Annotated in this window: 38 protein-coding genes and 2 tRNA genes; 22 read left to right on the top strand and 18 right to left on the bottom strand. The window is 70.1% G+C overall.

What is annotated here, in order from left to right:
* Positions 1–162: 162 nt before the first annotated feature.
* The 5 genes from VGS97_RS27690 to VGS97_RS27670 all read left to right on the top strand — a co-directional run bounded on the left by VGS97_RS27690 (position 163) and on the right by VGS97_RS27670 (position 6,202).
* Positions 163–1,467 carry a beta-ketoacyl-ACP synthase 3 gene (locus VGS97_RS27690; RefSeq protein WP_326856615.1) on the top strand — a complete coding sequence of 435 codons (1,305 nt, stop codon included), beginning with the start codon at positions 163–165 and terminating at the stop codon, positions 1,465–1,467.
* 10 nt (positions 1,468–1,477) lie between these two features.
* Positions 1,478–1,708 carry an acyl carrier protein gene (locus tag VGS97_RS27685; protein ID WP_326856614.1) on the top strand — a complete coding sequence of 77 codons (231 nt, stop codon included), beginning with the start codon at positions 1,478–1,480 and terminating at the stop codon, positions 1,706–1,708.
* Positions 1,709–1,732: 24 nt separating this feature from the next.
* Positions 1,733–2,971, top strand: coding sequence for a beta-ketoacyl-[acyl-carrier-protein] synthase family protein (locus VGS97_RS27680; RefSeq protein WP_326856613.1), 1,239 nt, complete (start codon positions 1,733–1,735; stop codon positions 2,969–2,971).
* A 30-nt stretch (positions 2,972–3,001) separates the two neighbouring features.
* A complete protein-coding gene (locus tag VGS97_RS27675) occupies positions 3,002–4,516 on the top strand; it encodes an acyl-CoA carboxylase subunit beta (RefSeq protein WP_326856612.1) in 1,515 nt (504 codons plus the stop codon).
* Between the two features lie 222 nt (positions 4,517–4,738).
* Positions 4,739–6,202, top strand: a complete 1,464-nt coding sequence (locus VGS97_RS27670; RefSeq protein WP_326856611.1) for an APC family permease — start codon at positions 4,739–4,741, stop codon at positions 6,200–6,202.
* A gap of 118 nt (positions 6,203–6,320) precedes the next feature.
* Here the strand turns inward: VGS97_RS27670 and VGS97_RS27665 are convergent, their stop codons facing one another.
* From VGS97_RS27665 to VGS97_RS27655, 3 genes are all read right to left on the bottom strand, one after another.
* Positions 6,321–7,151 carry an AfsR/SARP family transcriptional regulator gene (locus VGS97_RS27665; protein ID WP_326856610.1) on the bottom strand — a complete coding sequence of 277 codons (831 nt, stop codon included), beginning with the start codon at positions 7,149–7,151 and terminating at the stop codon, positions 6,321–6,323.
* Between the two features lie 145 nt (positions 7,152–7,296).
* Positions 7,297–7,782 carry a hypothetical protein gene (locus VGS97_RS27660; protein ID WP_326856609.1) on the bottom strand — a complete coding sequence of 162 codons (486 nt, stop codon included), beginning with the start codon at positions 7,780–7,782 and terminating at the stop codon, positions 7,297–7,299.
* A 268-nt stretch (positions 7,783–8,050) separates the two neighbouring features.
* A complete protein-coding gene (locus VGS97_RS27655) occupies positions 8,051–8,911 on the bottom strand; it encodes an AfsR/SARP family transcriptional regulator (protein WP_326856608.1) in 861 nt (286 codons plus the stop codon).
* Between the two features lie 550 nt (positions 8,912–9,461).
* On the opposite strand from VGS97_RS27655, the gene VGS97_RS27650 reads away from it, so the two are divergent.
* The 8 genes from VGS97_RS27650 (at position 9,462) to VGS97_RS27615 (ending at position 22,127) form a co-directional block, all read left to right on the top strand.
* Positions 9,462–9,875 carry an acyl carrier protein gene (locus VGS97_RS27650; protein WP_326856607.1) on the top strand — a complete coding sequence of 138 codons (414 nt, stop codon included), beginning with the start codon at positions 9,462–9,464 and terminating at the stop codon, positions 9,873–9,875.
* A gap of 81 nt (positions 9,876–9,956) precedes the next feature.
* A complete protein-coding gene (locus VGS97_RS27645) occupies positions 9,957–16,451 on the top strand; it encodes a type I polyketide synthase (RefSeq protein ID WP_414641856.1) in 6,495 nt (2,164 codons plus the stop codon).
* A 115-nt stretch (positions 16,452–16,566) separates the two neighbouring features.
* Positions 16,567–18,147, top strand: coding sequence for a long-chain-fatty-acid--CoA ligase (locus VGS97_RS27640; protein WP_326856605.1), 1,581 nt, complete (start codon positions 16,567–16,569; stop codon positions 18,145–18,147).
* Positions 18,148–18,272: 125 nt separating this feature from the next.
* Positions 18,273–19,379, top strand: a complete 1,107-nt coding sequence (locus VGS97_RS27635) for an LLM class flavin-dependent oxidoreductase (protein ID WP_414641855.1) — start codon at positions 18,273–18,275, stop codon at positions 19,377–19,379.
* A complete protein-coding gene (locus tag VGS97_RS27630) occupies positions 19,372–20,214 on the top strand; it encodes a thioesterase II family protein (RefSeq protein WP_326856603.1) in 843 nt (280 codons plus the stop codon). The genes VGS97_RS27635 and VGS97_RS27630 overlap by 8 nt, the downstream gene beginning before the upstream one ends.
* Before the next feature lie 176 nt (positions 20,215–20,390).
* Complete coding sequence (locus VGS97_RS27625) at positions 20,391–21,290, top strand: helix-turn-helix domain-containing protein (protein ID WP_326856602.1); 900 nt, start codon at positions 20,391–20,393, stop codon at positions 21,288–21,290.
* A 119-nt stretch (positions 21,291–21,409) separates the two neighbouring features.
* On the top strand, positions 21,410–21,793 hold the full coding sequence (locus tag VGS97_RS27620; RefSeq protein WP_349262285.1) for a PaaI family thioesterase: 384 nt from the start codon (positions 21,410–21,412) through the stop codon (positions 21,791–21,793).
* Positions 21,794–22,043: 250 nt separating this feature from the next.
* Positions 22,044–22,127, top strand: a tRNA-OTHER gene (locus tag VGS97_RS27615).
* 372 nt (positions 22,128–22,499) lie between these two features.
* Here VGS97_RS27615 and VGS97_RS27610 read toward each other — a convergent pair.
* A complete protein-coding gene (locus VGS97_RS27610) occupies positions 22,500–23,219 on the bottom strand; it encodes an MBL fold metallo-hydrolase (protein WP_326856600.1) in 720 nt (239 codons plus the stop codon).
* A 122-nt stretch (positions 23,220–23,341) separates the two neighbouring features.
* On the opposite strand from VGS97_RS27610, the gene VGS97_RS27605 reads away from it, so the two are divergent.
* The gene (locus VGS97_RS27605; protein WP_326856599.1) at positions 23,342–23,896 is read left to right on the top strand and encodes a TetR/AcrR family transcriptional regulator; all 555 of its coding nucleotides are present in this window, start codon (positions 23,342–23,344) and stop codon (positions 23,894–23,896) included.
* A gap of 639 nt (positions 23,897–24,535) precedes the next feature.
* On the opposite strand, the gene VGS97_RS27600 is transcribed toward VGS97_RS27605, so the two are convergent.
* From VGS97_RS27600 to VGS97_RS27590, 3 genes are all read right to left on the bottom strand, one after another.
* Entirely contained in the window at positions 24,536–25,747 is a 1,212-nt protein-coding gene (locus tag VGS97_RS27600; RefSeq protein WP_326856598.1) for a cytochrome P450, read from the bottom strand.
* A gap of 133 nt (positions 25,748–25,880) precedes the next feature.
* Positions 25,881–26,267, bottom strand: coding sequence for a hypothetical protein (locus tag VGS97_RS27595; RefSeq protein WP_326856597.1), 387 nt, complete (start codon positions 26,265–26,267; stop codon positions 25,881–25,883).
* Positions 26,268–26,404: 137 nt separating this feature from the next.
* Positions 26,405–26,488 (bottom strand) — tRNA-OTHER (locus tag VGS97_RS27590).
* Positions 26,489–26,816: 328 nt separating this feature from the next.
* Here VGS97_RS27590 and VGS97_RS27585 point away from each other — a divergent pair.
* On the top strand, positions 26,817–27,194 hold the full coding sequence (locus tag VGS97_RS27585; RefSeq protein WP_326856596.1) for a hypothetical protein: 378 nt from the start codon (positions 26,817–26,819) through the stop codon (positions 27,192–27,194).
* A 112-nt stretch (positions 27,195–27,306) separates the two neighbouring features.
* Complete coding sequence (locus VGS97_RS27580) at positions 27,307–27,675, top strand: nuclear transport factor 2 family protein (protein ID WP_326856595.1); 369 nt, start codon at positions 27,307–27,309, stop codon at positions 27,673–27,675.
* Positions 27,676–27,950: 275 nt separating this feature from the next.
* On the opposite strand, the gene VGS97_RS27575 is transcribed toward VGS97_RS27580, so the two are convergent.
* Positions 27,951–29,192, bottom strand: coding sequence for a hypothetical protein (locus VGS97_RS27575; RefSeq protein WP_326856594.1), 1,242 nt, complete (start codon positions 29,190–29,192; stop codon positions 27,951–27,953).
* 421 nt (positions 29,193–29,613) lie between these two features.
* On the opposite strand from VGS97_RS27575, the gene VGS97_RS27570 reads away from it, so the two are divergent.
* Together VGS97_RS27570 and VGS97_RS27565 are read left to right on the top strand one after the other, a co-directional pair.
* On the top strand, positions 29,614–30,966 hold the full coding sequence (locus VGS97_RS27570; RefSeq protein WP_326856593.1) for a PHB depolymerase family esterase: 1,353 nt from the start codon (positions 29,614–29,616) through the stop codon (positions 30,964–30,966).
* A 260-nt stretch (positions 30,967–31,226) separates the two neighbouring features.
* A complete protein-coding gene (locus VGS97_RS27565; RefSeq protein ID WP_326856592.1) occupies positions 31,227–31,559 on the top strand; it encodes an Lsr2 family protein in 333 nt (110 codons plus the stop codon).
* A 101-nt stretch (positions 31,560–31,660) separates the two neighbouring features.
* On the opposite strand, the gene VGS97_RS27560 is transcribed toward VGS97_RS27565, so the two are convergent.
* Entirely contained in the window at positions 31,661–32,188 is a 528-nt protein-coding gene (locus VGS97_RS27560; RefSeq protein WP_326856591.1) for an NUDIX hydrolase family protein, read from the bottom strand.
* 221 nt (positions 32,189–32,409) lie between these two features.
* On the opposite strand from VGS97_RS27560, the gene VGS97_RS27555 reads away from it, so the two are divergent.
* On the top strand, positions 32,410–32,676 hold the full coding sequence (locus VGS97_RS27555) for a hypothetical protein (RefSeq protein WP_326856590.1): 267 nt from the start codon (positions 32,410–32,412) through the stop codon (positions 32,674–32,676).
* On the opposite strand, the gene VGS97_RS27550 is transcribed toward VGS97_RS27555, so the two are convergent.
* Positions 32,660–33,271, bottom strand: coding sequence for an NAD(P)-dependent oxidoreductase (locus VGS97_RS27550; RefSeq protein WP_326856589.1), 612 nt, complete (start codon positions 33,269–33,271; stop codon positions 32,660–32,662). The two genes, VGS97_RS27555 and VGS97_RS27550, sit on opposite strands and share 17 nt — an antisense overlap.
* A gap of 99 nt (positions 33,272–33,370) precedes the next feature.
* Here VGS97_RS27550 and VGS97_RS27545 point away from each other — a divergent pair, with 99 nt between their 5' ends.
* The gene (locus VGS97_RS27545; protein ID WP_326856588.1) at positions 33,371–33,793 is read left to right on the top strand and encodes a hypothetical protein; all 423 of its coding nucleotides are present in this window, start codon (positions 33,371–33,373) and stop codon (positions 33,791–33,793) included.
* Positions 33,794–33,814: 21 nt separating this feature from the next.
* On the opposite strand, the gene VGS97_RS27540 is transcribed toward VGS97_RS27545, so the two are convergent.
* The 6 genes from VGS97_RS27540 to VGS97_RS27515 all read right to left on the bottom strand — a co-directional run bounded on the left by VGS97_RS27540 (position 33,815) and on the right by VGS97_RS27515 (position 39,405).
* Positions 33,815–34,264 carry a hypothetical protein gene (locus tag VGS97_RS27540; protein WP_326856587.1) on the bottom strand — a complete coding sequence of 150 codons (450 nt, stop codon included), beginning with the start codon at positions 34,262–34,264 and terminating at the stop codon, positions 33,815–33,817.
* A 119-nt stretch (positions 34,265–34,383) separates the two neighbouring features.
* On the bottom strand, positions 34,384–34,929 hold the full coding sequence (locus VGS97_RS27535) for a carboxymuconolactone decarboxylase family protein (protein ID WP_326856586.1): 546 nt from the start codon (positions 34,927–34,929) through the stop codon (positions 34,384–34,386).
* Between the two features lie 130 nt (positions 34,930–35,059).
* On the bottom strand, positions 35,060–35,923 hold the full coding sequence (locus VGS97_RS27530; protein WP_326856585.1) for a geranyl diphosphate 2-C-methyltransferase: 864 nt from the start codon (positions 35,921–35,923) through the stop codon (positions 35,060–35,062).
* Positions 35,920–37,263, bottom strand: a complete 1,344-nt coding sequence (locus tag VGS97_RS27525; RefSeq protein ID WP_326856584.1) for a family 2 encapsulin nanocompartment cargo protein terpene cyclase — start codon at positions 37,261–37,263, stop codon at positions 35,920–35,922. The genes VGS97_RS27530 and VGS97_RS27525 overlap by 4 nt, the downstream gene beginning before the upstream one ends.
* A 128-nt stretch (positions 37,264–37,391) precedes the next feature.
* A complete protein-coding gene (locus tag VGS97_RS27520; RefSeq protein ID WP_326856583.1) occupies positions 37,392–38,813 on the bottom strand; it encodes a family 2B encapsulin nanocompartment shell protein in 1,422 nt (473 codons plus the stop codon).
* A 409-nt stretch (positions 38,814–39,222) separates the two neighbouring features.
* The gene (locus VGS97_RS27515; protein ID WP_326856582.1) at positions 39,223–39,405 is read right to left on the bottom strand and encodes a hypothetical protein; all 183 of its coding nucleotides are present in this window, start codon (positions 39,403–39,405) and stop codon (positions 39,223–39,225) included.
* Between the two features lie 643 nt (positions 39,406–40,048).
* Here VGS97_RS27515 and VGS97_RS27510 point away from each other — a divergent pair.
* Both VGS97_RS27510 and VGS97_RS27505 read left to right on the top strand, forming a co-directional pair.
* Complete coding sequence (locus tag VGS97_RS27510; RefSeq protein WP_326856581.1) at positions 40,049–40,177, top strand: hypothetical protein; 129 nt, start codon at positions 40,049–40,051, stop codon at positions 40,175–40,177.
* Positions 40,178–40,189: 12 nt separating this feature from the next.
* Positions 40,190–40,966: a hypothetical protein gene (locus VGS97_RS27505; RefSeq protein WP_326856580.1), complete on the top strand. Its 777-nt coding sequence runs from the start codon at positions 40,190–40,192 to the stop codon at positions 40,964–40,966.
* A gap of 1 nt (position 40,967) precedes the next feature.
* On the opposite strand, the gene VGS97_RS27500 is transcribed toward VGS97_RS27505, so the two are convergent.
* Complete coding sequence (locus tag VGS97_RS27500) at positions 40,968–41,774, bottom strand: response regulator transcription factor (protein WP_326856579.1); 807 nt, start codon at positions 41,772–41,774, stop codon at positions 40,968–40,970.
* A 113-nt stretch (positions 41,775–41,887) separates the two neighbouring features.
* Positions 41,888–43,813 (bottom strand): protein kinase domain-containing protein, encoded by a 1,926-nt coding sequence (locus VGS97_RS27495; RefSeq protein ID WP_326856578.1) that lies wholly within the window; start codon positions 43,811–43,813, stop codon positions 41,888–41,890.
* Positions 43,814–43,954 lie beyond the last annotated feature (141 nt).

Genomic DNA, 43,954 nt, shown 5'->3' with positions numbered 1-43,954 from the left:
GGCCGAGCACCGCGAACTGCTGGCCGACTACGAGGTCTGGCCCGGCCAGCCGATCCTGCAGACCACCCCGCAGCAGCGCTACGACATCGCCGAGCAGTGGACCGACGAGATGGCCGCGGTGCGCATGGCGTACATGGGCATCGAGGACGAGCTGGAGCCGAGGTGACCGGCCCGGCGACCAGTATCGCAGGGTCCAGCGATGAAGGGCTCGGCGGCATGGGGTCCGGCGGCACGCAGTTCAGCAACACAGGATTCAGCAACACGGGATTCAGCAACACGGGATTCAGCGACGCAGGCTCTGGCAGCACGGAGCTCAGCAACACGAGGTCCGGCAATGCGGGGTCCGGCAGCACAAGGTCCGATAACACAGGGTTCGATAACACAGAGCCCGGCGGCAGACGCCGCGCTGCGGTCGTCCCGGCCGCGGTGATCGCCGGACTCGGCGGCTGGCTGCCCGGCGTGGTCGTCACCAACGACCAGTTGGCCGCGCGGCTGGACACCTCGGACCAGTGGATCCGCCAGCGCACCGGGATCCGGGAGCGGCGGCACGCCGGGCCGGGCTGGTCGACCGGGATGCTCGCGGTCGAGGCGTCCCGGCTGGCGCTCAAGGCGGCCGACCGGACCGAGGTGGACGCGGTCGTGCTGGCCACCACCACCCCGGACCAACCCTGCCCGGCGACCGCGCCGTGGGTCGCCGCAGTGCTCGGGCTGTCCGGCGTCGCAGCGTTCGACATCGCGGCGGTGTGCACCGGGTTCCTCTACGGACTGGCCGCCGCCTCCGGGCTGATCGCGTCAGGGCACGCACGCAGCGTTCTGCTGATCGGCGCCGAGACGTACAGCAGCATCCTGGATCCCGGCGACCGCACCACGACCGCGATCTTCGGCGACGGAGCCGGGGCCGTGGTACTGCGTGCCGGCGACCCGGACGAGCCGGGGGCGGTGCGCCGCTGCCTGCTCGGCAGCGACGGCGAGCAAGCGCAGATGATCCAGGTTCCCGGCGGCGGCTCACGGCAGCGGCTCTCCGGCCGCGTCGCGCAGCCCGGTGACGAGTACTTCCAGATGCAGGGCCGGTACACCTACCGGCACGCGGTGGACCGGATGACCGAGAGCTCGCTGGCCGCGCTGCGGCAGGCCGGCTGGTCGATCGGGGACGTGGACCGGTTCGTCGCGCACCAGGCGAACGCCCGGATCACCGAAGCGGTCGGCGAGCGGCTCGGCCTCGCCGCCGACCGCACGCTGGCGAACATCGCGCGCGTCGGCAACACCGCCGCAGCCTCCATCCCGCTGCTGCTGGCCGAATCGGCGGCGGACGGGACGCTGCGCCCCGGGCACCGCACCCTGCTCGCCGCGTTCGGCGGCGGCCTGACCTGGGGCGCGACCACGCTCGTGTGGCCGGACGTATGCGCCTACGTCGGCACGGCCGACGCCCCCCGCGGAATCTCCCGGCCCCCGGCCGGCACTATCTAAGGACACGGATATGTACGACGAATTCAAGCAGCTGCTGGAGACCTCCTTCCGGGTCCAGCCCGGCCGGGTCAGCGCGCAGGCCACCCTCGAAGAGCTCGAACTGGACTCGCTGGACCTGGTCGAGCTGTCCCTGATGATCCAGGACCGGCTCGGCGCGCGGGTCAGCGACGACGAACTGGCGGACCTCAAGCAGGTCGGCGCGATCGTCGGGCTGATCCAGTCGCGCGCCGCCACGGTCTGACGGCCGACGGCCGACACGGCGATGATGAACCCTGCGACGGCCGGCGGCGGCAACGCGGTCGCGATCACCGGCCTCGGCCTGGTGACCCCGGCGGGCATCGGCGTCGAGCGGTCCTGGGAGCGGGTGCACGCCGGGCTCCCGGCCGCCGACACCGACCCGGTGCTCGCCGGGCACCCGGTCCGGATCTCCTGCCGGGTACCCGGTTTCGACGCCGAGGAACTGCTCGGCGGGCGCGCGGCCCGGCGGTTCGACCCCTTCGTGCAGTTCGCCGTGGTGGCGGCGCGCGAAGCGGTCGCGGACGCCGGGCTCGACCCGCTCGACTGGGACGGCGCCCGCGTCGGCGTGGTGCTGGGCTGCGCCGACGGCGGTCCGGGCACCGTCGAGACGCAGCACGACGTGCTGCGCGGCGGCGGTCCCGACCGGGTCTCCGCGCTGCTGCTGCCGATGCAGCTGCCGAACATGCTCGCCGGGCAGCTGTCCATCGAGTTCGGCGCCACCGGGCCGAGCCTGGTGGTGGCCACCGCCTGCGCCTCCGGCTCGACCGCCCTCGGCGCGGCGGCCGACCTGCTGCGGCTCGGCCGCTGCGACGTGGTGCTGACCGGCGGCAGCGAGGCGATGGTCACGCCGCTGGTGATGGCCGGCTTCGCCCGGATGGGCGCGATGTCGCGGCGCAACGACGATCCGAAGGGCGCGTCAAGGCCCTTCGACGCCGGGCGCGACGGCTTCGTCGCCGGGGAGGGCGCCGGGCTGCTGGTGCTGGAACGCGAGCGGGACGCGCGGGCGCGCGGGGCACGTATCAGGAGCCTGATCCTCGGACACGGCCAGTCCGCCGACGCGCACCACGTGACCGCGCCGGACCCGCGGGGCCGCGGCCTGGAGCAGGCGATCCGCGCCGCGCTCACGGACGCCGCGGTCGGCCCGGACGAGGTGGACCACGTCAACGCGCACGGCACCTCGACCCAGGCGAACGACCTGGTCGAAGCGCAGGTGCTGCGGCGAGTCCTCGGCCCACGGCCGGTGGTGACCTCGACCAAGGGCGTCACCGGGCACCTGTTCGGCGCGGCCGGAGCCGTCGAGGCCGTATTCACCGCGCTCACGCTCGAACAGGGGCTGATCCCGCCGACGGCCAACCTGGCCAACCCCGACCCGCGGATCGACCTGGACCTGGCGAGCGTGGCGACCCCGTCCGGGCCGAGGGTCGCGCTGAGCACCTCCGCGGGCTTCGGCGGCCAGAACGCGGCCCTGGTACTGGCAAAGGCTTGAGACATCACCGAGTTGACAAGGCAGGTGGAGATGACCGCACCGACCCTCGCCGGCACCAACGGCCACGCGCCCACAGCTCAGAGCTCGAACACCCGGGGCTCCCCGAATTCCCCGGGCTCCCGGGGCACCCGCGACGCGCGGGAGCGGATCGCAGGCCTCGTTGATCCGGGCTCCTTCGTGGAGTTCGGCAGCGAGGCCACGCACCGCGCCACCGCGTTCGGCATGGAGCGCAGGCGCCCGCCCGGCGACGCCGTCGTCACCGGCTGCGCCCGGATCGGCGAACGTCCCGTCGCGGTGTTCGCGCAGGATCCCACCAGCCTCGGCGGCTCGCTCGGCGAGACGCACGCCGCGAAGATCGAGCGGATGGCCGGCTGGGCGATCCGCGCGCGGACCCCGCTGGTGGGCCTGCTCGACTCCGGCGGCGCGCGCATCCAGGAGGGCGTGAGCGCGCTGGACGGCTACGGCCGCATCTTCCGCGCGAACGTCGCGCTCTCCGGCCGGATCCCGCAGCTGAGCGTGGTGCTCGGGGCCTGCGCCGGCGGCGCGGTGTACTCCCCCGCCCTCACCGACATCGTCATCATGGCACGGGACCGGGCCAGCATGTTCCTGACCGGGCCGAAGGTCGTCAAGGCGGTCACCCACGAGGACGTGACAGCAGACGAACTCGGCGGCGCCGATGTGCACTCCCGCCGCTCCGGTGTCGCGCACCTGGTGGCCGACGACGCGCCGCACGCGCTCGAACTGGCCCGCAGGGTCCTGAGCTACCTGCCCGGCTCGTGCTGGGAACCCGCGCCGCGGCGCGAGCCGGCCGAGCCGGGGCCGCTGCCGCGGATCCCCGAGAACCAGCGCCACGCCTACGACGTGCGCACGGTCATCAGGGGTCTGGCGGACGCCGGGGACTTCCTGGAACTGCACGAACGCTTCGCCCGCAACCTCGTCGTCGGCTTCGCGCGGATCGAGGGCGGACCGGTCGGCTTCGTGGCGAACCAGCCGCAGGCGCTGGCCGGGGTGCTCGACATCAACAGCGCGGAAAAGGGCGCCCGCTTCGTCCGGCTCTGCGACGCGTTCGGCATCCCGCTGGTCGCCCTGGTGGACACCCCCGGCTTCCTGCCGGGCACCGGGCAGGAGACCGGCGGGGTGATCCGCAAGGGCGCGAAGCTGCTCTACGCCTTCGCCGAGGCGAGCGTGCCGCGCGTCACCGTGGTGCTGCGCAAGGCCTTCGGCGGCGCGTACATCGTGATGAACTCCAAGTCGCTCGGCGCCGACGCCGTGGTCGCCTGGCCGAACTCGCAGCTGGCCGTGATGGGCGCGCAGGGCGCTGTCGACGTTATCTACCGCCGCGAGCTCGAAGCCGAACCCGGGCGCCGCGACGAACTGACCTCCCACTACGAGGCGGAGGCGATGGCCCCCGGGATCGCGGCCGCACGGCTGTCGGTCGACGAGGTCATCGAGCCCGAAGACACCCGCCGGTTCCTGGCCGAGACGCTGCGCGGCCTGGCCGGCGCCGACGTGCCGCGATTCCGGCACGACAACCTTCCGCAATGAGCGGCTCGGGACACGGGGACCGGGCTCGCGTGCCGACGGCCGTCGTCTGGCGGCGTTCGTCGGTCGCCGCAGGACCGCTGCGCCTCCCTCCTGCGCCCCGCCACGCTCGGCCCCGACCCGCGAGCCGGTCCGGCCCCCACGTCCCGAGCCGCCCAAGTCCCGAGCCACAGCCACCCGAGTCCCGGGCCTGATCCCGGGCGACGAATGAATGGAGCGCACCACATGGCGACCGCCACGCTCGACGCCCAGGACCAACGCCTGAGGCGCACACTGAGCACCCCCAAGATCGTCTTCCTGGTCATCGCCGCGGCCGCGCCACTGGCCGCGATGGTCGGCACGATCCCGCTGGCCTTCGCCATCGGCGACGGCCCCGGCGTGCCGGCGATGTTCGCCTTCGCCGGCCTCACCCTGCTGTGCTTCTCCGTCGGCTACGCCGCGATGAGCCGCCGGATCGTCAACGCAGGGGGCTTCTACTCGTACATCGGCGCCGGCCTCGGCCGGATCCCGGCGGTCGGCGGCGGCCTGGTCGCCGTGATCGCCTACAACACCGCGACGGTGGGCCTGGCCGGCGCGTTCGCGTACTTCGCCCAGCTGATCGCGGCGTCGCACGGCTGGAACATCCCGTGGGAGTGGTGGGGCGCCGGCGGCATTCTGCTGATGGCGGTCATGGGCTACCGGCAGATCGACCTGAGCGCCCGGGTGCTCTCGATCCTGATGACCGGCGAGGTGGGCATCCTCGCGGTGCTCGACGTCGCCATCCTGGCGCGCAAGCACGGCGCGACGTTCCCGGCCACCTCCTTCGCCCCGCACACCGTGTTCGCCGGCGGCATCGGCGTGTCGATGATGTTCGCGTTCATCTCGTTCATCGGCTTCGAGTCGGCGGCGCTCTACGGCGAGGAGTCGCGCGACCCGAAGCGCAGCGTGCCGCGGGCCACCTACTTCTCGGTGATCATCATCGCGGTCTTCTACGCCCTCACCAGCTGGGCCGCGGTCGGCGCGGTCGGCCCGAAGAACCTACAGAACGTGGCCAACCAGCAGCTGGGCAACCTGTTCTTCCAGCTCAGCGGCGACTACCTGAACCAGACCGCGACGACCGTCATGCAGGTCCTGCTGTGCACCAGCCTGTTCGCCGGAATGCTGGCGCTGCACAACGCCTCGAACCGGTACATGTTCGTGCTCGGACGCGACAGGGTGCTGCCCCGCTGGTTCGACGCGGTGCACGAGAAGCACGGCGCGCCGCACCGGGCCAGCCTCGTGCAGACCGGCATCACCGTGGTGCTGGTCGCCGCGTTCGCCGTGGCCGGCCTCGACCCGTACGTGAACCTGGCCACCGCCATGCTCGGCGTCGGCACCCTCGGCATCGTCGTGCTCCAGGCCTCGGCCGCGCTCTCGGTGTTCGGGTTCTACCGCCGCGACCCGCAGCGGCACTGGTGGCGCACCGGCCTGGCCCCGCTGCTGGGCGTCGCCGGGCTGATCACCTGCTCGGTGCTGCTGGTGCGCAACTTCCCGACCCTGACCGGGACCGGCAACCCGGTGGTCAACAACCTGCCGTGGCTGATCGCGGCCTGCGCCGTGGGCGGCGCGCTGTACGCCCTGTGGCTGCGGTCCGCGCGACCGGAGCGTTACGACGGTCTGGCGACCGTCGAGACCCGGTCGGCGCAGCGGGAGAAGCAGTTGGTCTCCTGACCCTGCCGCCGCCGCGCTCAACCGGATCAGGCAAACACTGAGCCGAGTCGACTTGGTCGACTCGGCTCAGTGTTGTTTCGGCGCACCGGATACCGGCGCTCTGTGTTAGCGCACTGTGTTAGCGCACTGCGATGGCGGGCCTGCGCACCGGAGCACCGGCCGCGTGACGGCGCTGGCCGCCGAGCGCCAGGACCGGGTCGTGCTCCAGGATGGCCCGCACGTACGCCTTGAGCCGTCCCGAGGGCTGCGTCTTGGTCTCCCCGGCCAGCCGGCTCCAGGTGCGGTGGTAGAGGTCCAGCGCGTCGGCCTGGCGCCCCGCGCGGTAGAGCGCGACCATCAGCTGCTCGCAGAACCGCTCCTGGAACGGCGACGGCGTGGCAACCAGGGCACTGAGTTCGGGCACGATCGCGCCGTGGTTCCCGCAGCCGAGTTCGGCCTCGAACAGCGCTTCGAGCGCCCGGTGCCGGCCCTGCTCGTAGCGCGCCGCCCCGGCCTGGCAGATGGCGCCGCCGACCACCCCGCCGAACACCGGCCCACGCCAGCGGCCCAGCACCCGCCGGGCCCGGCCGGTGACCTCGGCCGGCGGCAGCTGCGCCGCCGCGACGGGCAGCGCGGCCACCTCGGCGAGGAAGGCGCAGCCGTCCAACTCCTCGTCGCGCACCCGCAGCCGGTAGCCGGCCGGATGGGAGGTCAGCCTGCTGCCGGTGCCCTCGGGTTCCAGCTTGTCCAGCATCCGCCGCAGACGACTGATGTGCGCTTGCAGCGCGTTGGCCGGGTCGGCCGGATGCCCGCCTCCCCACAGCTCGTCGATGAGCGCTTCGGCGGGGACCTGGCGGCCCTCGCTGACCAGCAGACTGATCAGCAGCATCGCCTGCGAATGGCTGCGCACCGTGTGCGCCGCGCCTGCACTGCGCAGTTCCAGCGGTCCGAGGACGCAGAACTCGATCATCTGAACTCCTCCGTAGGTCCGTAGGTCGGCGGAAGCGTCCGTGCCGTCGTACGGCGTCGGCACGGACGGTGACAGCACGATCAATCACGGCGCGGCCGGTCAGCGGCATCGCCGCCGGGCGCCGACGGCCCTGCGGGCCGGTGGCTCAACTCCTCGGTACGCGGGCGCGCAGGTGGCGCAGTTGCGCGGTGTGCCCGGGTATCTGCTCGTGCGCGCGCAGGCCGATCAGATCCCGCCAGGCGATCCGGTCGGCGAAGACCTCGATCCCCCGCCGGTTCACCATCCGCACCGCCACCAGCCGGTCGGCGCGGCCCTCCGGGATCCGCGCCACCGCCTTCGTCAGCGCGGCGGCGTTGTGCGACACCAGCTCGACCAGCCCCGGCCAGCCGTGCAGGGAGATCACCGAGCCGAGCACGTCCGCGTTGACCGTCTTGCAGTTGTCGAACACGGCCGCTCGCCCCGCGGACATCTGCCCCGCGGTGTCGGCGAGCGCGGCGTCGGTCAGCGCGAGGTGCGCCAGGATCCAGTCCGCGACCGACAACTCCTCGCCGAAAACCGGATCCTCGCGCGGCAGTTCCCGCGCCGCGGCGATCAGAGACAGGTAGGCCCCGTGCAGCGGCGTGGTGTCCAACACCGGCTCCTCATGTGTTCGCCCCTCCGTGAGTCGCGACTTCGGCTACTGACACGGCCGGTCGCCGTGCGCCGCAGTGCGCGCACCGTTTCACCGAACACAGGAAGGCTCCCCGTCATGACCCGCGGAACAACGCCCGACGCGCCGCCGCGGACTGCGCAGTCCACGGTGCACGCCGCCCCGGCGGCTGTCCATTACCTCTCACGTAGCCGCCCGCTATGGACCATGCGTCATGGCGGTCTTTACCGGCTTTGATCAGTGATCGAAGTCAGTAATGATTCAGACGTCTGGCATACGGGGCAGGACCGCCGTCCCGCCCCGCCCCGCCGCCCGCGGGCGCCGGCTCGGCGGGCCGGGCCGATTGGCGCAGGTTCAGGCTCGGGTCGTGGTCGAGGATCGCCCGCTCGTACTGCCGCATCGTCGGCGAGGGTTCGAGACCGAGCTCCTCGGAGAGCCGGTGCCACAGCTCGCGGTAGACGCTCAGCGCGTCGGCCTGGCGGCCCGACCGGTAGAGCGCGACCATCAGCAGCTGGCGGAAGCGCTCCTGGAAGGTGTAGCGGGAGAGCAGTTCGCGCAGCTCGGGGATGACCCTGGCGTGGTTGCCGTCCCGCAGCTCCTGCTCATACAGCAGTTCGAGCGCGGCGACCCTGGACTCCTCGTAGCGGGCGGCGGCGGCCTGCCGCAGCGGGCCGCGCGGCAGGCTGCCGAAGGCCTGCCCGCGCCAGAGGCCGAGCAGGCAGCGCAGCCGGCGCACCGCGGCGGTCGCGTCGGCGTGCGCCCGGCCGCGAATGTCTTCGAGCCCTATGATGAAGCTCGCCGCGTCGAGCTCCCCGTCGCGCACCAGCAGCTGGTAGCCGGAGGCGTGGGTGACCAGCCGCGACTCGCCCGCGCCCGGCTCCAGCGCGCTCAGCCGACGTCGCAGACGGCTGATGTGCGCCTGGAGGGCGTTCTCCACCCGGCCGGGGTGGTCCTCGCCCCACAGCTCGACGATCAGCGCGTCGGTGGGCACCAGCTGTCGGGCACTGGCCAGCAGGGTGGTGAGCAGCGCGCTCTGTAGCGAGCCCTTGGGCCGCAGCACACGCGTCTCGGTGTTGATCTCCAGCGGACCGAGTATTCGGAAAGACAACACACGCACTCCATAACGTCTGGCCGGTCGGCGCCGGCGCCCCGTGCGGGAGAGCGCGGTGATCGGCGCGCCCGCCCACAGGCGCGAACTGGGCAGGTCGCCCCGTCGCGGCCGTGGTCGGCGCGCTGGTCCAGGCCGCGGCGCGGCGCAGGACCCGCGATCCCCGCTCAGTCCCATTCCCTCTTATAGAAGTGTTCTGATCTGATCTCCGGACAAGCGCGCAAAAGCACTTCGGCTTGAGGGGGCGTACGCCCCCGCGCATCTGAGATTGGGATTTCCTGGTCGGACTGTTCGGACGGTGGTGCACCCTTCGGGCATCCTAGCCAGATTCCAGCATCAGAGCGCTGACTGGTTTCTTACAGTCAGCTGACGCAATGACTTGCGATACGGGGTGCGTAGGCACACGTCACCGCACCCGGCGGGCGATCAGGCCGGTGTCAGTCCGCTATCAGCCTGGTCTGTTTGACTTCGTTTACGGGCCCTACGAAGCCTGCCGCTGCGTGTGCGCGACTTTCGCCGCGCGGCGAAATCCCGCCATTCGCCGGAGGCGAAGTTGACGACGACCGCCGTGCGCATCCTGCTCGACCTGCCGGGACCGGAGCGCCTTGAGCAGCTTGAGGCGATGGTGGCCGGCGAATTCCGCGCTGCGCTGCTGATGGAGCCCGACGAGCCGCTGGCCGTGGACGCGCCCTACTTCGAGCTCGGACTCACCTCGCTGCGCATCACCGAGGCCAAGAAGCGTCTGGAGCGGCTGCTCGGCGTCACGATCAGCTCGAACGTTCTGTTCAACCGGCCGACCGTGGCGCAGTTGACCGGCTACCTGGCGGACGAGGCGCTGCCCGAGCTGTTCGCGCGGCCGGGGGTCCCCGCCGTGCCGCAGCCCGCGGCCGGGCGGCGAGACGCGGCGGCCGAGCCGGACGAGCAGGCGCTGCTCGCCGCGCTGCTGCCGGAACTCAACCAGGCCTGAGCACCAGGAAGGAGCACCGCGATGTCGCAGGACACGGTTTCGCAGGGCGCTGTGGCGCAGAACACCGCGGCACAGGACGCCGTGACACAAGACTCTGTGACACAGAACACTGTGGCGCAGGACGGCCGGCTGCACGAGGCCGAGCAGACGGTCCGCCGACAGAACGCGACCATCAGAAGGCTGCTGCTGGAGAAGTACGAGCCGATCGCGGTGGTCGGCATCGGGCTGCGCTTCCCGGGCGGCAGCGGCGACCCGGACCAGTTCGCCGACTTCCTGCGCGAGGGCCGCTCCGGCATCCGGCCGGTGCCACAGGACCGCTGGGACGTGCCGGCCTTCACCGCCGGGCCGCACGACGAGGACGACCGCGGCAAGATCCGTACGCCGCTGGGCGGCTACCTGGACCGGGTGGACCTGTTCGACGCGCAGTTCTTCAACGTCTCGCCCAAGGAGGCGCAGTACACGGATCCGCAGCAGAGGCTGCTGCTGGAGACCTCCTGGGAGGCGTTGGAGCACGCGAACATCGACCCGACGCCGCTGCGCCGCGGCAGCGGCGGCGTGTACGTCGGCGCCAGCTCCATCGACTACGCCCTCGAACTCGACTCGCTGCCGTACCGGGAGCTCGACGGCCACCTGGCCGCCGGGATCACCTTCTTCCCGCTCTCCGGCCGTATCTCCTACTTCCTCGGCTGGCGCGGACCGTGCCTGACCGTGGACACCGCCTGCGCCTCCTCGCTGACCGCGCTGCACCAGGCGGTCACCGGGCTGCGCCGCGGCGAGTGCGACATCGCGCTGGCGGCGGGCGTGAACGCGCTGCACCATCCGCGGATCCCGGTGATCTTCTCCCAGGCGAACATGCTCGCGCCGGACGGGCAATGCAAGACCTTCGACGAATCAGCGGACGGATACGTACGCGCCGAGGGCTGCGCGGTGCTGGTGCTCAAGCGCCTCTCGGACGCGCAGCGCGACGGTGACACCGTCCACGCGGTGGTACGCGGCACCGCGGTCGGCCAGGACGGCGACAGCGCCGGGCTGACCGTGCCGAACGGCACCGCACAGACGGCCGTCATGCGCGCGGCGCTGGACGCCGCCGCCCTCAAAGCCTCGGACATCCAGTACGTCGAGGCGCACGGCACCGGCACGCCGCTGGGCGACCCGATCGAGATGGGCGCGATCAGCGACGTCTTCGAGCACTCACACACGAAGGACGCGCCGCTGGTCGTCGGCTCGGTCAAGACCAACCTCGGGCACATGGAGCCGGTCGCCGGCCTGGTCGGGATCATCAAAACCATCCTTCAGATGCGCGAGGACAGCGTCTTCCCGCACCTGAACTACACCACGCCGTCCTCGCGCATCCCATGGGACAGCTATCCGGTCGTGGTGCCCACCGGCTTGCGGCCGTGGACCGCGCCGGTGAAACGGGCACTGGTCAACAGCTTCGGCTTCGGCGGCACCATCGCCGCCGCGGTCATCGAGCAGCCGCCGAACGCCCCGGTGCCCGCCGGGCCATCCGGCGCGCGGCCGGACAATCTTCAGGCCCCTGACTCGACCTCGGTGTTCACGCTCTCCGCGAAGAACAAGCGCGCGCTGCGCGGCCAGATCGAGCGCTACCGCAACTATCTGACGCAGCGTCCGGACACACCGGTCGAGGAGCTCTGCCAGACCGCGAACACCGGCCGCGCGCACTTCAACCTGCGCGTCGCGGGTGTGGTGCGGGACCGCGAGGAACTGGCCGCGCTGCTCGACCGGCAGCTCGCAACCGTGGACGAGGTCGCCTCAGCCGAGCCGCGCAAGGTCGCGTTCCTGTTCACCGGGCAGGGATCGCAGTACCCGGGCATGGCCGCCAGCGCGTATCGCCGGTTCGCCACGGTGCGCGAGCACGTGGACGAGTGCGACCGGCTGTTCGCGCCGCTGCTCGGCCGGTCGATCGCGGGCATGCTGCTGGACGCCGGGCCGCACAGCCGGGACATCGACCAGACCAGGTTCACCCAGCCGGCGTTGTTCACCCTCGAATACGCACTCGCTCAGCTGTGGATCTCGTGGGGCGTGCGGCCCTCGGCGCTGATCGGCCACAGCATCGGCGAGGTGGTCGCCGCGACCGTGGCGGGCCTGTTCAGCCTGCCGGACGCGGTGAAGCTGGTGGCCGCGCGCGCCCGGCTGATGCAGTCGGTGTCCACGCCGGGCGGCATGGTCGCGGTCAACGCGCCGGCCGCGCAGATCAGCCCTCTGCTGGAGGGTCTGCCCACTCTCGCCATCGCCGCGATCAACTCGCCCGGCCAGTGCGTGATCTCCGGCGCGGACACCGAGCTCGCGCAGGTCCTGCCGGTGCTGGAGGAGCGGGGACTGCGCGCGAAGCGGCTGCCGGTCTCGCACGCCTTCCACTCGCCGCTGATGACAGAGGTCTTCGACGAGTTCCGCGCCGAGCTGGCCGGGATCCGCTTCGGCGAGCCGACGATCACGCTGGTCTCCAACCTCACCGGCAAGGTGGCCAGGCCCGCGCAGCTGGCGGATCCGGAGTACTGGATCCGGCACATCGGCGAGCCGGTGGACTTCGAGGCCGGAATGCGCGCGCTGGAGCGGCGCGGAAAGCACTTCTTCCTTGAAGTGGGCCCGTCCACGGCACTCAGCTCGCTGGCCAGGCAGTGCGTCAACGCCGCCGACCACCTGTGGGCGGCCAGCCTGACGCCGAAGGACCCCGAGGGAGTCACGATCCTGCGATCCCTCGCCCAGGGCTACGCCGCGGGCGTGCCGATCAACTGGTCCGGCGTACACCGCGGCCGTCCACGCGCGAAGACCGCGCTGCCGACCTACGCCTTCGACCGCAAACGCTACTGGCTGCCGCAGCCCGGCGGACGGCCCGGCGCGACGAGCGCCGCGACCGGTCCGGCCCGGCACCCGCTGCTCGGCGAGGAGATCACCGACGCGCGGCTGCGCGCCGAGGGCGGGCGCGAGTTCCGCGCCCGGATCAGCGCCGCGCAACCGGCGTACCTGACCGATCACCGCGTCAGCGGCCGACCGGTCTTCCCCGGAACCGGATACCTCGAAATCCTGCTCGCACTCCAGGACGCGCTGCACGGCCAAACCGGACACCCGATCCGCGACGTACGAATCAGGGAGGCGCTATTCCTCGGCGAGGACACGCTCACCGAGGTCTTCACGCGCACGCGCACCGAGGCGGACGGCACGACGAGCGTCGAGATCGTCAGCCGCGTCGCGGACAAGGCGGATAAGGACTCGGATAAGGCCGCCGACAACGCCGAAAGCGGAAGCCGCCTCATCGAGCGCGTACACGCGACCGCGGTCATCGACACCGCCACCACGCCGGCGGACCTGCTCACCGACGTCGGCCGCACGCTGCGGACGCTCGCCGACGAGGCGGGCGAACCGGATTCCTCGCTGAGTACCAACGAGATCTACGCCGAGTTCACCGCCGTGGGCATGGAATACGGGCCCGAATTCCAGCGGCTCGGCAGGGTGGGCCGGTACCGCGCGAACCTGGCGATCGGCGAGTTGCGCGGACTGGACACCGCGCTGGCCGAGTTCCTGCCCCCGGCGGTCGCGGACGCCGCGCTGCACCCGCTGGCGGCAGTGGTCGATGACGACGGCGACAACTACCTGCCGGTGCGTTTCGGCTGGTTCCGGCTGCACCGCAAGCCGAAGTCCGACACGCTGCGCTCGATACTACGGCTCGCCGCGCCCGACCCGCGCGACCAAGACGCCGGCGAGGTGGACCTGCGCGCCGACCTGGTGCTGCTGGACGGCGAGCGTCCGGTCTTCGAGCTGCGCGGCCTCGGCCTCAAGCGGGTCGCCGACGGCTCGCGGCGCGCCTTCTTCCACCGGCAGCGCTGGCTGAAGCGCTCGCTGCCCGCGCAGCAGGCCCGACGCGAACGGCACGTGCTGATACTCGGCCGCACCGCGGACGAACTGGCCGCGCTGGCCGCCCACGCGCCCGAGGCTCGCACCGAGCTGCTGTTCGCCGCAGACCTCGAACACGCCGGGCGGCTGCTGCGGGAGCGGCAGATCACCGACGTGGCCTGGTTCTGGCGCGGCGCCGGCGACCCGGCGGACGTGGCCGCGCTGCGCGCGGACTGCGAGACGAACTACCGCGACCTGCTGGCGACGCTGCGCGTGCTGGATGAATCAGGCTTCGGACACGACCAGCGGCTGTGGCTGCTGACCGAACGGGCCCAGTGGCTGCCCGGGGACCTGCCGGACCGCGGCGAGGACCTGGCCGCCGCGACCGTCTGGGGCTTCGGCCACGTGCTGCTCAACGAGTACCCGTCGTACCGGGCCACCATGGTGGACCTGCCCGGCGCTCTGACCGGTGAGGCCGGCGGGGACGCGATCGGGCCGCTGCTCGACGAGTGGCAGGGACGCGACTCCGCGGAGTTCCAGGTCGCCTTCCGCAAGGGTCTGCGACACGTGCGCCGACTGCTGCCCTACGACCCGGCCGCGGTCCAGCAGGACGCGAACGCGGGGCTGCGGATCCGCGAGTACGGCCAGTTCTCCGGGATCGAACTCGCCCCGGCCGAGGACCGCGCGCCCCAAGGCGATGGGCCGCAGGGGGACGAGATCCAGGTGAGGGTCGAGGCCGCCGGCCTGAACTTCAAGGACGTGCTGAACGCGCTCGGCATGATGAAGCAGGCGGCGCAGGAGGCCGGCGTGCCCTACGAGCCGCAGCCGCTCGGCTTCGAGTGCGCCGGAACCGTGATCGCGGCCGGTCCGCGGGCCGAGTTCGCGCCGGGTGACGACGTCGTCGTCAACGCGCTCGACGTGATGAAACGCCGCATCACCGTGCCCTCGGCGGCGGCCGCGCGCAAACCGGCCGGGATCGGCTTCGCCGAGGCGGCAGGGCTCGGCTCGGCCTACGTCACCGCGTACTACGCGCTGCACACCCTCGCTCGCATCCAGCCCGGCGACAGGATCCTGATCCACGCCGCGGCCGGTGGCGTGGGCCAGGCCGCGGTGCAGCTGGCGAAACTGGCCGGGGCACGGGTCTACGCCACCGCCAGCCCGCACAAGTGGCCGCTGCTGCACGCGCAGGGCGTGCGGCACGTGATGAACTCGCGCACCCTCGACTTCGCCGACCAGATCAGTGAGCTGACCGGCGGCGAGGGCGTCGACATCGTGCTCAACAGCCTGAACAAGGACTACATCGCGGCCGGCCTGCGCTGCCTGGCCCGCGGCGGCCGGTTCGTCGAGCTGGGCAAGGTCGGCGTCTGGTCACCGGAGCGGGTGCAGGCCGTGCGGCCGGACGTGGCGTACCACAACTTCGACCTCAGCGAACTGCCCGAGCAGCGGGCCGCCGCGCTGAACAAGGAGATCCTGCGCACGGTCGCGGACCGGATCGCGGCCGGCGACCTCGCGCCGCTGCCGACCACCGTGTACACCCTCGACGAGATCGAGGAGGCGTTCGGCGTGCTGAGCCGCGGTGCCAACCTCGGCAAGCTCGTGTTTGACTTCGCCGACCGCGGCGACCAGCCGCAGAGCACTGACGCGGCGCCGACGGTGCGCGCCGACCGGACGTACCTGATCACCGGCGGTCTCGGCGCCTTCGGCCTGATGACCGCGCACAAGCTGGTCGATCTCGGGGCGCGGCACCTTGTCCTGCTCAGCCGCGGCGGACAGCCTGCCGACGACGCGCGCCACCTCCACGAGCGGTTGCTGCGCCGCGCCGCGGTGACGGTGTACCGCGGCGATATCGGCGACCCTGGCGACATGGCCCGGATCGCCGAGCAACTGGCGCAGGCGCCGCATCCGGTCGGCGGCATCGTGCACGCCGCCGGGGCGCTGGCCGACGCGCCGATCTCGGCGCAGAGCTGGGAGAGCATCAATGGCCTGTTCCAGGCGAAGGTGTACGGCAGCTGGCTGCTGGACCGGATGGCCGACGGCTTCCCACAGCTCGACTTCTTCCTCGCGCACTCCTCCGCGGCGGCGGTGGTGGGCGGCGCGAGCCAGTCGAACTACGCGGCGGCCAACGCCTACCTGGACGCCGTGCTCCAGCGCCGGATCCGCCGCGGCCGGCACGCGCTGAGCTTCAACTGGGGCGCGCTCTCCCAGGCGGGCATGTCGGCGCGGCTCAGCGACCGGCACATCAAAGCCCTGGAACACGAGGGCATCCGCTACTTCTCCCCCAACCGGGCGATGCGCGCCCTGGCGCGCGCCTTCGACGGACCGCCCGCGCAGCTGGTGGCCGGCGAATGCGACTGGGACCGGTTCACCGCCGCCAAGCCGGTGGCCAACGCGCTGTACAGGGAACTGGTGCGCGGCGGCGGCGCGGGCGACGAGGGCATCGACCCGGCGCGGCTGCTTGAGCAGAGCAAGGAGGAGCGCATCGAGGCGATCGAGCGCTTCGTACGCGCCAAGGTGGCCTCGGTGCTGCATCTGGACGACATCGACGACGTCAATCCGGGCGCCGAGTTCGTGCAGCTGGGCCTGGACTCGCTGGTGGCGGTGGAGCTGAAGAACGGGCTCGAAGCCACGTTCCGCGTCCCGCTGCCCACCTCGCTCGCGTTCGACTATCCCTCGGCCCGGGTGCTCACCGCCTTCCTGGACAGCAAGCTGACCAGCGCAGCGTGAGCCGAACTCAGTGCCCTAAGACCAACCCGATGCCCTGAACGACAGCGCCCTGAACAACGCCCTGAACAACCGCCACGTCCAGAACCACAGCTACGGATTGGAACGGAGGTCCCTCGTGGACGCGTCGAAGCCCAGGACCCTGGACGCCTCCTCGCTCCGGCACGCCGCACAGCGGCCGGACAAGCCGGCGATCCTGTGCCAGGACCGGAGGATCAGTTATCTGAGCCTGCACTGGGAGAGCAACCGGGCCGCGTACGCGCTGCTGCACGGCGGCGCGCGGCCCGGCGACCGGATCGCGTACCTCGGCCGCGAATCCGAGCTCTTCTACGAGCTGGCGCTGGCCTGCGCGAAGGCGGGCACGGTGTTCGTCCCGGTCAACTGGCGGCTGACCGCCCCGGAGGTGGACCACATCCTGCGCGACTCGGGAGCGCTGGTCCTGTTCGTCGAACGCGAATACCTGGCGAAGGCCGAGGCGCTGCGCACGGACCTGCCGTCGCTGCGCACGGTGGTCGAGCTCGACGGACCGGCCGGGCACGACGAGGGCTTCCGGCGCTGGAAGGACGCCGCCGGCCCGGACGCGGCCGGCGACATGCAGCCCATCGCAGGCCCCGACGATCCCGTGCTACAGATCTACACCAGCGGCACCACCGGCTTCCCGAAGGGCGTCGTGCTGGCGCACCGCAGCTTCTACACGCTCCCGGAGGCGACCGGCGAACAGGGCGCGCAGTGGATCGACTGGCGCGAGGACGACGTGAGCATGATCTCCCTGCCCGGCTTCGGAATCGCCGGGATGGGCTGGTTCATGCACGGCTTCGCGGCCGGCGCCACCAACGTGGTCATGCGCATGTACGTACCCGAAGAAGCGGTGCGGCTGATCCGGGACGAGTCCGTCACGACCACCTTTGTGGCACCGGCGATGCTGCGGATGATGCTCGACGAGCCGGGCGTGGCGCCGCAGACCTTCAAGTCCCTGCGCAAGGTGGCGTACGGCGCCGCGCCGATCACCACCGAGCTGCTCCAGGAGTCGCTGAAGGTGTTCGGCTGCGACTTCGCGCAGATATATGCGAGCACGGAGACCGGGAGCGTCGCCGTCTGCCTCTCGCCGTCGCTGCACATCCCGGGCAGCCCGCTGCTCGCCTCGGCCGGCCGGGCCTGCCCCGGAAACGCGGTGAAAATCATCGACACGGACGGCAACACGCTGCCCCCCGGCGAGATCGGCCAGGTGTGTGTGAAGACCCCGGCGCACATGGTCGAGTACTGGAACCACCCCGAGGCGACCGCGAAGACGCTCGTCGACGGCTGGCTGCGGATGAGCGACGCCGGACATCTCGACGAGAACGGCTTCCTCTTCCTCGGCGATCGAATCAACGACACGATCATCGCCGCCGGGCAGAACATCTACCCGGCCGAGGTCGAGAAGGCGATCGGCGCGCATCCGGCCGTGGCCGACGTGGCCGTCGTCGGCGCGCCCGACGCGCTGTGGGGCGACGCAGTGCAGGCCTTCGTCGTGCTCAAGCCGGGCGGCAACGCCTCACCGCGCGAGCTCGGCCGGTTCCTGCACGACCGAATCGCCGACTACAAGGTGCCGAGCCGCTGGGAGTTCGTCGACGCCATCCCGCGCAACCCCGGCGGCAAGATCCTGCGCCGCGTGCTGCGCGAGCAGGCGAAGTCCGCAGCCGAGAGGCGCAACCCATGAACACTGAGCATCTGAACGCCGAGCCTCTGAACACTGAGCCCCCAAACAATCAGCCACTGAACGCTCAACCCATGAACACCGAGTCCCCGAACACCGTTTCGTCGCGCGCCATGCCATCGAACACCATGTCACCGAACACTGATCACACCTCGTCGAACACCCTCAAGGTCGGCATCCTGCTGCCGACCCGCGAGGCTGCCATCCGTGGCAATTTCTCCGTCGCGCCGCTGCTCGATCTGGCCCAGCGCGTGGAAGAGCTCGGATTCGACTCGCTGTGGGCCGGGGACTCACTGTTCGCCAGGCCTCGGCTCGATCCGCTGATCGTGCTGGCCGCCTGCGCCGGGGCGACCCGGCGGGTCACCCTCGGCACCGCGGCGTTGACGGCGGCACTGCGGCACCCGCTCATCGGCGTCAATATGCTGACGAGCCTGGAGCACGCCGCGCCGGGGCGGCTGCGGATCGGCGTCGGGTCGGGCTTTCCGGTTCCGGAGAGCGAGCACGAATTCGGTTCGGTCGGCATCCCGTTCGCCAGGCGCACCGCCCGGCTCGACGAGACCGTGCGGCTCTGGAAACGGGTCTGGGCCTGCGGATCGGCCACGGACCCGGCCGCCGTCCGCAACCTCGCCGATTATCAGGGCACGCTCTGGGCAGCCGACAGCCTCGACCGGCTTCCCGGCCCGGCCACTCCCGGCGGTCCCGGCGTGTGGCTCGCCGCCGGCGCAACTCCCAGGGTCCTGTCACGCGTCGCAAAGTTCTACGACGGCTGGCTGCCGTTCCTGCCGGATCCGGCCGAGTACCGCGCCGCTTGGGACCGCATTCGCGAGTTCGCTGACGAAGCCGGGCGTCCGGCCGGGGCGATCGAGCCGGGGCTGTACGCGACGGTGTACGTCGATGGTGACCGCGCACGCGCCGAGGCTCGGCTCGAAGAATACGTACAGGGCTACTACGGCCGCTCGCTCGAATTCATGTCCGCCATTCAGGCCTATGGCCACGGCTCGCCCGAGCAGTGCGCGCACTGGCTGGCCGGGTTCGTCGAGGCCGGAGCCAGGCAGCTGGTGCTGCGGATCGGCGCACTCGATCCCGTCGGCCAACTCGACCTCATCGCCCGCGAGCTGCTACCGGTCCTGCGCGAGGCGACGGCCAAAACCACGGCCGCAGCCGCGTTGCCCACGTCGTCCGCACCACCCGCATCCGCGCTCGAACCCGCACCCGCCGGGAGCATTCATGCCTGACCAGAGCTTGCTCGATCACGACGACGCCGCAACCGCCACGCCGACCGGCGCGAGCCTGTCCGCGCAGAGCGGCGTCACCGGCCGCTGGTTCCTGCCCGAGGCGGACTCGAACGCGCCGGTGCGCCTGTTCCTGTTCCCGCACGCCGGCAGCGGCGGGATGATCTACCGTCCGTGGCCGGCGCTGCTGCCGGAGGACGTGGCGCATCAGATCGTGCAGATACCCGGCCGCGAGATGCGCCGCAGCGAGCCGTCGTTCCTCCAGATCGAGCCGCTGGTCGAGGCGCTGTACGAGGCGCTGGTGGACGAGCTGGACGAGCGGCCGTTCGCCTTCTTCGGCCACTGCCTCGGTGCGCAGCTCGCGTACCGGGTCACCCTGCTGTTCGAGCAGGACGGCATGCGCGGCCCGATCCTGCTCGGGACCTCCGGCTGGACCCCGGTGGGTTTCGCGATGACCACCCTGGAACAGGCGCACATGCCCGAGCCCGAGCTGATCAGGTGGATGAAGAACCTCGGCTCCTTCCCCGAGGAGGTCTACGACGACCCGCAGATGCTCTCGATGATCATCCCGGCGCTGCGGGCCGACCTGGAGGTCAGCGCGACCTACCTGGACGACGGCGCGCCGATCCGTCCTCCGATCGTCGCCTACAGCGGCAAGTCGGACCCGCTGATGCCGCCGGAGGCGATGGACGCCTGGATCCCGCGCACCCCGGCGTTCCTCGGCAACAGCACCTTCCCCGGCGGCCACTTCTACATCGACCACGCGGAGCACCGGCTGGCCGTGATCGCCGACTACATCCGCCATCTGCGACGCGAACTGGCCAAGGCTGGCCGCTGAAAGACGACTGCTCGCAGCTTCGCCGCCGCCACGCCACACCATTACCTCAGAGGTCATTGTCGACCATCCGGTCGCCAGGTAGCGTCGAGTATCGACACAGAGATCTGCGAAAGCCGAAGGGGGAAGCGCCGCGCCATGCCCGCATCGCGGGCAGCGGTCGGCGCGGCGGGCGACCGATGACCGACATGTTGCAGTTCCAGCGGCCGATCGGCGACCAGCTTCGCCAGTGGCGCGAGCGGCGCCGGCTCAGCCAGATGGACCTGGCGTTGCAGGCCGAGGTGTCCACCCGGCATCTGAGCTTCGTGGAGACCGGCCGTTCCAAGCCGAGCCGCGAGATGATCCTGCGGCTGGCCGAGCAGCTCGACCTGCCGCTGCGTGAGCGCAACCACCTGCTCCTGGCCGGCGGATACGCCCCGATCTACGCGGAGAGCGCACTCGACTCGCCGCACATGGCCGCCGCGCGCGAGGCCGTTCGCCGGCTGCTGACCGGCCACGAGCCGTACCCCGCCGCGGTGGTGGACCGCTCCTGGAACATCGTGGACGCCAACGCAGTGCTCGGGGTCTTTACCGCGGGCAGCGCACCGTGGCTGCTGGAACCCCCGGCCAACGCGCTGCGCATCAGCCTGCACCCGGACGGCATGGCGCCGCGGACCATCAACCTCGGCGAATGGCGCGCGCACCTGCTCGGCAGGGTACGCAGACAGGTGGCGATCACCCGCGACCCCGAATTGTCCGAACTGTACGACGAACTGCTCGAATACCCCTGCCACCAGCCCGAGCCGGAAGTCGAGGTGCCGGGCCCCGGCAGCATCTTCGTGCCGCTGCGGGTCCAGTACGAGGACCGGGAGCTGGCCTTTTTCAGCACCATCGCCACCTTCGGCACCCCGCTGGACATCACCGTGGCGGAACTCGCCATCGAGTCCTTCTTCCCAGCGGACGAGGAAACGCGGCGCTTCCTGCTGCACTGGGCAGACGATCGGAAGAACAGCCCGCCGAACAACACGATGAACGGCACAGCGAGCGGCACGATGAACGGCGCGGCGAATGGCACAGCAAACGGCCGGGCCGCGGGATGAGCCCCGAGAGCGCGCCGTCGCACGACCTGCCTGACACGCCCGACCAGCCCGACCAGCCCGACCAGCCCGACCAGCCCAGTCTGCCTACCTTACCCGATCTGTCCGACCTGCTCGCCCTGATGCCGTTCGCCTCCCAACTGGGCATCGAACTGCGGAAGGCCGAGCCCGGGGAGGTTATCGGCAGCCTGGCGTATTCGCCACGGCTGTGCACCGCCGGCGGCGTGCTACACGGCGGAGCGCTGATGACGCTGGCAGACACGCTCGGCGCCGTCTGCGCCTACCTCAACCTGCCGCCGGGCGGCCGCACCGCAACCACCACCTCGGCAACGAACTTCCTGCGTCCGGTCGGCGCCGGCTCCGTGACTGGCACGGCGACTCCAGTGCACCTCGGCCGCAGCGTGATCGTCGTACGCATCGACGTGACCGACGCGCACGGCAAGCTCGCGGCGACCACGACACAGACTCAGGCCGTGCTACCCGGCCCGCAGGAACGCAGGACCTAGCGCCGAGGTTCTAGCGCATCTCGGCTCTAGCGCTGGCGGGGCCCGGAATCCCTCACCCCGGGCCCTGCTGGCGTTGTCGCCCTCTTACACTCCTGCGCATTTCTTTTCAGCACCCGCCTTCACACTCACGTCAGAGACGTGTCAGGGCCGAGTCAGACATCTGAGCCATTATGGATATCAGAAGGCAACAACCAAGCGTGATCCCGACAAGATCCCAAGCGACAATCCCAGCAACATCCAGCGAGATCCAGGAGAGGTCCCCGTAGTGGCCCAGCGGGGACCGGGACTTCCCGGTCGGGCTTTGCCCGCGCAGGTTCGAATCCTGCCCTCTCCGCCGCACGTGCGCCGCGTGACGGGCGCCACGGCCCCCGGCCCGACATCCGCCAAGCCGCGCTTTTCCCCGGCCCCGGTCGCGAATCGTGCCTCCACCCAGAAGCACCCGGGAGGCATTATCAATGACCAGTGGATGTCCGCGACTCGCAAAGCCCTGATGACTACGATCCCATCGCGATCGCGGGCAGCGCGCCACCCGTGCCACCACGCGTAGCAGGCGCCGTTACGAGAACCCGATCGTCGCGCTGTTCACCGTGCGGGACGGGAGGATCGCGCGGGTCGACGAGTACTTCGACACCGCGTATTTCAACAGGACCCTGTTTCCGAGCGCCAGCACGTGACGCCACGCCACACCGCCGACGAACTCGCGGCACTACTGGTCCGCCGCCTGGCGGATGAGCCGGACCGCGTCGGCCACGCCACCGTCCCAGGCCGGGCCGTGGCCGGGCAGGACCCAGGTCGCGTCCACGGCTTCGATGTGGTCGAGCGACGCCAGGGCCTGCTGCGGTTCGAGGGTGAACGGCGCGGGCTTCGGGCCGGTCACGCCGGTCAGCACGTTGCGGGTCGTCATGGTGTCCCCGACGAAGAGCGCGTCCACCGCCGCGACGTGCACCGCCACGCTGCCGGGCGTGTGGCCCGGCGTGTGGATGATCCGGGGTGACCCGGGGACGTCGAGCACCTGGCCGTCCTCGACCGGTCGCAGTTCGCCGACCGGTCGGATGCGCAGCCCGCCCTCGCGGGCCGAGTACCACAGGAAGCCGGCCAGCGGCCCGACCTTGATCGGGCCCCAGCCGCTGTTGGGCTTCTTCACCTCCAGCCTGGCCCGGCCGTCGTCGGCCGGGTGCAGGTAGGCCGGAATGCCCTTCTCACGGGAGAGTTGCGCGGCGAAGCCGATGTGGTCGGTGTCGCCGTGTGTGAGGATCAGCGCCCGCACATCGTCCAGGGTCAGCCCGATCCGCTCAAGTTCACCGTTCAGCAGGTTCCAGTAGCGAGGCAGCCCCGCGTCGATGATCGTCACGCCACCCCCGTCGACGACCAGGTAGCTGTTGACGAGGTCGGAGCCGATCCGATACAGGCCTTCGGCGATCTTCATGACGGCACGCCTCCCAGGCGAACTCAAGGCTATTTCTGTTACCCTTCAAGGGTTACCCTAGTTAGCCTTCGCGTGGTACGCAAGTAGGATGTACGACCTCTGCTGACAAGGAGGCCAGAACTTTGCCCGCCCACGCGCAGACCTCGACCGCCGCCATCGTGGCGGCCGGACGGCGCCTGCTGGAAGAACACGGCGCGGATGCGCTGACCATGCGCGACGTGGCCGACACGGTCGGAGTGCGCACGCCATCGCTGTACAAGCGGGTGCGCAGCCGCTCCGACTTGTTCCGGCTCATCGTGGAGGACGTGGCCGGTGAGCTGAACGCGGCCATCGACGCCGCAGCCAACTCCGGCGACCCCGCCGCGGACCTTCGGGCGACGGCACGCGCCTACCGCAGTTTCGCCCGCGCGAACCCGATCGCGCACACGCTCTTGTTCGTGCCACAGGCCGCGACCGGCGGGACCGCACTACCCGAACGCACCACGGCGACGCTGCTTCGCCTCGTCACCGAACTGGCCGGTCCGCACAACGCGCTGCCGGCGGCACGCACGGTCGTGGCTTGGGCCTACGGGTTCATCACGATGGAGCTGGCAGGAGCCTTCCAACTGACCGGCGACATCGAACAGGCCTGGGACTTCGGCCTGGACCACGTGCTGAACGCGATCCAGCAAACGTAGAGCAACCGAGGATTGGTGTGGTTCGCGGTTCGTCGTCACAGTGATTTGACGTGCATGCGCCCTGATGAAGACCTCTGTTGTCTAGGAGCCGTACGACCCGCCACTCGACGGCTGAAATGGCACCAACCCCGAGTCGCTATACGGCCCCGGCTTGGTCATGACCGTAATGCCAGGAACCTGTGCAACTGCTCGGCAAGCGAATCGGGCTCCAGACCGCGGAAGGTATCTGTGACAGCGTCCATGGGTCTCAGGGTATAGACGTCGACCTCTGACGGCTGACGCGGACCCTCAAGCACGAGACTTGCTGTTGGCAGTCCACGATCGGGCACCACGCGATGCAGTACTTCGCTCGTCAACGTGTAAAAGGAACCTGTCACAAGGTATGCATCCATGACGCACCGTAGAGCGCGTGTTCCCTGGGGTACGAGCGTGAACTCCTTCGCACCCGATTCCGATTGATACTTGTACGCGCAGTAGGTCGCCCCTTGGGCGCCTGATCGGAACTCCTGGTGATGGTATCCACCGAATAGTATCGTTGTGGCAAAGTCCCACCGGTGATTGTGGACGCTGCCGGCCTCAATCACCGCATAGTAGTGCTCGTATCCCACTCGAAGCATGCTTCGTTCCGGTCTGATCGGGTCACCAGGTGACCGGCAGCGCGTGGACGCCGTAGATCAACATGTCGTGCCGGAACGGGATCTGGTCCAGGTCCACCGCGAGGGCCAGGTCCGGCAGCCGGTGCAGGATCCGCTCAAGCGCGACCTCGACCTCGACCCGGGCCAGGCTCGCGCCGGGGCAGGCGTGCGGGCCGTGGCCGAAGGCGAGGTGGCGGTTGAACTCCCGGTGGATGTCGAGGCGGTCCGGGTCCGGGAACACGCTGGGGTCGTGGTTGGCAGAGGGCTGCGAGGTGATCACGCCGTCGCCCTTCGCCATGTGCACCCCGGCGAACTCCATGTCCTCGGCGGTGACCCGGATCAGGTCGTGTTGCTTGAGCGAGGCGAAGCGCAGCAGTTCCTCAAGCGCCGTGCGCAGCAGCCGCGGTTCACGCCGGATCTCGGCGAGTTGGTCAGGGTTCTGCAAGAGGTGGATCACGCTGATGCTGATCTGGTTCGCGCTGGTCTCGTGCCCGGCGAACAGCAGCAGCGAGCCCATCGCGAGCAGCTCGAAACGGGTGAGCTCGCCGCGCGCCTCGAACTGGTGCACAAGCCGGCTGATCAGGTCGTCGCCGGGCTCCGACTGCTTCGCGGTAGCGAGTTCGTCCAGGAGCGCGGCCAGCTGGGCGAGCGCCGCGCTGGCCTGCTCGGCGGTCGAGTCGGCGCGCGCGATCGTCCGGCTGCACTGCTGGAAGACGGCGCTGCGCTGCGCCGGCACGCCGAGAATCCGGGCGATCGCCATGGACGGCAGCGGTAGCGCGAAGGACTCGACCAGGTCCGCCGGCTTTCCCGACTCGAACATCCGGGCCAGCAGGTCATCGGCCATCTGCTCGATCTCGGGCCGCAGCTCGCGCATCCGGCGCATCGCGAAGTCCGACGTCACCATCTTGCGCAGCCTGCCGTGGTCCGGGGCGTCCATGCGCACGAACGAGAAGGCGCCGGGCGACGGGGGCACCGGATTGAGGCTGGGGAAGTTCGGCTGTAGGAAGTCCGAGCTCATCCGCGGGTCGGCGAGCGCCGCGCGCACGTCCTCGTACCGGGTCAGCAGCCAGGCCGGTCGACCGTTCGGCATGCGCACCCGCACCGGCGGGTGGCCGCGCAGTTCGGCGTAGACGGGCGGGGGCAGCAGTGGGTCGGTGCGCGGCACGGGGTAGTCGAGTGCCTGCGGTCCGAGTACGTCTACATCCTCACGAAGCATCGTCTGCTCCTCAGTGGCCTGATGGCCGGTGGATTGGTGGCGCAGTGGGTTGATGGATTGATGGCGCAGTGGGTTGATCGTCTGATGGATCGGTGGCGTGGTGGATCGGTGGCCTAGCGGGCGGGTCGGTGGCCTAGCAGGTGGGTCGTCGGGTGATCTCCAGGACGGCCGCGCTGAAGGTGAAGCTCGTGTCGACGGCGAAGAGCGTCACGCGGTCGCCGGGTTCGAGCTCGTCATGCTGCGCTAGGTAGTCGAGCCCTGCGATCTGGTCGCCGCCGCCCAGGTGGCCGACGTAGCGGCCGAACTGCCGCCACAGGGTCTGCTCCCCGGTGAAGCCGAGCACGTCGTGCACCTCGCTCTGGCCGCCGTCGCGGTGCACATAGCCCAGATCGCGGTGGTCCGGGCCAACCAGTCCGGCGTTCACGACCTCTTCGAGGAGTTGCGTGGTGGACGCCAGCCACGCCCCGGTGCCGGTGCCGGCGACGGCGACGGCGACGGCGACATCCCCATTTACGCGCACTGCGTTTCCTTCCACGGAGGCTGTCAGGTGAAGTGGGCCGTCTTCTCGCCAGCCGGGCGGACGGGCTGTGCAAGACGTGCGCATCGAGGCTGGCTTGCAGAACACCCCGGCCGCTGGGGCGGACCGGGGCGCGGTTGCGGAGAGGGCAGGATTCGAACCTGCGCGGGCAAAGCCCGACCGGGTTGACCCGGTCCCCGCTGGGCCGCTACGGGGACCTCTCCAAGGGGAGTCGTTGCTGGTGCGCTTCACCGCATTCGGTCATCCGAACGCCGTGCTCTGATCTTCTGCGCTCTGATCCTCTGCGCTCTGATCTTCTGTGTTCTGCGTTTCTATCTTTGCTCTGCGTTGCTCCGTCCTTCCGATAACCATGTTGCAGCAGCCGTCTGACACGACTCTGATACGTTCCTGACGGCTTGCTGGGCCGCCCCCACCTGCGTTTCCGGACGTGCCGTGCCGCGTCGTCGTTACCTGGCACGTCATCGACACGGCGGCGGCGGCCCTGAACCATGGGTCGCAACGAGGGAATTCCGGCCGTTCAGGAGCGAGTCGATGACCACGCACGCCAATACCCCGGGGTCGGCGGGCGCCGCCGACGCGGAGCCGACCGGCTCGGGGCGGGCGCAGCCCGCGGCGGCTCAGACGGCGGACGCCGCGCCACCGTGGAACGTACTGACGATCCTCCTGGTCCCGGTGTTCATGATGACGCTCGACATCTTCATCGTGAACGTGGCGATCCCGTCCATCCAGACCGAGCCAAACGCCAGTCCCGCCGCCGTCCAGTTCGTCATCTCCGGCTTCGCGCTGGCCATCAGCATCCTGCTGCTGATCGTCTTCACGGTCGCGGTGGCCGTCCTGGTGCAGTTCCTCACCAAGCGTGCGGCGAAGGCGCCGCAGGCCGCACGGCGTCAGCCAAGGCCTGGCCCATAAAGATCCTTCATTATCTGGTAAGTAATCGACTGTGTGACCTCGCTCTGGAAATCTGGTGACGTACCGGAGCAAAACATCCAGGGCGAGAGCCCGCTGTGGCCGAGGAGGAACGATGAGCGACATTCCGAGTACCGTCGAGCGCTACATCTCCCTGTGGAACGAGACCGACGCCGACGCCCGCAAGCAGGGCATCGCAGAGGTCTTCGCCGAGGACGCCACGTACACCGACCCGCTGGCCGACGTCAGCGGCCGCGACGGGATCAACGCGGTACTGGCCGGCGCGCAGGGCCAGTTCGCCGGCTTCACCTTCAAACTGCTGACCGCGGTGGACAGCAACCACCACATCGCGCGGTTCAGCTGGGAACTGCTCCCGCCGGGCGGCGGCGAGTCGGTCGTGATCGGTTCCGACGTGGCGGCCTTCGGCGAGGACGGCAAGATCCGCGCCGTCTACGGCTTCCTGGACAAGGTACCCGCAGCTTAGGGGTGCTTGAGCTGTGGGGCCGGGGTCGTGTCACCTGTCACGCACGCTTGCCGCGTTGTCGGGTTGTGCCCATACCGCCGGTATGGGCAAGGCCCTCCGCCCTGCGATCGCGCCAGACACCGCGCCCTGAATCCAGCCCCACGGCCCGAACACCCCCCAGAACACCACGTCGCAGTAAGCTGCGATGGCCGGAGCCCACCTGGCGGGGGCTCCGGCCATCGCGCGTCCCGTGTTTGCGCTCTGTGTTTGTGGTCTGTGTTCGTGCCCTGAATCGGTCAGCCGGCCGCGGCGAGGCCGCGGATGAGGTCGAGGTCGGCCGCGCCGGCGAGCCCCGCGTGATAGATCCGGATGCCGGAGGCTCCGGCCGAACGCACCGCGGCGAGTACCCGCGCGGCGTTCTGCGCGTTGGCGCCCATGCCGCCGATGGCCAGCATGCCGGAGACGACGCGCAGCCCGGCACGCCTCGCGTTCACCGTCAGCCTGACGGTTTCGGCGGCATCTTCGGCGCTGCCCCAGCAGTTGACGACGACACCGTCGGCGCCGCCCGGCAGCGTCGCCGAGTCCAGGCCGGTGAACGCGGTCGAGCGGTGTGCGATCGGCTGGCCGTGGAAGAGCACCGGGAAATCAGCCTTCGAACGCCGATCCCGCACGGCCTCGACCACCTCGGTGCGCAGCCGGTCGGCGACCGCGCCACGCATCCCTAGCACCGCAGAGGCCAGATCCGGTCCGAGCAGCGCGTCGATCTTCGAACGCTCCGACACTCCGGAATGCGCCCCGGAACTCTCGCCGGAGAAGACACCGTCCAAGGCGGTGCGCACGACCGAGCGCAGTTCGGCCGGATCGACGCCGGCCTCGCGGTACTCACCATCGCAGGCGACGCAGAAGCACAGTGAGAACAGGAACTGCTCCGCCTGATCAAGTGGCACTCCGGCCACCTTGTCGTGCGCGTGCAAGTGGTCGAAGCCGTACCAGCCGCAGGCCTCGAATTCGGCGCCCGCCACATCACCGCGCCCGGCGACCTGTCCGGCGATGCGTACCGCATAGTCGCGTACCTCACCGCGCGCCGGACACAGCGTCCACGGATAGACATCGCCGTACGCGTTGACCACCGCAGCACCGACGTCCGCGCCGGGGCCCGGATCGACATGGTTGAACACCACCCACGCATGCGCCGGCACACCGGCGGACGCGAGCGCCTTCGCGGCGGAGCCGAACGCGTCGTCCTGCTCCAGCCAGGTCTGCCGGCGCGGGCGCAACGCGGCGCCGGACCAGCGGGCTTCGTCCAGCGGGAAGTACGCGGCACTGTGGTCGGCCACCACCACCCGGTGCCCCGGGTGCCGCGGTGTCAGAACCCTGGTCGCGTGGTAGACGGCCGCGAGCGTGACGTGGCCGACGCCGAGACCGGCCAGCACCTCCGGCGCCGCCGGGTCACCGAGCACGTCCCAGGGATACACGTACGCCGCCGAGTCAAGGGGCGCGACAGCGGGTTCCGGGGCCGCATCAGGTGTCTGCATCATCGTCCAGAACCTCGGGCGCCGGCCGGTCCGGACGGTCCGGGCGCATGTGCGTCACAGCGTACCGGCGCGATCCCGCCGTGCCATCCGGGCTCTTCAGGGCTTGGCCGGGGCTTTGTACGCGGCTGTGGGCTCGTCCGCCGCTGCGCGCCGGCCATCCTGCGCCGCGGCCCCGGCCAAGCCGGAAGAGCCGTGCCGTCTGGTCACCGGCCGTAGCCGGCGGGAACCGCCACACCCGACGCGTGCATGAAATTTTCCGCATCTGGCCCGCAAAATTTCAGCTCGGACAGCTCGAACCTTGACTCGATGCCGCGATGAGCCCTACGTTCACCAGCGCCTAATCCAGTCATGCGGCTCCCAAAACTTTCGAGAGCTTCTGACAACGGCGTCGCGACCACGATCTCTTCGAAGGAGGAGAAGCCCAGTGAGGAAGAGAGCCAGAGCACTGGCCGCGAGCATGGCGGTCGCCACGACCGCCGCGTTCGGCGGGCTGCTCGCACTCGCCCCGACCGCCTCGGCGGCCAGCCTGGTACAGATCACGAACTTCGGCTCCAACCCCGGCAACAACCTGATGTACGAGTACGTGCCGAGCAACGCGGGCACGCACCCGGCGATCCTGGTGGCGCTGCACCAGTGCACCGGCACCGGCCCCGGCTTCTACTCAAGCACCGAGTTCGCCTCGCTGGCCAACCAGTACGGCTTCGTCGTCATCTACCCGGACGCCAACCGCAGCGGCCAGTGCTGGGACGTCTCCTCCAGCCAGGCGCTCACCCACAACGGCGGCAGCGACCCGTCCAGCATCGTCTCGATGGTCCAGTACGTCGAGCAGCACAACGGCGGCGACTCGTCCCGGGTCTACGTCACCGGCGCGTCGTCCGGCGCGATGATGACCGACGTCCTGCTCGGCAGCTACCCGGACGTGTTCAAGGCCGGCGCCGCGTTCATGGGCGTGCCGTTCCACTGCTTCTACACCGGCACCGTCGACGGCTGGAACTCCGCCTGCGCCAACGGCCAGGTCTCCAACACCCCGCAGGCCTGGGGCGACTACGTGCGCAACGCCTACCCCGGCTACGGCGGCGCGCGTCCGCGCGTACAGCTGTGGCACGGCACCGCGGACGGGACGCTGAACTACAACAACTTCGGCGAAGAGATCAAGCAGTGGACGAACGTGCTCGGCGTGAGCCAGACGCCGACGTCGACCTCCACGCTCAACGGCACGTGGACCCACACCACCTATGGCAGTTCCACCAGCCCCGTGGTCGACGCCTACAGCATCTCGGGCGCCGGCCACGTCCTGCCGCAGAGCGGAATGGCCGCGTACGCCATCCACTTCTTCGGCCTCGACGGGTCCACGCCGCCGTCCTCGGCACCGCCGTCGACCACGCCGCCGTCGACGACGCCTCCATCCACCACACCGCCGTCCACGACCCCGCCGAGCACCACGCCTCCGCCTCCCGGCGGCTGCCACGTGGCCGACGTGATCAACTCCTGGAACACCGGCCTGACCTCGAACCTCACCATCACCAACAACGGCTCCACCGCGATCAACGGCTGGAAACTCACCTTCACCCTGCCCTCCGGACAGGCCATCACCTCCGTCTGGAACTCCACCATCACCCCGTCCAGCGGAGCGGTGACCGCCACCAACCTCAGCTACAACGCCACCATCACGGCCAACGGCGGCACCACCACCCTCGGCTTCAACGCCAACCAGACCGGCAACATAAGCGCACCCACCAGCTTCGCCCTCAACGGCACCGCCTGCTCCGTCAGCTGATCTCTATCATCGCCGCCGACTACGGCCGACCGGCCATAAGTGAATAAGCCCGGCACATCCAACAACCGGTGGCGCCACGTACTGACGGTACGTGGCGCCACCGCCACTTTCGATCATCGCGAATCCGTTTCGGCCGTTCGGAGTGCCGTTTCGCCCCGCGCGTGGCAATGGCGAATCAACAGGTCCCCGATAACTCGACCCCGCAGGCCCCGGTGTTATCCTGGCCGCGATATCCGGTATCCCTCGAGAAAGCGCGCTCCATGGCACGGAAAGTGGAAGTGACCCTCGTCGACGATCTCGATGGCGGCGAGGCCGAAGAGACGGTCGCCTTCGGTCTCGACGGAACGCGATACGAGATTGATCTGAGCTCCTCGAACGCCGAGAAGCTGCGCGACACGCTCGCCAAGTTCATCGACGCGGCACGCAGGGACAAGGGCGGCCGACAGCCCGTCCGCGCCGTCGCGCGCAAGGCGGTGGCCGGACCGAACACTTCGGACGTCCGGGAATGGGCCAAGGCCCAGGGATACGAGGTATCGGAACGCGGCAGGGTCGCGAACGACCTCATCGTGAAGTTCCAGGAAGCGAACACCTGACACCGCGTCGGCCACGCCGCGCGGTATTCGCCATTCGCGTCATGCACGACGGCTTGCTCTTCCGCGGATCTTCCGTGGAGGGGCAAGCCGCATCGCGACAATCAGGACAAGCAGCCGACGTGCGCGAGAGCCTGTTTGAGCAGGACTCCCTGACCACCCGGCATATCCTGCTGGACCATCGGTGACGCCGCTTCCTGCGCAGTGAACCAAACCAGATCCAACGCATCCTGCCGAGGACGGCAGTCTCCCGTCACCGGGACGATATAAGCGAGCGCCACCGCGTGCTGCCGCGGATCGTGATACGGCGTAATCCCCAGCGTCGGGAAATACTCGGCGACGGTGAAAGGCTGGATGGAAGCCGGAATCCGGGGCAGCGCGACCGGGCCGAGATCCTTCTCCAGGTGGCGCAGCAGCGCGTCGCGGACGCGCTCGTGGTGCAGCACCCGGCCGGAGACGAGCGTGCGGCTGATGGTCCCGTCCGGCCCGATGCGCAGCAGCAGGCCGATGCTGATCACCTCGCCGCACTCGTCGACGCGCACGGGCACCGCTTCGACGTACAGGATGGGCATCTGAGCCCGCGCGGTCTCCAACTCATCCGTGGAGAGCCAACCGGGCGTCGTCTCGATCACGTCAGACTCGGACACCGGCCGATCGTACCGTCACAACACGGTTCGCCGCGCCGCGGTGCGTTAGGGGTGTTGAGATGTGGGGCCGGGATCGCGGCGCCTGTCACGCACGTTCGCCGCGTTGTCGAGCCTTGCCCATACCTCCATCCGCCTTGCGATTGCACGCGCCAGACACCGTGCCCTGATCCGACCCCACAGCTCAAACACCCCCTAGTCTCGGGATCATGCAGACGAACGTCCCGACGCCGGTCGGCGAGGCCCGCCTCACCCGTTTCCCTGCGGCGGGCCGTCGCCGTGCCGCGCTCGTGCTGAGGCACGGTGCCGGCGGCGGCATCGAAGCCCCCGATCTGCAAGCCCTCGCCGCGGCGCTGCCCGCGCTCGGCATCGAGGTCACGCTGGTGGAACAGCCCTGGTGGGTCGCGGGAAGGGCAGCGGCGCGCCTGACAGATACACGCCGCCCTGGAAACGCAGGCGTCAGTTCGCGGCGGTGAACCGGCCGCGCCGGTGAGCGGGCCGCTCGATCTCGTCGATCATGGCGACTGCGTAGTCCTCCGCACTGATCACGTCGCCGACCGGCGACTCGGTGCCGGACACGTAGACGCCGGTGCGCTCGCCGGGCTGGATCACCGGCGCCGGGGAGAAATACGTCCAGTCGACGCCCTCGCCGAGCCCGCGCATGTAGTCGAGCGCCTCCGCGCCGATCAGCGCCTCGGGCTTGTAGATGTCGGGGAAGTCGGCGCCGTCGAGCAGCCGCTTTCCGTCGACGAGCAGCGAACCGGCGCCGCCCACGACGATCAGCCGCGCGCTGCCGAGCGTCTCGACCAGGTTGCGTAGGTGCGCGAGGTACTCGCGCGGGTCACCGCCGGTACGGCTCGGTCCGGTCGCCACGACGACGACGTCCGCCTCGTCGGCGATTCGCTTGGTGAGCCCCGCGTCCCCGGCATCGCCCTGCACCGCGTGCGCACCGGCGGGCAGCCCGCCGCCCGAACGGGTGATGCCGATGACCTCGTGGCCGCGTGCCAGCGCCTCGGCCACCACCCGGCCGCCGATCATCCCGGTCGCGCCGTAGACCGCGATCTTCGTCATATCAAGTGCCTGCTCTCGTTCGCCGCGTCTGGTTGACACGGCAAAGTTATCCAATGAGCGGAGGGCAGCATGAACGCCGTTGGGATGAACACTGCTGGCATGAACGCCGTTGGGATGAACACTGGTGATGTGAACACAGCCGACGAACCGACCGCGCGCCTGCTCGCCGACCTGGATCAGTATCTCGACCAGGCCGTCGGGGATCAGCGCGGGGCGCTGTGGCGCCTGGCCGAGCCCGCGCGCCAGCTCGACGCGAACCTGATCCGGCTGCCGCCCGGCGCCGAAGTCCCCGTGCACATGGAACCGGACGTGGATGTACTGCTGCTCGCGGTCGGCGGGCACGGCGTCCTGCACACCGACACCGGACCGGTCGAGCTGTCCACTCACACGCTCGCCTGGCTGCCGCACGGCAGCCGGCGCTCGATCACCGCCGGTCCCGACGGCTTGGCGTACGTGACCGTACACCGCGCCCGAACCGGCCTGCGTATCCGCCCGCCGGCCGGTGCACAACAGGCGAGTTGACGCAGCGTCAGGGCTCGCCACTCATCCGGTCCACCGACTCCAGTCGTCGACGCGCTCGACGCTGATCGGCGTGGCCGCAGTTCCGGCGGGATGGGCCGTGACGACGGTCCCGAACAGCGCCCGCCGGATCGAGCGTGGCTGGCCGGGCGCCGACGTCGCGTCGTCGACCTGGACGACCTCGCAGCTCGGCGAGCCGGGGCTGCCGAGCAGATAGATCTGGCCCGGCGGAATCCGATCCGGCGGGACGGACAACGAGAACCGCGTCGAGCGCGCCGCGATCGATTCGAGCAGTGTCAGCGGCGGCGCGTCAGCGAGAGCGGTGAACAGGTAGCCGCCGCGCCCAGACCCGGAATCGCCTTCACCACCGGTCCTGTACTCGGCCTCGTCGTCTGCCTCGGTCTCGTCGTCCGGCAGCCGGTCGGCGTGCCGGGCCGGGTCGTCCTGATCGTGCGGGTGCCTTGGAAGTCTCACGCCTCATTCTCTCCGCCACAGGCGGCGCGCTGTCGATCGTAATTCTGCGTACAGGCGGCCGGGATCGAGACGACGAGCGGTGACGGCCGCCCGTCGACGCGCGAAGAGAGCCGCCCGCCCTACAGTTCGGGTGCGGGAGTCACGTCCAGCTCGGTCTCGGCGTAGTGGTTGAAGTAGTTCGTGAACAGGTTCGCGGCCACGTGCGCGAACAGTTCGGCCAGTTCCTCGTCGCCCCATCCGGCAGCCAGCGCCTGCTTCCACGCCACGTCGGAGACGTCGCCGACGTTGGCGGCGATCTCCCGGGCCAGGGCGAGCAGCGCGGACAGCTTCGGGTCGAACTCGACCTCGCCCCGCCGGATCGCCAGCGTCTCATCGGCAGTGAAGCCGGCGGCGACGGCGGCGGGCGTGTGCGCGGACTGGCAGTACTGGCAGCCGTCCTGCGCTCCGACGGCCAGGGCGATCGCCTCCCTGGTGCGCGTGTCGAAGGTCGAGTGCTGGGCGATCGCGGAGCTCATCGCGTCATATGCGGCCAGCACGATCGGCGCGTGTGCCATCCCCGCGTAGATGTTGCGCGGCCGGCCGTTGTTTCGCCTGGCGAATTTCTCCAGAGTGTCGCGGACGGCCTCGGGCGCATCGTCCAGGGTGCGCGCGGGGATTCTCGACATGAGCAGTTCTCCTGTCTGGTCCAGCAACCGCTGTTACGAGTAGAACCCATGGGTCACTTCGGCGTCTGCCCGAGTGACGCAAGTGACGGCACGTTGGAGAACGTAGCGCCGGACGGTCGCCACGGGGAGGCTAAACGCGATCTGCGGCAATAAGGAGGTAATGGAAGCTGCCTTCCCGGTACGCGGTGAGGAAGGTCTCCTCGATTCCGGTCGCCACGGACGAGCGCGCCCGCAGGTCCCAGTACGGGATCGTCACCGGCGTCAGGTCCAGCACGGTGATCGGGGCCAGGCCGTTGGCGGCCAGCGCGCGGAAGTAGGCGCTGCGCGGGTGGATGTTGCAGGTGTAGTGCTCGTCGATGCGGCTGACGGCCTTGGAACGCAGGCCGGTGACGTCGTTGGAGCAGCCGGTGATGCACACGTAGCGGCCGCCCGGCGCGAGCAGCCGGGAGAACTCGTCGTAGAGCTCGTCCAGGTCGACGTACATCGTCGTCTCATTGGTCCAGATCCCCTGCATCGAACCGGGTTCGAATCCGGTGTCGAGCATGTTGCGGAAGTGGAACCGCACCTGATCGTCCAGCCCGCGCTGTGCAGCGCAGTCGTTGGCGAATCCGACCTGGTACTCGGATATGGACACTCCGTCCACCCGGCTGCCGAAGCGGAGGTGCGCCATCAGGCCGGTGCCGCCGCGGCCGCTGCCCGCGTCGAGCAGCCGGTGCTCCGGCTCGACGTCGCCGAGATGGTCGAGCAGGACCTCGGCCTGCGCGGTCTCCAGCCGGTGCATCTCCTCGACGATCCGCCGCTCCCGTTCGGCCGGCGGCGCCTCCAGCACGGCCGGGTCGTAGTCGCCGAGGCCGTAGTGGTGGTGGTAGAGCCCGTCCACCTCGCCGAGGCGCAGGTTGACCGGGTCCTGGGTGCGCGTGTTCCAGTACTCTGCGACAGACTTCTGATACGCGGTGCGCAGCACCGGGGCGAGCTGGGACAGGGACTGCGTCATCGGTTCGACTCCTTGTCGCGGGCCGTTGCGTAATGTGTGGTGCTGCGGTGCCACTCGTGGTTGCCGCCCATCCAGGCCCACACTCCGACCAGGTACCGGGCCAGCATGGGAGATCCGGCGGCGGCCAGCGCGGCGGCCTCCCGCTCGTAGGTGTGCACGAGCTCGTCGTGCAGCGCCGCGGCGCGCCGCACCGCCTCGCCGGGCGAGCAGCGCTCCTCGACGGCGATCAGCGTGGGCAGGTTGTAGTCGTAGTCGGCGCCGCGCTGCTCTTTGCTCATCGAGTACAGGTCGTTGACGAGCGTGGCGGCCAGTGCCGCCATCAGCACGGCCCGGCGCACCGGGGGCGCGCCGTACTCGGTGGCGGAGAGGTGATAACCGCCGACCACGTCGACCAGGCAGATGGTCGGCATGAAGTTGTTCTGCTGGCGCTCGGCGAGGTACTGCCACACCGGCGGGATGTACTTGCACTGCCGCCAAGAGCCCTCGGTGTTGTAGCCGTTGAACAGCGCCGCCACTTCGAGGCGCAGCCGGTTGAGCTGCCCGGGGGCCGCGTACTGCGCAACGTGCTTGAAGCCCGAGCGCAGCGCGACGCGCACCGGGTCCTCCCGCAGCGCCTCGTCTAGAACCGGCTGCCGTGCCGAGCCGATCCAGGGCGGGTCGACGGCCGTGTACGCCAAGCCGAGTCGGGCGCCGAGCAGTTCGGGCTGCGCGTCGTCACCGTCGCAGTACACGTCGTCGGTGGCCCACTCGGCCAGCGCGCACTTCGCGGCGGCAAGCAGCCGGTCCGGGTCGTCGGACTCGGGGTGGGCGAGCATGATGAACCGGCCGAAGTCAGCGGCGCGGATGTGGTCGAGCTTGTCGGCAAAGAGGCCGATCTCAGCGGCCCACGCGATGAGCCGCTCGTTGACGAGCCCGCCGAGCGCCGGGTCGTCGCGCAGCGCGGGCGGGCAGTAGAGCTCGGGAACGGCCCCGCTGCGACCACGTGCCGCGCCCGCGGCGTGGTCGGGCGGCGCACCAAGGGTGGCCGAGCCGCCCGAGCCGGGGATCCCCCGTCCAGCCGCGTCGCTCGGCGCGGCCGGACGGGGAATGGGGTGCAACGCCGAGGTACCCAGCCCTCGCGGCCGGCCGACCACCGGCCGGCCGGCCCCGAGCCCAGCGGATCCAAGACCAGCGGATCCAAGACCAACGACCCCGAGCCCAACGACCCCAGGTCCACCGAGCACTGTTCGCTGGAGGTGCAGTGAGGCCGGTGCCGAGGGCGGCGCCGCGAGCAGCGCGAGGGCCAGCTCGGCGGCCTCGGTCCGCGCGGGCGGCGCGGTCACGCGGGTCATCAGGGACATGGCGGGCTCAGTCCTCTCCTCGGATGTCGGCACGGTGCTGATGCGGCACCGATGTCGTGTCAGTGCCGGGTCAGTGCGGTATCAATGCCGTGCCTTCGAGTTGCCGGTGGATCACAGTGCGCGCACCTTCAGGCGCGCGGCCTGGAGACCTCGACGTTCTCCAGCACGCCCAGCGCATCCGGCACCAGCACGGCGACCGAGTAGTACGTGGACACCAGGTACGAGATGACGGCCTTCGCGTCGATCCCCATGAAGCGGACGTTGAGTCCGGGTTCGAGCTCGTCGGGAATGCCGGTCTGGTGCAGGCCGACCACGCCCTGGTCGTCCTCGCCGGTGCGCATCGCCAGGATCGACGTGGTCTGGCCGTCCCCGATCGGCAGCTTGCCGCACGGGAAGATCGGCACGCCGCGCCAGGCCGGGACGTGGTGGCCGTTCACCTCCGCGGTGCCGAAGTACAGGCCGCGGCTGTTGCACTCGCGGCCGAAGGCGGCGATCGCCCTGGGGTGGGCGAGCAGGAACCGGGTGCCGCGCCGCATGCGCAGCAGCTCGTCCATGTCGTCCGGGGTGGGCGGGCCACCGTGGGTCTGGATGCGGTGGCCGTTGTCGGCGTTGGCCAGCAGCCCGAACTCGTTGTTGTTGATCAACTCCCATTCCTGGCGCTCGCGCAGCGCCTCGACGGTCAGCCGCAACTGCTGCTCGGTCTGGTTCATCGGGTTGTTGTAGAGGTCGGCGACCCGGCTGTGCACCTTGAGCACCGTCTGGGCGACGCTGAGTTGGTACTCGCGCGGTTCGAGCTCGTAGTCGACGTACGTGCCGGGCAGCGCGAACTCGCCCTCGTGGCCGGACGCCAGCTCGATCTCCCGCTCGCCGTGCCGGTTGGCCGGCCGCTGGGTGTCGGTGAGGTAGCGCATGACCGAGTCGCGCAGTCCCGCCGAGCGTTCGAACAGCTCCTGGAACGCGGGCCAGGGCAGCACGAGCAGCGTGCCGGCCGTGGCAGCCTTGACGGTGTAGCTCCACAGCGCGTCATCACGCGCCATCGCCTCCTCGCCGATGTGCTCACCGTCGGCGGCGAAGCCGACCACCGTGCTCTCCCCGTACTTGCCGGTGCCGACCTTGTTCACCTTGCCGTGCCCGACCAGGTAGACCTCGCTGATCGGCTGGCCCTCCTCGGCGAGGACCTCGCCCGCGGCGATCTCCCGCGAGGTGAAGCGGGAGGCCAGTTCCTCCAGCAGTTCCGGGTCGTCCAGGGTGCGCAGCATCGGCAGCTCGACGAGTGAGGGTGCGAACACCCGCATCCCGACGCCGTTGCGCACGAAGCCGACCCGGCCGCTGCCGGTCGCGTAGGTGAGCCGCCGGTTGACCCGGTACGTGCCGGCCGAGACCTGCACCCACGGCAGCATGCGCAGCAGCCAGCGGGACGTGATCCCCTGCATCTGGGGAACGGATTTGGTGGTGGTCGCCAGATTCCGCGCCGCCGCGACGCTCAGGCTCTGCTGGGTCCGCTCGGCCGCCTGCGCCGGTCCGGACTGTTCGGGAATCGTCGCTGTCATTGTCAAGCCGCCTCCGCAACGGATCGCGATGCACGTCGTGCCTTTGTGCCTTGCCTCCCAGCAAACCGGGGTGACGTACGGTCGCCAATGGCGCTCCGGATGCACGCCATGGCTCTACGTGATTCATTAGTGACTCTACGTGACACTAATGAGGGATTGATCAGTACAGTCGTACACGTATGGAGGCTGACATGCCGCGCCATCGCGTTCGGCCAGGTGAACCACACGATCGCGTGGTTTGAATTCCGCCGCGCCGACCGATGCGGCACGGTCCGTTACGTTCCGTAAGCATGATGCGTGCCCGACCGCTCGCCGCCGGAGCGTTGCCGCTCGCGGCGCTCGCCATGCTCGCCTCCGCCGGTACGGGAGCCGGCGCGCCGCGCGAGAGCGCAGCCGGCGCACTGTCGGTCTACGGTTCGGTGAGCGCGTCAGGCCTACCACTGCACGGCGACGAGTACAGCGTCACGCTGACATACACGCTGTCGAACGACAGCGCTCTGCCCATCCTCGGCATCACCTGGAGCGGCACGCTCCAGCAGTCGACCAGCACCGCCGCGCCGACCGGCAGCATGCTGATGCCCTTCGACTGCACACTCCAGCACACCGGCCTCGGTGCGCTCCTCGACCCGCGCGGCCTGCTGTTGCTCGGACCCGGTGCGACGGCGACGTGCACCGCAACCCTCGACCTGCCTCCGGGCTCTTACGCCGCCCTGCTGACAGTTGACGGATACGCCCTGCTCAACCCGGCGCTCCCGACACCCGGACGCGCCGCTCCCAGCACGCCATCACCGCCACTATCCCTTTCACCGTCCCCCTCACTATCGCCGTCACCATCCCTTTCACTTTCACCGCTCCGCTCACCATCACCATCACCGGCGCTATCGCTATCGCTGTGGCTGTCACCGTCACCGTCACCGGCGAGCCAGTCGTGTCCAGGCCTCCTAGACTGCCTCCCCCTGCCAGCGGTGTCCGCTCAGAGCGCCGTGCCGTTCACCCTCCTCACCCCGCCAAGCCCGCCGCCACCGTCACGGCCCCCATCGCCGTCACCGTCACCGTCGCGATCCGCAGTCGTCACAAGACCCGCGACGCCCGTGCCCCCTGCGTTGACGCCATCGCAGCACCCGATGCCGCCGCCTGCGTCCACGCGGCCGAGCCCGGCCCGGAAATCGAGCCCCAGTCCAAGCCCCAATCCGAGTCACAGTCCCAGCCCTAGTCCCAGTCCCAGCACGCCGCAGGTGTTCGCCACGCCGGACTGGGCCAAGCCGGTGCTCACCAGCACCGAGGTCCCCACCCCGCTCTTCGTCCTGATCATGATCGTGCCGGCCGTGGCCGCCGGCGCGGCTCTGCTCGGTAGGCGCCGCTGAAGGAGCGAATCCATGGCCGTAGTACTCACCTCACTGGTCGTCGTCGTCATCGCCGCCGCGATCGGCGCACTGAGCCTGCACGCACGGACCAGGCTGTTTCCCGACGCCCACCGGCACGGCGGTGAATCGTCAAAGGACTGGCACGACATCACCGGCTACGCGACGACGATGGTCGGTGTCTTCTACGCACTGATCGTCGGGCTGTCGCTGGTCTCGGTCTGGGAGAACCGCGACGCGGGGGCGCAGGACTCGCGAGCCGAGGCGGCCGGGCTGCATGAGGTCTACCTGCTCGCCACGAGCCTGCCCCCGGCGCCGCGCCGACAGATCCAGGCCGAGGCCGCCGCGTACGCACACTATGTCGAAACCGTGGAATGGCCGCAGATGCAGCACGGTGTACCGCTGCCCGAGACCGGCTGCTGGACTCCGCTCACCAGCCTGCGCGCGGCGGCGACCTCGTACCAGCCGACCACCACCGCGCAGAACCTCGCAGCCTCCGCCATCGTCACTCAGCTGGGCACGATCGACGCGGCGTGCATCGGGCGGCAGAGCGCCGCGAACTCCCGCATGCCGGCGCTGCTCTGGGTGGGCCTCATCCTCGGCGGGACACTCAGTGTGCTGACGGCCTTCGCGCACAGCATGGAGTGGCATGTGCGCCATCTGACCGTGGTCATGAGCCTGACCGGCCTGATCGGCTTCACCATGACCCTGATCTACGTGCTCGACAACCCCTTCATCCAGGGCTTCGGCCTCGGGCCCGGCCCGTTCGTCGCCGCGTTCCCGCCCGGATGAGTCACGGATTCGCCGGGACACGGGCAGGCACGGGGGCCGGCTCGACGCCGCCCGGCACGACCAGGCCGGACTCGTAGGCGAGCACGACCACCTGGGCGCGGCTGGACAGGTTCAGCTTGGCCATCGACCGGTTGAGGTGGGTCTTCACCGTGCCCTCGCTGACCACGAGGCGCTGGGCTATCTCGCCGTTGGACAGGCCGGTCGCGACGAGACGCAACACGTCTGTCTCCCGCGTGGTGAGCGCGGCCAACAGGGCCCGCTCCCGGGTGGCCGCCTGCCGTTCGGCCGCCGCGCGGGTCGCGACCGTCGAACGCCCCGAGGCGACGGCCGCGCCGCCGGCACCGCCTTCGCCGGCGACACCGCCCTCCACCGCGAAGTAGGCCTGGACCAGGCGCTGCGTGACCGTCGGCGAGAACAGAGTGTCGCCGTCCGCGACCGCGCTGAGCGCCGCGAGCAGCCGCTCCGGCGGCGTGTCCTTGAGGACGAATCCGCTCGCCCCGGCGCGCAGCGCCTTGTAGACGTATTCGTCGAGGTCGAACGTCGTCAGGATGAGGATGCGCGGCAGCTTCTCAGGGTGCGCGGTCTCCCGGCCCGAGCCGAGAATCCGCCGGGTGGCGGCGATGCCGTCGGTCTCCGGCATCCGGATGTCCATGAGCACCACGTCGGGCTCGGTCAACTCCGCCATGGTGACGGCCTCGGCGCCGTCACGGGCCTCACCGACCACCTCGTAGCCGGGCGCCGCCCGCAGGATCGCGGCGATCCCCGCGCGAATCAGCACTTGATCATCGGCGATCAGAACCTTGACCATGAACGTCCCGCCGTTCCTTTCTCCCGTGCGGCCCCCCTTTGCCGTCGGTTCCTGCTGCACTACTCGGCACTGCCCGGCTCTGGTCGCACAGCGCCGCCCTTCGCAGGGCCGTCTCACACAGAGCCGTCGTCGTGCCACAGGTCCGCGTCGCTGCTCGTGCTGCACGACCCGAGCGAGACCGCGCCCCCGCTGGCCTGGAGGCACGTGCCGTCGCCCACGTTCTGATACTCCTTGTCCGAACCTGGTCCGCTGACCATAGACCACACCTGCGCACTCCCGCCATCGCACGTTTGGGCGATGACCTGCCCATTCGAGCTCGCGGCGAGGCACGAACCGCTCTGCTCGTTGACGAGTTGGTACGCCCCGCCGGACAGCAGCCTGCTGAGCGACAGCTGGCTCTGCCAGCCTTCCGACTGGCTCGACGAGCAGGCCGTCTGCCCCGCAGAGCCTCCCGACTGCGTCAGGCAACTGCCGCTCTGCGCGTTCTGCAACCGGTGGTAGGCGCCCAGGTTCAGCAGCCCGCCGGACGTGTTCGTGTTCGTAGCCGACGCGCTCGGCGCGGCGCTCGTCGCAGCACCGGCCGGCGTCGTGACAACGGCTGGAACAGCGGGTGCGCTGTGCTTGTGCGTCGGCGTGGCGCTGGGCTTCGGCTTCGTCGGCGTTCGCGTCGGTGCAGCGTACGCGGCCGCGGTGACCGCAGAGTGGTGTGTCGAGGCCGCGGCGTTCGTTCCGTTCGAAGAGCCCTGCAACGCGACGATCGTCCACGCCGCGGTGCCGATCAGCGCGAGCAAGGCGACGAGGATCAGCGGCTTCCTCGCGCGCCGGCCACGACTCTCGGCACGATTTTCGTCATTGTGTTCAATGCGGCCGGATTCAACGCGGCGATCCGGGCGCCGTTCCACCCTGCGTTCGCTGCGCTTGCTCGCCGCGACGGCCGGACGCGCGTCGGGATCAGCCCGCTCCGGGCGCAACATCGTGTGGTCCGCACCGCGCGGCGAACCGTTCAACGAGGTGTCCGGTTCGAGGACGAACTCCCCCGTATCCGTATCCGTATCCGTGCCCGTCCCTGTTCTGGTCACCATCACCGACTCGCGGCCGTACTTCGGCCTCCTCGGCGTCGCATCGCCGCCGGTGCCGGTGACGGTGTTGGTCGCGGCAGCCGCGGCCCTGCCGCCGACCGGGGCAACCGCCGACGTCGCCATGGTGTCCGACATCAGCAGCGTGGTCGGCGCGCCGTCGGGAACCAGGGCTCGCAGTGTCCGCGCGAACTCGGCGGCGTCCGCGAACCGCTCCCCCGGCTCCTTCGCCATCGCCCGCACGATCGCGTCGGCCAGCCCCGGCAACTCAGGGCACTGTGGTCTCGGCGCCGGCTCGCTCACCACCCGGAACATGATCGAGCGCACGTCCCGGCTGTCCCCGCCGAACGCGGACCGCCCGGTGAGCAGCTGGTACAGCGTCGAGCCGAGAGCGTATATGTCAGAGGACGTCGTCGGGACGCCGCGCGAGATCAGTTCGGGCGCGGCGTGCTGCGGGGAGAACGCGTCCAGCACCGAGGCTGACGAGCTGGAGTCCAGCAGGCACGATACGCCGAAGTCGGCGAGCGCCGGCTCACCGAACCTTGATATCAGGATATTGTTGGGTGTCACGTCGCGGTGCAACACGCCGAGCGAGTGCGCCGCCGCGAGCGCTTCGGCGATCTTGGCGCCGACCACGGCGGTCTCGGCCGGGCTGAGCGGACCGGAACGCCGCAGCCGGTCCTTCACCGAGCCGCCGTCGTACAGGTCCATCGCCAGGTAGGGGCGGCCCGAGGCCGTCGTCCCGGTGTCCAGCACGGTCACGACGTGCGGATGGCCACTCAGCCGGCTGGCGAGCCGCACCTCGCGCAGGAAGCGGCGGCGGTTGTCCTCGTCCGGGCCGACGTTCAGCACCTTGAGCGCCACGGCGCGTTCGAAGGACTCCTGCACGGCCCGGTAGACGACGCTGAAACCGCCGTGCCCGATCCGCGCGAGGTCCCGGTAACCGGGGACCGACTCTGTCACGTCCGCGGGCCTGTTCGGTTCCTGCTCGGATCCCGTCTGTCCACTCAGCCGTGTCATGACCTGCGTTCCCGTCCCTGTTTCCTCGTACAACCGCGATAGGGCGGTGGTGGAGCGGCACGCCTCATCCGTGCCGCTCCACCA

Source organism: Actinocrinis sp. (assembly GCF_035946395.1).
Taxonomy (GTDB): Bacteria; Actinomycetota; Actinomycetes; order Streptomycetales; family Catenulisporaceae; genus Actinocrinis.
The sequence above is the reverse complement of the archived record's forward strand: the minus strand, read 5'-3'. Positions and strand labels throughout refer to the sequence as shown.

Bases quoted from the DNA above. Each gene is read 5' to 3' on its own strand.
- VGS97_RS27685 (WP_326856614.1), top strand. From the start codon at position 1,478: ATGTACGACGAATTCAAGCAGCTGCTGGAGACCTCCTTCCGGGTCCAG.
- VGS97_RS27680 (WP_326856613.1), top strand. From the start codon at position 1,733: ATGAACCCTGCGACGGCCGGCGGCGGCAACGCGGTCGCGATCACCGGC.
- VGS97_RS27675 (WP_326856612.1), top strand. From the start codon at position 3,002: ATGACCGCACCGACCCTCGCCGGCACCAACGGCCACGCGCCCACAGCT.
- VGS97_RS27670 (WP_326856611.1), top strand. From the start codon at position 4,739: ATGGCGACCGCCACGCTCGACGCCCAGGACCAACGCCTGAGGCGCACA.
- VGS97_RS27665 (WP_326856610.1), bottom strand. From the start codon at position 7,151: ATGATCGAGTTCTGCGTCCTCGGACCGCTGGAACTGCGCAGTGCAGGC.
- VGS97_RS27635 (WP_414641855.1), top strand. From the start codon at position 18,273: ATGTCACCGAACACTGATCACACCTCGTCGAACACCCTCAAGGTCGGC.
- VGS97_RS27630 (WP_326856603.1), top strand. From the start codon at position 19,372: ATGCCTGACCAGAGCTTGCTCGATCACGACGACGCCGCAACCGCCACG.
- VGS97_RS27625 (WP_326856602.1), top strand. From the start codon at position 20,391: ATGACCGACATGTTGCAGTTCCAGCGGCCGATCGGCGACCAGCTTCGC.
- VGS97_RS27620 (WP_349262285.1), top strand. From the start codon at position 21,410: ATGCCGTTCGCCTCCCAACTGGGCATCGAACTGCGGAAGGCCGAGCCC.
- VGS97_RS27610 (WP_326856600.1), bottom strand. From the start codon at position 23,219: ATGAAGATCGCCGAAGGCCTGTATCGGATCGGCTCCGACCTCGTCAAC.
- VGS97_RS27600 (WP_326856598.1), bottom strand. From the start codon at position 25,747: ATGCTTCGTGAGGATGTAGACGTACTCGGACCGCAGGCACTCGACTAC.
- VGS97_RS27585 (WP_326856596.1), top strand. From the start codon at position 26,817: ATGACCACGCACGCCAATACCCCGGGGTCGGCGGGCGCCGCCGACGCG.
- VGS97_RS27580 (WP_326856595.1), top strand. From the start codon at position 27,307: ATGAGCGACATTCCGAGTACCGTCGAGCGCTACATCTCCCTGTGGAAC.
- VGS97_RS27575 (WP_326856594.1), bottom strand. From the start codon at position 29,192: ATGATGCAGACACCTGATGCGGCCCCGGAACCCGCTGTCGCGCCCCTT.
- VGS97_RS27565 (WP_326856592.1), top strand. From the start codon at position 31,227: ATGGCACGGAAAGTGGAAGTGACCCTCGTCGACGATCTCGATGGCGGC.
- VGS97_RS27555 (WP_326856590.1), top strand. From the start codon at position 32,410: ATGCAGACGAACGTCCCGACGCCGGTCGGCGAGGCCCGCCTCACCCGT.
- VGS97_RS27550 (WP_326856589.1), bottom strand. From the start codon at position 33,271: ATGACGAAGATCGCGGTCTACGGCGCGACCGGGATGATCGGCGGCCGG.
- VGS97_RS27545 (WP_326856588.1), top strand. From the start codon at position 33,371: ATGAACGCCGTTGGGATGAACACTGGTGATGTGAACACAGCCGACGAA.
- VGS97_RS27535 (WP_326856586.1), bottom strand. From the start codon at position 34,929: ATGTCGAGAATCCCCGCGCGCACCCTGGACGATGCGCCCGAGGCCGTC.
- VGS97_RS27530 (WP_326856585.1), bottom strand. From the start codon at position 35,923: ATGACGCAGTCCCTGTCCCAGCTCGCCCCGGTGCTGCGCACCGCGTAT.
- VGS97_RS27525 (WP_326856584.1), bottom strand. From the start codon at position 37,263: ATGTCCCTGATGACCCGCGTGACCGCGCCGCCCGCGCGGACCGAGGCC.
- VGS97_RS27520 (WP_326856583.1), bottom strand. From the start codon at position 38,813: ATGACAGCGACGATTCCCGAACAGTCCGGACCGGCGCAGGCGGCCGAG.
- VGS97_RS27505 (WP_326856580.1), top strand. From the start codon at position 40,190: ATGGCCGTAGTACTCACCTCACTGGTCGTCGTCGTCATCGCCGCCGCG.
- VGS97_RS27500 (WP_326856579.1), bottom strand. From the start codon at position 41,774: ATGGTCAAGGTTCTGATCGCCGATGATCAAGTGCTGATTCGCGCGGGG.